Annotated in this window: 41 protein-coding genes (2 of these 41 cut by a window edge); 23 read left to right on the top strand and 18 right to left on the bottom strand. The window is 46.8% G+C overall.

Annotation, left to right across the window (positions count from 1 at the left end; genetic code table 11):
* The 3 genes from ABIA61_RS21850 to pgmB form a co-directional block, all read left to right on the top strand.
* A protein-coding gene (locus ABIA61_RS21850; RefSeq protein WP_283654187.1) for a LacI family DNA-binding transcriptional regulator crosses the window boundary here: on the top strand, nt 1-226 show its final stretch. The gene continues 797 nt to the left of window position 1, outside the view; 226 of the gene's 1,023 nt are visible here — the last part of the coding sequence; the start codon falls outside the window, past its left edge; it ends in the stop codon at nt 224-226.
* A 140-nt stretch (nt 227-366) separates the two neighbouring features.
* Entirely contained in the window at nt 367-2,649 is a 2,283-nt protein-coding gene (locus ABIA61_RS21845; RefSeq protein WP_404581249.1) for a glycoside hydrolase family 65 protein, read from the top strand.
* Between the two features lie 27 nt (nt 2,650-2,676).
* A complete protein-coding gene (pgmB, locus tag ABIA61_RS21840) occupies nt 2,677-3,333 on the top strand; it encodes a beta-phosphoglucomutase (RefSeq protein ID WP_404581248.1) in 657 nt (218 codons plus the stop codon).
* A gap of 43 nt (nt 3,334-3,376) precedes the next feature.
* Here pgmB and ABIA61_RS21835 read toward each other — a convergent pair whose 3' ends face one another.
* Nucleotides 3,377-3,556, bottom strand: a complete 180-nt coding sequence (locus ABIA61_RS21835; RefSeq protein WP_283654184.1) for a hypothetical protein — start codon at nt 3,554-3,556, stop codon at nt 3,377-3,379.
* A 426-nt stretch (nt 3,557-3,982) separates the two neighbouring features.
* A complete protein-coding gene (locus ABIA61_RS21830) occupies nt 3,983-4,321 on the bottom strand; it encodes an alpha/beta hydrolase (RefSeq protein WP_283656170.1) in 339 nt (112 codons plus the stop codon).
* 231 nt (nt 4,322-4,552) lie between these two features.
* Between ABIA61_RS21830 and ABIA61_RS21825 the strand changes: the two genes are divergently transcribed.
* The 3 genes from ABIA61_RS21825 to ABIA61_RS21815 all read left to right on the top strand — a co-directional run bounded on the left by ABIA61_RS21825 (nt 4,553) and on the right by ABIA61_RS21815 (nt 9,680).
* Nucleotides 4,553-6,229, top strand: coding sequence for an SWIM zinc finger family protein (locus tag ABIA61_RS21825; RefSeq protein ID WP_404581247.1), 1,677 nt, complete (start codon nt 4,553-4,555; stop codon nt 6,227-6,229).
* Complete coding sequence (locus ABIA61_RS21820) at nt 6,226-9,234, top strand: DEAD/DEAH box helicase (RefSeq protein ID WP_404581246.1); 3,009 nt, start codon at nt 6,226-6,228, stop codon at nt 9,232-9,234. The genes ABIA61_RS21825 and ABIA61_RS21820 overlap by 4 nt, the downstream gene beginning before the upstream one ends.
* A gap of 101 nt (nt 9,235-9,335) precedes the next feature.
* Nucleotides 9,336-9,680 (top strand): hypothetical protein, encoded by a 345-nt coding sequence (locus ABIA61_RS21815; RefSeq protein WP_283654181.1) that lies wholly within the window; start codon nt 9,336-9,338, stop codon nt 9,678-9,680.
* A 104-nt stretch (nt 9,681-9,784) separates the two neighbouring features.
* On the opposite strand, the gene ABIA61_RS21810 is transcribed toward ABIA61_RS21815, so the two are convergent.
* Nucleotides 9,785-11,878, bottom strand: a complete 2,094-nt coding sequence (locus tag ABIA61_RS21810; RefSeq protein ID WP_404520892.1) for a pectate lyase family protein — start codon at nt 11,876-11,878, stop codon at nt 9,785-9,787.
* 325 nt (nt 11,879-12,203) lie between these two features.
* Here ABIA61_RS21810 and ABIA61_RS21805 point away from each other — a divergent pair, with 325 nt between their 5' ends.
* Both ABIA61_RS21805 and udk read left to right on the top strand, forming a co-directional pair.
* The gene (locus ABIA61_RS21805; RefSeq protein WP_283654179.1) at nt 12,204-12,725 is read left to right on the top strand and encodes a ClbS/DfsB family four-helix bundle protein; all 522 of its coding nucleotides are present in this window, start codon (nt 12,204-12,206) and stop codon (nt 12,723-12,725) included.
* Nucleotides 12,726-12,800: 75 nt separating this feature from the next.
* Complete coding sequence (gene udk / locus ABIA61_RS21800; RefSeq protein WP_044644986.1) at nt 12,801-13,436, top strand: uridine kinase; 636 nt, start codon at nt 12,801-12,803, stop codon at nt 13,434-13,436.
* A gap of 81 nt (nt 13,437-13,517) precedes the next feature.
* Here udk and ABIA61_RS21795 read toward each other — a convergent pair whose 3' ends face one another.
* A complete protein-coding gene (locus ABIA61_RS21795) occupies nt 13,518-14,108 on the bottom strand; it encodes a P-loop nucleotide/nucleoside kinase family protein (protein WP_404520891.1) in 591 nt (196 codons plus the stop codon).
* A gap of 359 nt (nt 14,109-14,467) precedes the next feature.
* On the opposite strand from ABIA61_RS21795, the gene ABIA61_RS21790 reads away from it, so the two are divergent.
* The 10 genes from ABIA61_RS21790 to ABIA61_RS21745 all read left to right on the top strand — a co-directional run bounded on the left by ABIA61_RS21790 (nt 14,468) and on the right by ABIA61_RS21745 (nt 29,515).
* Complete coding sequence (locus ABIA61_RS21790; RefSeq protein ID WP_404520890.1) at nt 14,468-15,256, top strand: IclR family transcriptional regulator; 789 nt, start codon at nt 14,468-14,470, stop codon at nt 15,254-15,256.
* Between the two features lie 12 nt (nt 15,257-15,268).
* The gene (locus tag ABIA61_RS21785) at nt 15,269-15,919 is read left to right on the top strand and encodes a bifunctional 2-keto-4-hydroxyglutarate aldolase/2-keto-3-deoxy-6-phosphogluconate aldolase (RefSeq protein ID WP_137061306.1); all 651 of its coding nucleotides are present in this window, start codon (nt 15,269-15,271) and stop codon (nt 15,917-15,919) included.
* Between the two features lie 262 nt (nt 15,920-16,181).
* Complete coding sequence (locus ABIA61_RS21780) at nt 16,182-17,501, top strand: MFS transporter (RefSeq protein WP_404520889.1); 1,320 nt, start codon at nt 16,182-16,184, stop codon at nt 17,499-17,501.
* 325 nt (nt 17,502-17,826) lie between these two features.
* The gene (locus tag ABIA61_RS21775; RefSeq protein ID WP_404581245.1) at nt 17,827-19,386 is read left to right on the top strand and encodes a response regulator transcription factor; all 1,560 of its coding nucleotides are present in this window, start codon (nt 17,827-17,829) and stop codon (nt 19,384-19,386) included.
* Nucleotides 19,387-19,425: 39 nt separating this feature from the next.
* Nucleotides 19,426-21,237, top strand: a complete 1,812-nt coding sequence (locus tag ABIA61_RS21770; protein WP_283654177.1) for a cache domain-containing sensor histidine kinase — start codon at nt 19,426-19,428, stop codon at nt 21,235-21,237.
* A 433-nt stretch (nt 21,238-21,670) separates the two neighbouring features.
* Entirely contained in the window at nt 21,671-22,960 is a 1,290-nt protein-coding gene (locus ABIA61_RS21765; RefSeq protein WP_044644989.1) for an ABC transporter substrate-binding protein, read from the top strand.
* A 102-nt stretch (nt 22,961-23,062) separates the two neighbouring features.
* Entirely contained in the window at nt 23,063-23,959 is an 897-nt protein-coding gene (locus ABIA61_RS21760) for a carbohydrate ABC transporter permease (protein WP_044644990.1), read from the top strand.
* Nucleotides 23,956-24,780, top strand: a complete 825-nt coding sequence (locus ABIA61_RS21755; protein ID WP_283654176.1) for a carbohydrate ABC transporter permease — start codon at nt 23,956-23,958, stop codon at nt 24,778-24,780. The genes ABIA61_RS21760 and ABIA61_RS21755 overlap by 4 nt, the downstream gene beginning before the upstream one ends.
* A 56-nt stretch (nt 24,781-24,836) precedes the next feature.
* Nucleotides 24,837-27,884 carry a beta-galactosidase, LacZ type gene (gene lacZ, locus ABIA61_RS21750; RefSeq protein ID WP_283654175.1) on the top strand — a complete coding sequence of 1,016 codons (3,048 nt, stop codon included), beginning with the start codon at nt 24,837-24,839 and terminating at the stop codon, nt 27,882-27,884.
* 620 nt (nt 27,885-28,504) lie between these two features.
* Complete coding sequence (locus ABIA61_RS21745; protein WP_283654174.1) at nt 28,505-29,515, top strand: RICIN domain-containing protein; 1,011 nt, start codon at nt 28,505-28,507, stop codon at nt 29,513-29,515.
* Between the two features lie 371 nt (nt 29,516-29,886).
* On the opposite strand, the gene ABIA61_RS21740 is transcribed toward ABIA61_RS21745, so the two are convergent.
* The 6 genes from ABIA61_RS21740 to ABIA61_RS21715 form a co-directional block, all read right to left on the bottom strand.
* The gene (locus ABIA61_RS21740; RefSeq protein WP_404520886.1) at nt 29,887-31,854 is read right to left on the bottom strand and encodes a BglG family transcription antiterminator; all 1,968 of its coding nucleotides are present in this window, start codon (nt 31,852-31,854) and stop codon (nt 29,887-29,889) included.
* Nucleotides 31,855-31,900: 46 nt separating this feature from the next.
* Entirely contained in the window at nt 31,901-34,576 is a 2,676-nt protein-coding gene (gene mngB, locus ABIA61_RS21735) for a mannosylglycerate hydrolase (RefSeq protein WP_283654172.1), read from the bottom strand.
* Nucleotides 34,577-34,827: 251 nt separating this feature from the next.
* Nucleotides 34,828-35,943 carry a PTS fructose transporter subunit IIC gene (locus ABIA61_RS21730; RefSeq protein WP_404581243.1) on the bottom strand — a complete coding sequence of 372 codons (1,116 nt, stop codon included), beginning with the start codon at nt 35,941-35,943 and terminating at the stop codon, nt 34,828-34,830.
* A 117-nt stretch (nt 35,944-36,060) separates the two neighbouring features.
* A complete protein-coding gene (locus tag ABIA61_RS21725) occupies nt 36,061-36,378 on the bottom strand; it encodes a PTS fructose transporter subunit IIB (protein WP_014279235.1) in 318 nt (105 codons plus the stop codon).
* Nucleotide 36,379: 1 nt separating this feature from the next.
* A complete protein-coding gene (locus ABIA61_RS21720; RefSeq protein ID WP_044644996.1) occupies nt 36,380-36,835 on the bottom strand; it encodes a PTS sugar transporter subunit IIA in 456 nt (151 codons plus the stop codon).
* 172 nt (nt 36,836-37,007) lie between these two features.
* The gene (locus ABIA61_RS21715) at nt 37,008-37,901 is read right to left on the bottom strand and encodes a helix-turn-helix transcriptional regulator (RefSeq protein ID WP_404581242.1); all 894 of its coding nucleotides are present in this window, start codon (nt 37,899-37,901) and stop codon (nt 37,008-37,010) included.
* 129 nt (nt 37,902-38,030) lie between these two features.
* Between ABIA61_RS21715 and ABIA61_RS21710 the strand changes: the two genes are divergently transcribed.
* A complete protein-coding gene (locus tag ABIA61_RS21710; RefSeq protein ID WP_283654169.1) occupies nt 38,031-40,286 on the top strand; it encodes a glycoside hydrolase family 127 protein in 2,256 nt (751 codons plus the stop codon).
* Nucleotides 40,287-40,443: 157 nt separating this feature from the next.
* Here ABIA61_RS21710 and ABIA61_RS21705 read toward each other — a convergent pair whose 3' ends face one another.
* A complete protein-coding gene (locus tag ABIA61_RS21705; RefSeq protein ID WP_404520911.1) occupies nt 40,444-41,535 on the bottom strand; it encodes an RDD family protein in 1,092 nt (363 codons plus the stop codon).
* Nucleotides 41,536-41,570: 35 nt separating this feature from the next.
* Entirely contained in the window at nt 41,571-42,449 is an 879-nt protein-coding gene (locus ABIA61_RS21700) for a LysR family transcriptional regulator (RefSeq protein ID WP_283654168.1), read from the bottom strand.
* 135 nt (nt 42,450-42,584) lie between these two features.
* Here ABIA61_RS21700 and ABIA61_RS21695 point away from each other — a divergent pair, with 135 nt between their 5' ends.
* Nucleotides 42,585-43,574 (top strand): zinc-binding dehydrogenase, encoded by a 990-nt coding sequence (locus ABIA61_RS21695; RefSeq protein ID WP_404581241.1) that lies wholly within the window; start codon nt 42,585-42,587, stop codon nt 43,572-43,574.
* An 85-nt stretch (nt 43,575-43,659) separates the two neighbouring features.
* Here ABIA61_RS21695 and ABIA61_RS21690 read toward each other — a convergent pair whose 3' ends face one another.
* From ABIA61_RS21690 to ABIA61_RS21680, 3 genes are all read right to left on the bottom strand, one after another.
* On the bottom strand, nt 43,660-45,051 hold the full coding sequence (locus ABIA61_RS21690; protein WP_404581240.1) for an MATE family efflux transporter: 1,392 nt from the start codon (nt 45,049-45,051) through the stop codon (nt 43,660-43,662).
* Between the two features lie 279 nt (nt 45,052-45,330).
* A complete protein-coding gene (locus ABIA61_RS21685) occupies nt 45,331-46,698 on the bottom strand; it encodes a glycoside-pentoside-hexuronide (GPH):cation symporter (protein ID WP_283654165.1) in 1,368 nt (455 codons plus the stop codon).
* A 27-nt stretch (nt 46,699-46,725) separates the two neighbouring features.
* On the bottom strand, nt 46,726-48,669 hold the full coding sequence (locus tag ABIA61_RS21680) for a glycoside hydrolase family 127 protein (protein ID WP_283654164.1): 1,944 nt from the start codon (nt 48,667-48,669) through the stop codon (nt 46,726-46,728).
* Between the two features lie 197 nt (nt 48,670-48,866).
* On the opposite strand from ABIA61_RS21680, the gene ABIA61_RS21675 reads away from it, so the two are divergent.
* Nucleotides 48,867-49,742 carry a helix-turn-helix transcriptional regulator gene (locus ABIA61_RS21675; protein WP_404520882.1) on the top strand — a complete coding sequence of 292 codons (876 nt, stop codon included), beginning with the start codon at nt 48,867-48,869 and terminating at the stop codon, nt 49,740-49,742.
* A gap of 113 nt (nt 49,743-49,855) precedes the next feature.
* Entirely contained in the window at nt 49,856-51,256 is a 1,401-nt protein-coding gene (locus ABIA61_RS21670; protein ID WP_404581239.1) for a phytase, read from the top strand.
* 137 nt (nt 51,257-51,393) lie between these two features.
* Here ABIA61_RS21670 and ABIA61_RS21665 read toward each other — a convergent pair whose 3' ends face one another.
* On the bottom strand, nt 51,394-52,479 hold the full coding sequence (locus tag ABIA61_RS21665; protein WP_283654161.1) for a DUF3626 domain-containing protein: 1,086 nt from the start codon (nt 52,477-52,479) through the stop codon (nt 51,394-51,396).
* 220 nt (nt 52,480-52,699) lie between these two features.
* Between ABIA61_RS21665 and ABIA61_RS21660 the strand changes: the two genes are divergently transcribed.
* A complete protein-coding gene (locus ABIA61_RS21660; RefSeq protein WP_404581270.1) occupies nt 52,700-53,065 on the top strand; it encodes a cupin domain-containing protein in 366 nt (121 codons plus the stop codon).
* Nucleotides 53,066-53,211: 146 nt separating this feature from the next.
* Here the strand turns inward: ABIA61_RS21660 and ABIA61_RS21655 are convergent, their stop codons facing one another.
* Nucleotides 53,212-56,952 carry an alpha-L-arabinofuranosidase C-terminal domain-containing protein gene (locus ABIA61_RS21655; RefSeq protein ID WP_404581238.1) on the bottom strand — a complete coding sequence of 1,247 codons (3,741 nt, stop codon included), beginning with the start codon at nt 56,950-56,952 and terminating at the stop codon, nt 53,212-53,214.
* Nucleotides 56,953-57,281: 329 nt separating this feature from the next.
* Nucleotides 57,282-57,671: the 3' end of an SPFH domain-containing protein gene (locus ABIA61_RS21650; protein ID WP_283654159.1), read on the bottom strand. It continues 597 nt past the right edge of the window; only the last 390 of its 987 coding nucleotides appear in the window; its start codon lies off the right edge, out of view; the stop codon is at nt 57,282-57,284.

The raw sequence follows: 57,671 nt of genomic DNA, 5'->3' as shown, positions 1-57,671 counted from the left end.
GCCAGAACAGCTTTCCATGGTGAGCTTTAACAATCTGATGCTGGCTGAGCTGATGAATCCCCCTCTTTCTTCCGTAGATATTGATATCTTCACCCTTGGTTATCAGGCGGCCAAAAGTCTGATCGAAAAAATCGAAGACCCCAAGGAACTGACCAAACATATCATCGTTCCCCACCGGATTGTAGAACGCGAATCCAGTCAGAAGCTACCGTACTCCGAGGAATGAACAAAAAACTGATTTTGTGGACATCCATAAAATCAGTTTTTTTGCGTTGACAGGGCAATCGGTTGCACTATATACTGAACTCGCTCATATACTGGTTTCGTTAAAACAACGAATTCATTTTCCGAGAGGGGTACGCAATCATGGTTTATAACCGATTATTTGACGTAGATAACTGGAAACTGACAACCCACACTCTACATACAACACACATGCGATTACAAGAAAGCATAATGTCCATAGGCAACGGTTATATGGGCATGCGCGGCAATTTTGAAGAAGCCTATTCAGGTGATCATCATCAAGGAACTTATATCTCCGGTGTCTGGTTCCCCGACAAAACAAAGGTCGGCTGGTGGAAAAACGGCTATCCCGAGTATTTTGGCAAGGTCATCAACGCCATGAATTTTATCGGCATCGGTCTGATCGTGAACCAGCAGGAAGTGGACTTATTTACGGCCCACATCAGTGATTTTGTGCAGGAACTGGACATGAAGCAAGGTATTCTGCGGCGTGCCTGTACCGTGAACGGTCAGGTTCGTATCACTACGGAACGTTTTCTAAGCATCACCACTCGTGAACTATGCCTGATTGATTACCAGGCAACCAATATAAGCGAGCAGCCTCTAACGATTGAGCTTGTTCCTTATTTGGACGGTAATACGAGAAATGAGGACACCAACTATGATGAGGTGTTCTGGCTGGAGGAAGCGCGCGAGGTTCAGGAACAATTCATCAGCCTATCCACAACGACGATAGACAATTCGTTTGGTATTCCGCGTTTTACCGTAAACGCTACCATGGGTATTGTGACCGCAGGACAGGATCAGCAAACGACGGAAGAGGGCTTTTTGTATGCTGCACGCCACTATCAATATACCGTTGCTCCAGGTGACAGTGCTCATCTGCAAAAAATCGTGGCTGTCACCACCTCACGTGACATAGAAAGGGATGCGTTGATTCCACAAGCTGAACGTCTCGCCGTGGAAGCCGTGAACAAAGGATACACACTGCTTAAGCAGGAGCATATCGCCGCTTGGGACGGACGTTGGGACAAAGCGGATGTTGAAATCGAAGGGGATACAGAGGCCCAGCAGGGAATACGTTTTAACATTTTCCAGCTATTCTCTACGTACTACGGTGAAGACGCCCGCCTGAACATTGGCCCCAAGGGCTTTACGGGTGAAAAATATGGCGGTGCCACGTATTGGGATACGGAGGCGTACGCTGTGCCGATGTATTTGGCGCTGGCAGATCCTGATGTGACTAAAAACCTGCTTCTATACCGCTACCATCAATTGGAGGGTGCCAAGCATAATGCGGCACAGCAAGGACTGCGGGGCGCACTGTATCCTATGGTCACCTTTACGGGTGTGGAATGCCATAACGAATGGGAAATTACCTTCGAGGAAATTCACCGTAACGGGGCCATTGCCTATGCCATTTACAATTACACCAACTACACGGGCGACTTGGCCTATTTACGGGAATATGGAATAGATGTACTGGTCGAAATTAGCCGCTTCTGGGCGGATCGTGTTCATTTTTCCCATCGCCATCAGCAGTATATGATCCACGGGGTTACTGGGCCGAACGAATACGAAAACAACGTCAATAACAACTGGTATACCAATACACTGGCTGCATGGGTTTTAAAATATACGTTATCGGTCTTGTCTCAAACTTCTTCAGAGAAATCGGAGAGGCTGGCTGTTACCGAGGATGAGCTTGCGCATTGGCAGGATATCATCAACCGTATGTACTATCCCTACGATGAGGAACGGGGCATATTCGTACAGCATGATACCTTTCTGGATAAGGATTTGCAGCCTGTATCCTCCCTTGATCCAAGTCATCTGCCGCTAAATCAGAAATGGTCATGGGATAAAATCCTCCGTTCCTGCTTCATCAAGCAGGCGGATGTGCTACAGGGTCTGTATTTCTTCGGAGATCAGTTCACGCTGGAGGAAAAAGTGCGCAATTTTGCATTTTATGAGCCGATGACCGTTCATGAATCCAGTCTGTCCCCATCCATTCACGCCGTGCTGGCCGCTGAGCTCAAAATGGAGGAAAAAGCAGTCCAGATGTATCAACGGACGGCTCGTCTGGATCTGGATAATTATAATAACGATACCGAGGACGGTCTGCATATTACCTCCATGACGGGAAGCTGGCTGGCGATTGTGCAGGGCTTTGCCGGAATGAGAACGTATAACGAAACATTGAGCTTCTCCCCCTTCCTGCCTCAGGGCTGGAGCAAATATACGTTTAAAATCAACTATCGCGGTCGCTTGCTAAGTATTCTCGTACAGGAAAATGAAGTAATCATTACGCTGTTGGACGGAGAACCCTTGACGCTGGAGCTGTATGGACAGCCGACACATATAACCAATGGGCAACCGTTAATGACGAGCAGTGTTTCATAAATACGGGCAGACAAGGGGGAGAAGCGAATGAAGGCAGTGATTTTTGACTTGGACGGCGTGATTACAGATACCGCCGAATACCATTTTCAGGCATGGGACAGCTTGGCGGCGGCGTTGGGCATTCCTTTTGATCGAGAATTTAATGAGCAGCTAAAAGGGATCAGCCGAACGGAATCACTCGACAAAATATTGGCGCGGGGTGAAGCGGACGCATATACTGCCGAGGATAAGCTGGAGCTGGCTGCACGGAAAAATACGGAGTACCAGCGGCTCATCTCGGCTTTGACCCCGGCAGACGTACTACCGGGCATCCATGCACTTCTAATGGAGTTACGCGACGCCAGGATCGGAATTGCGCTGGCCTCTGCGAGCAAAAACGCAGCGTTTATACTGGATAGGCTGGAGCTGACGCACTATTTTGACAGTGTGGTGGATGTCACAGCCATTCGGCATGGCAAGCCTGACCCGGAAATCTTCCTCACCGGAGCCGTGAATCTGGGTGTTCAGCCTGCCGGCTGTATCGGTATAGAGGACGCTCAGGCCGGAATCCAGGCGATCAAGAGTGCAGGAATGTTCGCGGTCGGTGTGGGCACGCCCTCGCAAATGCAAGGTGCCGATATCGTGGTGGCTACTACCGCCGAGTTGTCGTTGAGGATGTTGGAAGAGCATTTTTTCAGGGGATGAAGAAGGGAAAGAATATAAAAAAATGACCTGTCTCTGTGACAGGTCATTTTAGTGTGTTTATGACTTGAAGGACTTTCTCTTTGGTATCTGGGTGATTATTCGCATATTCTGTGAAGGCTTCTTGCAAAATGGTTCTTTGATCCTTTTCGGTAACAAATGACCAGGTACGCAGCATTGTAGCGAACTCTTCCGGAAATCTAAAAGATAGCGCATTCCTTGCCAAAGCGATTACCTCCTATTCTTAATAGCTTGTGATAAAGCAGCCAGTGAAATAACCAGACCGACCAAAGCGATGATAAGGGTAACAGTTTGCATACTGATGCCTCCTTTATGGTTTCTCGAATTTGTAAAATATAATTTACAACAGAGAATGAAGAGGGTAAGATAAGCATAAGATGATAGGGTGCAGGAAGGGGATTGCTCCCCAACCTTGCTGATGATTCAAGCCTTCTTACGTTGCAGCGTAAGGGGCTTTTTACTTTACCCGGCGGTTATTTTTCTTGGCTGCTTGGAAGTTCATCCAAGCGGCTGCGAGATTAACCAGTGCCGTGAGTAGAAGTACAATCGCGGTCCCCATCGTCTTAGGTTCTCCTTTCCGGAGTGCTTACTACACCCTCTGAAATTATATTACTATACATACGTACTGCCATCAATACGAGATTCCCGCATCCTCACGCAGCCACTGGAGCACGTCCCGTTGGTTGTCGGGTGAGACACCGTGGTCTGTCGGGTACGTTTTGAACGTGCAGTGAGATGTCCGGGTCTGGAAATACGCTGCGGTCTCATGACCGATCTTCATTGGAAATACGGAATCGTATCCGCCGTAGGAAATAAATACGGATACGTCCTCCGTGCTTTGCAGCGCGTATTCCGTTTTCACAAAGTCAGGCACATAGCCGTTCAACGCCACGATTCCCTTCAATTGGTTACCCAGCGTAACTCCGTACATGTCTTGTTCATTGGAGCCTTTACCGTGCAGTGTAAACATGGACACTTTCCATCTGCTCCCTCCACCTCAATTTACGTCCCAGCATTTTACATTATTCGTTTCCATTCGCTCGCAGGTACAATATATAGACGGACAGAATCATTCCGATCTATTATATTGCCGAATAAAAACCGCTCTCTGGATTAATACAAATACTCGTTCATGAACTGATATAATGGAAGTGTTAAGCTGTCATCAGATTGACTATTCTCTCTTAGGAGACTAATGCATATGAAACCAACCTATCTTATGGATGATATACAGTGGCAGCAGCTTATCCAAAACGTAGCTGACCATTTTAATGACGTGACAATTAAACGCGGCTTTCAATATTTCAAGCAAGGAAAGGTAAAAGAATTTACAATGCCTGACGCCGATCATATCGCGGCTGTCATAGATGGGAGCGAGCTTTACGAGGTGGATCTGCACTTGAGCGCTTTTGCTGCCAGCCGATGTACATGTCCGGTTCATAAGAACTGCAAGCACATGATCGCCGCACTGCTGAAATATGCGAATATGCAGGAGCGTTCCGTACATGCGTTGGTGAACGCCCATTCAACGGGCTTCACCCGGCTGGCTGCCAAATCTGACGTGCGCACTACCGCGCCTGCTTCCCGGTCCACTCCTTCACCGGATCGCAAGCAGGCTGCCAGGAATGCGCTCAGCAAAACAGCAAGCCGCATAGCGGATATGCCTATCTCGGAATGGCATGATCTGTTCGATCAGTGCATCACCCTTATCCACATGAATACGCAAAATTCCCAATATGCCCAAAGCGCGCTGGCCTCAATATATGCCATGAAGCCGCCGCTTTCACCTGGTATGGAACAGTTGTATGAACTGCACGCTCATCTGCGTGTGCTGGAAAAGCTGGTGCCTCAGTCACCCATGCCGGGCTATCCCACCCATTCCTATATGGGATATTACACGCAAATCGCCGCAGATGAGCTTAAAGAAGCTATCGAGCGTGACTTTGAGAGCCAGCTTGTCCTAACACCTGCCCTAACCAATGAACCGATGCAAGAAGCACGCATGGCAGAGACCTTGGCCTATTTACGCCGAAAAATGCTGGCAGAATCGCGTAACGGCACTTATTTTTCAGACGCGTACTACCGATTTTGGCTAAATTGGATGCGTCCCAAACAGAAAGATTCCACTTCCAGCATATATGCGGAGGAATTACAGCATTTACGGGCGGCTGAGGATGAGCTTGGTACAGCTTTGGCCCGGCTTCCCTGGATGCTGGCCCAAAGCTGGATGTATTTTTACCAGTCTCAGGATGATCAAGCCTGGTCACTGCTTGAGAAGGCCGAAAAGGCTTTTCCGCTAAAAATCTCTTCCAGTCAACTGCTTTTGTTCTTACATGCCTTACGTGAAGCCGAGGAATGGTCGCGCCTCAAGGACGGACTACGGCATATCGGCCCCTTGCTCCACAGCCATCGGGACGATCATTTGCACGATTATATGAACGATTGGGATACGGTTTTGCAGCATCTTCCAGAAGCAGAACAGGAAATGTGGGATACACTGGTCGGAATGCTTCCTTTTGCCGGGGGAATGTATGAAGAAGCACTGCTTGCCCACGACAAATGGCGGCAATGGATCGACTACCAGTTAAGTATACGCAGCGAGCCTTTGAGTTTTCGGGTGAGCGTGTTGCAGCCCATTGAAAAGAACGCACCGGAGCTGCTGCTGCCCTTCTACCATCAGGCGGTGGAACGATATGTGCTGGAAAAAAACAGATCCAGCTACAAAGCGGCGGTCAAGCTGTTGAAGCGGCTGTTCAAGCTATACAAAAAAATGAAGCAAGAGCCGCGCTGGGAGCTGTTCTTCGCGACCTTCACCAGCCGCCATAGCCGCCTGCGGGCGCTACAGGAGGAATTGCGGAAAGGGAAATTGTTATCATGAGCCAATATACGGAGACGATTACGGTACACATCCAGTTAACCACCTATGGAGACGCGCTTATTTATGGCGATTCGTCTATGAACTACAGCATTTCCGGCCAAATCCTGAAGCAGCGTTTATTTGCTTGGCATGAGGCTTCTTTCTATGGCACCGAGCTGGAGATTCAGCACGTTCAGGACACGGATATTATCCTCCTCCCCTCGGAGCAGGTGATTCCCTTTCTGACGGAGCGCAAATGGCTGGAGCATATCGAATGGATCTGGGACGAGGACAATGCCCCGTGGCTTCGATTGATCCCTCTACTTGCCCATTGCATTGAAGCGAAAGCCTACGTGCCCAGCTTCACAGCATTTCAGACAGGGAAGCTGCAATGGATTTGGGATACGGAAGCACTGGAGGCGGCGGAGGCGCGAGAGGCGTTAGAATCGGGGAAAACGCTGGAAAGCACCAAACCGGCAGAGCTTGCTCTGCTTGACAGCCTGGAGAAGGACGAGCGCGAAGGGCTGGCTGCGGCGTTCTCGGCCACCGTGTTTCAACGCTGGTACGGCACCGAAGCGGAAGCCGCCGATTTGCGAAGAGAATATCCAATTCTCTTCGCCCAAAACCGCCCGGCCGCGGCTGGTCTGGACGCGCGGGCATGGCTTATCGCTATCGGCTGGAAGGCCGATACCGCGCCCTTCCGCCCGCTCCTGCAACTGCTGGAGCCAGAGCTGGAGGACGACGATCCGTCGTGGCAGCTCAAGCTTGTGTTGCAGGACAAGCAGGACCCGGCACTGCTGGTGCCTGTACGGCTAGCCGACGATGGATACGCATCCGGCCCGTGGCCCGATGCGTGGACAGCCCATGTGCGTGAGCGCTCAGCCGGATGGCTGGAGCGCTTGACCGCGATTTTGCCCGCCGGGCAGCGGACCGGAAGCCGCGATGACGTGCTGGATCGCCCGCTCTCCGACGAGGCGGCGTGGCAATTCCTGACGACCGACAGCCATCGCTTGCTGGAAGGCGGTTGGCAGGTACTGCTGCCCGCTTGGTGGGAAGCAGCCACCCGCAAGAAGCCGAAGCTGCGGGCCAAGGTCCGCCCTGGCGAAGGCGGGAGCGAGCGAGCGAAGGGCGGCTCGCTGTTCGGACTGGACTCGATTGTCCAGTTCGATTGGCGTGTTGCCATTGGCGATGCCGATCTGAGCGAGTCCGAGTTCGCCGAGCTGGTGGCCCGCAACGAGCGGCTGGTGCGCTTCCGCGGGCAATGGATCGCACTCGATCCCGCGCTGCTGGCGCAAATCCGTCGGGCCATGGCCGGGATCGACAGCACTCAGGGATTGTCGTTTCAGGACATCCTGCAGCTACACCTGCTCGGCAACGCTGATGAGGCGGAGAGCGACGCTACGGGAGAACAGCCGGAGGATGCGGCACGCTTCCGGCTGGAGGTCGAGCTGAACGGGCATCTGCTGAAGCTGATCAGCCAGCTTGGGCGACAGTCGGAATGGCCCGCACTGGAGGTGCCGGATGGACTGCAAGCCGAGCTGCGGACGTATCAGCGGGACGGATACGCGTGGCTTGCCTTTTTACGGCGCTTTGGACTGGGCGCCTGCCTTGCCGACGATATGGGGCTTGGCAAAACGGTGCAGTTTATTGCCTATTTGCTACATCTACAGGACATCGCAGCAGAGACGAGCGTCCGCTCCAGCTCGCTGCTGATTTGTCCAACTTCGGTACTGGGCAACTGGCAGAAGGAACTTAGCCGATTCGCCCCTTCATTGAAGGTCATGCTCCACTATGGAAGCAAGCGGGATCAGGGAGACTTGTTCCGCGAAGAAGTCGAGCAAGCCGATGTCATCCTGACCTCCTTTGCAACAGCGACCCTTGATCAAGAGCAGCTGCAAAGCATAACCTGGGACTCGGTTTGCCTGGATGAAGCGCAGAACATTAAAAATGCGCAAACCAAGCAATCCAGTGCCGTCCGCAGCTTCCCTGCCCGGCATCGTATAGCGCTAACCGGGACGCCTATTGAAAATCGGCTGTCCGAGCTATGGTCGATTTATGATTTTATCAATCCCGGTTATCTGGGCAGCGCACGCTCCTTCAGCAATCGGTTCATCAATGCTATCGAGAAGGAACATAACGAACAACGAACGATAGACCTGCAAAAACTAGTTCAGCCCTTCATGCTGCGACGCAAGAAGAAAGACCCGGCTATACAGCTTGATTTGCCCGAGAAAAATGAGATGAAAACGTATATTCACCTCACCTCCGAGCAGGGAGCGCTCTATGACCAAATTGTTAAAGAGCTCATGGAACGGATGCACAAGCTGGAGGGGATTGAGCGAAAAGGTGCTATATTATCTGCCCTTACCCAGTTGAAGCAGCTTTGCGATCATCCTGCGCTCTTAACCAAGGAGGCAGCCCCGGATGCCACGGCTTCCGGCTATAGTCAGCCCGATTTCGAAGCAGTTATCAGCCGTTCATCCAAGCTGGAGCGTATTTTGGCCATGGTCAAGGAGCTGCGGGAGGAAGGCGAGCGCTGCCTTATTTTCACACAGTATATTGGCATGGGACGTATGCTCCAGCAGGTGCTCGCTCAAGAGCTGCAAGAGCCGGTGCTCTACCTCAACGGTAGCACGTCCAAAACCGCCCGTGACCGGATGATTGATCAGTTCCAAGCTCACACACTGCCGCCAGACGAGCAGCCGTCCGTATTTATTTTGTCGCTCAAGGCCGGGGGCGTGGGTCTGAATCTGACAGCTGCCAACCACGTCTTTCACTTCGACCGCTGGTGGAATCCGGCTGTTGAAAATCAGGCCACAGACCGCGCCTACCGGATGGGACAAACGAAGGACGTACAGGTGCACAAGTTCATCTCGCTGGGCACGCTGGAGGAACGTATTGACGAAATGCTGGAGAGCAAGCAGCAGCTTAGCGACCAAATCATTTCCAGCACCGAGGGCTGGATTACCGAGCTGTCGACAGACGCATTAAAAGAACTCTTTACACTACGTCGCGACTGGGCGTGATGAGGTCTATAAACCTATTTTTGAAGAAGTAGTTTATCGCACGGTTCGAAACTCCTTTGTGTGCATCTACTATCACATCACAACAAAGGAGTTGATAGGTAATGGCCATTCGTCCTCCTCAAACCTTAAAGTCTACGGGCAGAAAGGTTCCTGTTACGAAATATCGTAATGTGAGTCCTACGCAAACCTTTAGCCGGTTTACGGTCATTTGGGCTCGTAATGATGGAGTACCTTTTATTACAACGGGATTTTTTGCAGTCCTCCGCCGTACAGATGAAAGCTTTGTGCAAGCTGCCAATTTCGACAGTTTCGGCACAGTCCGATTCAACAATGTGCGTACACCTACGAACCAGCCTTATATTCTACGTACCTTTAGAGACGACGGAACGCTGTTCCGGGTCAGATCGGTACCTGCTGGTGTGTCCTCGTATGTCGTTATCGGTTAAGTGCTTGCCGAACGCAGTCTGAAAATGTATACGAAAAGAAGCAGCCAGGAACAGAGTACATCTGTCCTGGCTGCTTCTTATTCCAAAGCTATTTTCCAATATATTTATTCGGAATCTTCCACCGTTTCTGTAGCTTTCGAAGCGACTGCTTTGTATGCTGTTTTAAGCCAGTTTTCACTCGACCAGTTCAGCTTGCCTGCACCTGCTCCGTCCTTAGCTTGCAATTGAGCAACCAGGTTCTCAGGATCTTCGGCTGTGTAGCTGTAAGGCAACGTTGTGAATCCATTCCAGGAGAAGTTCTTACCTTTTACAGGATAAGGGGCTAACGGGCTATTTGCATCTTCGCTGCCCCCTCTGAATACTTTACCGTTGTCAGAGAAGATAACATCTTCTGCTTTGATCTTACCTGTGTAGTCATCTTTTTTAGGGTCTTTTTGATTATTACGAACTGGAGAAAATACATCAATTAAATATGATTTTTCAAGTAATACCGCGCCATTTTCAGTTGAAATCGCACCATTACCTACGACGTCAAAATGGTATCCTTTGGCAGCAATCGCTTTAGCCATGTCGGATGTAATTCTGTTCTTGGCTCTAGCCAATCCGGCATCGTCCATAACGATGTTATAGGCATGGGCATTACCAGCACGCAAACGCGGCATACGGTCTTGAATATCCTTGTAGTAGTTATGGTGCAATGTTACTGCCAAATCTGCATTATCAGCGGCCATCTCAGTAGCACCGATCAGATGCGCTTTCTTTTGTCCTGCTGCGATATCAATGATATCTTCTTTACTCAAGCCTACTGCACTGCTTCTCAGATAAGCATACATAGGGTAGGAAGCTTTGTCTGCTTCCATAGCGTTAATTTGTTGAGTTACCCAGCTATTGGAGCTGCGGTCATCTCCTTTGAACAAGGACCAGGAAATGGTAACTCCGTTACTGCCTTTTTTCACATCTACCAAGCCATCATATGCTTTGTTGAATGTACAATGGTCAATCCATACTTTGGAGCTTTGGCCTTCAACCGTGATATAATCCCAGTCATTCTTGTCATAGTTCCCTTTGGTTGCTTCATCCCACTCCCAAAGTTCGTCAAATTCGAGGTTACGGAAAATCAAATTAGAGCTTCTTTTGATAACAAAGCCAGCATGTTTGATTTTAGCGCCATTTGCCGAGAAAATCGTGATTCCATTCAAGTTTTCTATATAGATTTTGCTCACACCTGTTTTCTTCAAAACAGGATTTGTCAGCACAGGGTTGTTTGCACTAAAAGGCATGACCTTCGCAGCATCAGGCATTTCGTTCCATCCCAAATCAAGATCATTCATGATCTCAATAACTTTGACTTTAGTACCTTTTTTAAGTGCCTCGTTGAGATCTACAGCGTTGTAAACCTTTTTGTAATTGGCATCGGTGTCCTTAATTTCCCCGCCACCTGTATTACCATAGGAGAAACCGGCCAGATTATAGTTAATATTTGAGGTTGCGTTTTTATCTACCCCAGGAGTTGGTTTATCTGTACCTGGTGTTGGATTCACAGGTGTTGTACCTGGATCTGCTTCAGTTGAAGCGCCGGATACGATAACATTATCGAACTGGGCAACCGCCTTGGAGGTTACCAAACCAATAGCTCCGGAAGCAAGGCTGGAATCTGTTGCAGTCAGCTCCAGCTGATCATTGACATACATCTTAATCTCCGAACCGGACAGCTCCAGCTTCACTCTGTACCAGGTATTGGTGTCCAGTTTGTATTTGTTATTGGTAGCCAGTGTCTTCATAGAACCGTTTACCTTTTTGCGAATTTCAAGTGCTCCACCCTTCTTGTTGTACAAAGATGCAGCATAAAAGTTGTTGGAATCTGTGTATCTGCCTGCAACATATACCCGATTGGAGCCATTAAAATCATCTACATATACATCCGCTTGTACGCTATAGTTCGTCCATGATGCATTACCTTTAACAGAATGGCTTTCGCTTCGACTAGATTGCTGGTATGTAGAGCCATTCCCGTCCGCGACAACAGACCAGTTCCCTGAACCTGCTGTCCAGCCTTGAGCTTCCCCTTGTTCAAAATCATCACTTACCTGTAAATTCCCATCCGCATGCGCATGACCTAGTAACGGTAACGATAAAGACAGAACCATCGTACTGCTCAACATTACACTTGCACATTTTTTCAACAAACTCGACTTCATGTAACAGTCTCCTTTTTAGATAAATTGATAAGAACCAACCAACATAACTGTATAGCTGTTTGTGCCACACGGCCTTTCCAAACAATATATGCTAGCGCAATACACTAATAATTATAGACTTATAAAATAATATTAAAATATGTCGAATTACTTATCTTTTGGTTTAAATTCTCTATTAATTTTGCATCCTTTTTCGTGAATATACCAAATACCCTTTCATAAAACCACAAAAAACCTTTTTTTGAATAAGGCATAAGGTTGTCATGTTTAAAGTGATACATTTAAAGAGGTCGACATAATGAAAAGAACCTATAGGAGTGATTAGATGCCCAGCTATCACTATGCTTCCAAAGCCGAGTTAAAAGAAGCGATTCATGCCTCCTACTTACTGTTAGACAGTGAATACAAGGAGGTTGACGAGAACCAAAAGGATATCCGTATCTCCGAAGTAGACAAAACACCCGCAGAAATCATTGCCTACCAGCTTGGATGGCTTCATCTTGTCATGTCATGGGACAAGGGCGAAAAGGAAGGAAAACCCGTCATCATGCCTGCACCAAATTATAAATGGAATAGGCTAGGCGAGCTTTACCAATCCTTTTACAAAACCTACACCCACCACTCTTTACGTGAATTACGCCAACTATTCAAGCTGACAGAGCAAAAGTGGCTGGATTGGATTGACACGCTAAGTCATGAAGAACTCTTTACGCAGGGCGTTCACAAGTGGACAGGCAGTAATCCGAAGTGGCCCATGGCTAGATGGATTCACATCAACTCAGTGGCACCGTTTAAAACATTCAGAGCCAAGATACGAAAATGGAAGAAATACAATGCTCTGCATTGATGAAAAAAAGTGCATGTTGTGCTACAATACTTGAGTTGTATCGGGATATATTCAGGGAAGGGTAAGTGAAACGCCATGCTTATTATTGGTATTGCCGGCGGTACGGGTTCCGGTAAATCAACGGTAGCACGCGCTGTCGTTGAACGTCTGGGATCAAACAAAGTGACTTTCATATCTCAGGATAACTACTATAAAGACCATTCACATCTGAGTTATGATGATCGTGCTTTGGTCAATTATGATCATCCGTTTGCCTTTGACAATGAATTGCTTATTGAGCATCTTCATTGTCTGAAAGAAGGACAAGCGACCCACGCGCCAGTGTATGACTTCACGGTTCATGCGCGTTCTACAGACGAGACGGTAGAGCTTCTGCCGAATCATATTGTTATGTTGGAGGGTCTGCACGTGCTGTCTGACGAAAAGCTTCGTCAACTGCTCGACATCAAGGTATTTGTCGACACGGATCCGGATGTGCGTATTCTTCGCCGGGTACTTCGGGATATTGAGGAGCGCGGCCGCACCATTCAGTCGATCCACGATCACTATTTGAGTACGGTCAAGCCTATGCACGAAGCATTTATTGAGCCCTCCAAGAAATACGCGGACCTGATCCTTCCTGAGGGAGGCCACAATGAGGTTGGCATTCAACTGCTGTCTATTTTGACTGAAAAATATTTGGCAGGAGATCGGACTTGGGGAACTGTATAAAAGGAGAAAAGCGCCCTTTGGAGGAAGCTCACTATGACTTTCACTCCGAGGGGCGCTTCTTTTGTTTTCACCCAGCCTGAATTACAAAGGTGTTGTTGTCTTTTGGAAGGGAAGTGTATTGTACAGTCTGTTCTTGTCTACCTCAGCGGGGCTATTATCAAAATGCTGGATGTCAATGTCTTCCCACAGGCACCTTCTAGCCCGGATTCCTTCCACAAAAGCATCCCAATGGGCAAATTTCCATTCGTCCCGTTCCAATCCGCGGGCCTTCATCCTCTCTTTCAATGTATCAAAATCCACGTCCACCTGTAATACAAGCGGGCTGACATGATGCCAGTCGTATTTTTCTTTTAATTGCCTAATGTAATCTTTGTTAGAAAAATAACCGAGGAACGGTGCATCCAAAACGACGGATCGGCCCAATTGAAGGTTATCATTGGCTATATCCAGCAGGGTCTGATATTCAAGAGGCATTACAGTATCGCTATAAAAAGTGTTACCGTCACGTTCATGAGGCGAGTATCCTTTGGACTCCAACAGCAGGCCCGTGAACTTGTTGCAGATGATATCTTTATCCAAATAAGCAAAATGATATTCTGTAGCAATGAGCTTACCAATCGTAGATTTACCTGAACTGGCAGCCCCAATTAAAAATATAGCAGTAGGTTGCATCCGTAATTCCTCCTTAATAACCCGCAATCTGTATTTTAGGATCTCTGCACATCTTCATGATTTAAAATCATTAATGTATGCGGTTCCAATTGATATCGTAGCAACATCCGTACGATATACATTTAGGAGTGACACAAAATCTCACATTATTCGCATATGCGAACAAGATTCGTAATATTGAATTTATTTTTATTTAGATTATAACGTTTTCATAAGAAATTCAATCCCATATCAGAATAAATAAAATATTTTGTAAAGGTTATTGATCTCTCTTGTCGGGCTGTACTATAATAAACCCGAAGTTCGAAATAATGAACACGGTTCGCATATACGAACAATAATTGAATGAAGGAGATTGCATGGAAAATTTTAAGCTCAATAAATCAGCCGAAAGGGTTGTCGATCTTCTGGTCTTGTTGTCTAATAGCAGTTCCTCTCTGACACTGAACGAAATTTGCAAAACGTTGGGGCTGCCCAAAAGCAGCGCCTTCGAATTGGTGCAGACACTACTCTATAAAAACTTTATTGAGCTGGATGATCCGCGCCTGAAAACCTATCGTTTGGGCATTGGCGCCTTTGAAACAGGTATAGCTTATTTATCCAACATGGGCATCCCTCATCTGGCCAGACCGCTGTTGCAGGAGCTGAACAGACAGACGGGCAGCACTGTTTTTCTGGGAGTCGAGGATAAAGGGCAGATCGTGTATCTGGATAAGGCGGAAAATTACTCTGTTATGAGGCCAACAGCAAAGCTAGGCTCACGAAGATTCATACACACCACAGGGATCGGCAAAGCACTTTTGGCAGCGTTACCAACGGAAAAATCCCAGTTTATTCTGGGAGACGGAGAAATTCCGGCCAAAACACAATACTCGAAGGTAACGTTACAAGAAATTTTGCGGGATATGGAAGAAATCCGGGCGCGTGGCTACTCCATTGATGACCGGGAAGACAATCTGGAAATGTATTGCATCGGTTCTGCGATATATGACCAATGGAATCAGCCGGTGGCGGCAATTAGTGTAGCGAGTATGTACTCTACCATGACACCGGAGCGCGAGAATATGATCGTCAAGCTAGTCAAGGAAACAGCGCTAAAGCTCTCCAACCAGTTGGGATATCGTGGTGAAAGGCTGTATAACAATTAGGAGGATAAGATGATGTGGAAGAAGTTCAATAATCTCAAGAAAATAGCGGACACAGGCATTGTATTGATCATTCGTTTGGACAACGAGCAAGAGGCTTTGGCTGTAGCAGAAGCAGCCGTAAAAGGCGGTATTAAAGCGCTGGAAATCACAATGAGTGTACCAAATGCGCTTCATGTCATTCAAACACTGGCAGAAAAGTATCGTGAAGAAGACGTTCTTGTCGGCGCTGGAACCATATTGGATGCAGAAACGGCAAGAGCGGCTATTCTAGCGGGAGCAGAGCTTCTGGTAAGTCCGCAGCTCAACCCCGAAATGATCAAAATGGCCAACCGTTATCAGGCCGTGACCATTAGTGGTGCTTTTACTCCGACGGAAGTATTGGAGACGTTGGAAGCCGGGGCGGACATTGTTAAACTTTTCCCAGCCGAAGTGTTAGGTCCACAATATGTAAAATCGGTTACTGCCCCATTTTCTCAAGCTCCCATCGCCCCTACTGGTGGAGTCACTCCGCAAAATGTGCATGAATGGCTACAAGCTGGCTGCATCGGAGCTGGCGTAGGAAGCTATATCACCAAGGCTGCGCAAAAAGACGGAGATTACAGTAAAGTTACGGCGGCTGCCAAGGAATTTCTGGAGGCCGTTGCGGCGGCACGTTCCATATAAGATATCGATTGGCTAAGCCTGTATAGACCACATTAGGCAAGATATGCGGCATCACAACGATCAATAGCTGACTTTCGAATTTTCCGGAAAGCTTCGAACCCATCGTTGTGAATCGCCCATATCAACAGAGCTAAGGAATCATCGAAATGAATTTGATGATTAGGAAAAATGTAAACGCATACAACCGCGATTTGAATGACACATTTTTAATTTGGCGTCAGCCTTTTTAATAAACAGCCTAGATCAAGGAGCGTGAGCTTTCATGAACAAAGTCGAGAATACCCATGTAACATCCGCAGGAAAACCCAAAAAGGCAGGTCTGCGCTGGGGCATTATTTTGATGCTTCTGCTTGGGGCCGTCGTCAACTATCTGGACCGATCGAATTTAAGTATCGCGAATACGACCATCGCAGCGGAATTTGGACTATCCTCTACACAGATGGGTCTGCTGCTGTCCGCCTTTCTCTGGCCTTATGCTTTGGCTAATCTTCCGGCAGGATGGCTTGTTGACCGCTTCGGTCCGAAGAAAATGTTCGCATGGGCTTCTGGACTGTGGTCAGTCGCAACCATCATCAGTGCTTTTGTAAATACCTATTCTCTGCTGTATGCAATGCGTATGCTGCTCGGTGTGTCCGAATCACCATTCTTCACATCAGGGCTTAAAGTGACCGAAAGATGGTTCGCTAAAAGTGAAAGAGGCCTTCCAACCTCTATTATTAATACGGGCTCGCAAATTGCCAATGCTATTGCTCCGCCCCTGCTGACTGTGCTTATGCTGACCATGACCTGGAGAGGCATGTTTATCTTTGTCGGCGCAATGGGATTGATTATTATGCTGATCTGGCTTAAAGTCTACCGTGATCCGACTTTTGCCGAAAAGCAGGCCATCACTCAAAACGATATGGCTACAGACGTAGTTCCTGCTGTGGAATCAGATGTGGCACAATCAGAAACACAGGCTCCAACAGCCAAATGGTCTTCTCTTTTCAAGAATTCCAGCACTTGGTTTATGATCATCGGTAATTTCGGCATCATGTTCACAATCTGGGTATACCTGACCTGGTTACCAAGCTATCTGGAGAAGGAACAGGGCTTCACGCTGAAAGAAACCGGGTGGATTGCATCCATTCCATTTGTTGCCGGCATTATTGGCGTACTGCTTGGTGGTTTTATTTCCGACTATTTCATCCGCAAGGGGGTTGCTACTGTGACCTCACGTAAGATACCTATTGTTGGTGGTGCCATTTTGGCGGCGGCATCTGTAGCGCCGATTCCTTTTATAGACAATACAGTTGTCAGCATTGTACTTCTCTCTGTCGGTTACTTTGCTTCCCAGTTGCCTTCAGGCGTTATTTGGACATTGGCAGCCGATATTGCTCCAGGGGAACAGGTGGCATCCCTGGGCGCCATCCAAAACTTTGGCGGTTTTCTGGGTGCTGCTCTAGCACCAATTGCAACCGGATACATTTTGGATACAACCGGAAGCTTTAATAATGTATTTTTACTGGGAGCATCCTTGCTTGTTATGGGAGCGATTTCATACGGGGTATTCCTGAAAAAGCCGATTACTCGAACTACGTAAACGATGGACGATGCATGAGCAACGGATAGATTGAGCCTATTATATAGAAAGAAATGGAAAAGCAAACCTGCTTTTCCGTTTCTTTTTTCCATATATACGGCTTATTCTCCATATAACATTCAATGGCCCGGCAACCGATATGAAAAGAAAGGCTTAATTTGAGATATCTTTGGATTACACCTGTAGTTTATGTTAGCATGTAAAGATTGGATACTTTATATTCGAGCCAATTTGGAAGCGTTATCAATTATGTGCCTCAAATGATGTGACGTCCGCTTTAATGGAGGTCTTTTTTTGAATAGGTATAATTACGGAGAGTGCTGCCATGAAAGAGCTATGCAATATTTTGATTGTAGATGATGAGATATTGGTACGGCAAGGGATCAAGCATCATTTATCGTGGGAACAGTATGGATTTCGCATTGTAGGCGAGGCTTCTAATGGAAAAGAAGCGTTAGAGCTGATTGAAACTTTGCGCCCGCATATTGTCATTACGGATATCGTGATGCCTATCATGGATGGCGAGGAACTGACGCGCATTGTCAGACAGAACTATCCTGATATTGAGGTCATTGTGCTCAGTAGCTACGGCGAGTTTAATTACGTGCGATCCACCTTCCAGCAAGGTGTTGCTGACTATATTTTGAAGCCCAAGCTGGACACGGATGAGCTGCTGCAAGTGCTCCAGAGAACGGCCCGCAAAATTCCGTCTATTCAGTATCAAGCAGATGCCGGGGATAATCGAATTACGATGGATCATGTGATAGAAAAGCTCATTTCCGGCTATAGCATCGACTACGATATGGAACTGCTGAAACAGGATTTTCCGTATGCCCGTTTTGCACTCATAGGCGTGGAACAGGCGGAACCACAGGGGAAAGGCCAGTCCCACCCTGCCTCGGACCTATTTTCCAGGCTCACTGATCGAGTGACATCTGCCTGTGAACAAATCGTGTTGCGGCGACTGCCGTCTGATGCAAATGCGGCTGTTTTTTTAGCCAATCTTGAGCCGCGTGAATTACACTCCTGGATGCCTGCAATCAGGGAAGTAGCTCAGGAGACGAAGCAAGTCGAGCCACAGACGGGCTGGGCGGTTAGCCGTCTATTTGATGATTTTAATCAGATTAGCGAGGTCTATCAGGATGAACTGCCAAAACTGCTCAGCTATCGCTTTTACTTCCCGGGAACTGCGCTCCTGATGGAAGACGAACTTCCCAAGCCTGTTCAGGTAAACAGCTCGTTTAACTTAAAGCAGTTCACAGAAGAGATGAAGCGCGAGCATTTTGATACGGCCTTTCAGGACTTAAGGTCTTATGTAGCTGCCATGTCCCGCAACTATACCTCCACCGCTTTTGAATTCAAATCTCTTCTCGGAAACATCGTGTTTAACATTACGACTTTGCTCGGGAATCAGGGGTATGATATGAAAGAGCTGGATGCGGCAAAATACTCCTATTTCAAAGCCATAAATGATGCACCTCATGTACATGAAGCTGTGCGATTGCTGGAGACCTTTTTAGATGAAGCGAACATGCAGATTTTGGCTAAAACGCAGCAAGGAAGCAGTGCGAGCATGAAGAAGCTGCTGGAATATATCGAGGAGCATCACGCTGAGACGCTCAATTTGACGACACTCGGTCAATATTTTCATTTTAATCCCTCCTATTTGTCGAGCTATTTTACAGCACATCATACAGAGGGCTTCAGCGAGTATTTGAACAAAATTCGGGTTGAAAAAGCTGCGGAGCTGCTGCGGTCGGGTACGATGTCCATTTCGGATATTAGCAGCACCGTCGGCTATTCGGACCCCAGCTATTTTACCAAAGTGTTCAAAAAGGTGACGGGTTACTCCCCCAGTCAATACCGCCGGGAGCATCTCCATTAGAGAGCAAACGCATATCTGCCAGCAGAAAAGAGATTGAATATGAAAAGGTATATGCATAAAATCAAATATCAAGGTCTGTTCTTTAAAATATTTGTCGTTATGGTGGTCAGCATCACCGCGGTGTCCTTGCTGACCTCTTTGGTGACGATTCGAATGTCTGAACGACTCTTTGCCGAGACATTCAGTATTACGAATGCCAAGGTACTCAGCCAAATTCAGTCCAGCTTTGAGTCCTTCAATGACTCAATTGTGAATGCCGTAACCCATGCCTCGGAAAACGGGACGGTCAAAAACTATCTGACAGGCGGCCAATCCGATTCCATTAACTCGGCACGCATCTACTTCGGTATGGCACAGCAGATGAAGCAGATTAAATCAAATGTCGACGCCTATGATGTCAGTGTCGCCATCACGGGCATGAACGGCCGAAGCTTCTATTCCGACTCGTCCTACTGGCCGGTAACTGCAGAGGAGCTCAGGAACAATTTGATTACAGCCCGAAGCGCGGCACAGCCGACACGGCTCATGTATCAGCTGGATACGGATCTACTTCGTCAGCAAATGAATAATACCGGACAGAAACCCACACCCTATATTATCGCCTCCAGGGCATTCATGGAGCGAACTAGCGGTACGTTGTATGGCATGATCTACATTGCCATTCGCGAGCCCGAATTCCGCCGCTTCTATAACAACTTCACAAGCAACGGCAATGATGTACTTATTTTGGACAAATCGGGACTCATTGTGTCGAGCAACCGTCAGGACTTGATCGGACAACACTCCCGTGAGCTGCTGGGCTATGCGACAAAAATCAATGAGCAAGGACTAAATTACATTAATGCGAACGTGATGAACAAGGAAAGTATCCTCCTTTCCAACTATATTCCTTCGTATGATTTTTACCTGGTTAACATGATTGACAGGCAAACCGCAATCGGACAAATTATTGACGTTAAATCTGTTGTATTGATCTGCATTGGCATCGTGCTGATTGCTTTGTTGATCGTTTTTCTGATTTCCCGGCGTTTGATTCGTTCTTTGACTCGGCTGGTTAAGCAAATGTCGACTGTCCGCGAGAAAAATTTTGATAACTATCTCCCGGTAACGGGCAGCTATGAGGTCAGGCAGTTGAGTCATGCCTACAATTACATGCTGGATGAACTGAATGACTATATTCGTAAGCTGCTGGAGACGCAAAAAGGACAACGGAATGCAGAGCTGGCTGCACTGCAACGGCAGATCAATCCGCATTTTCTGTACAATACACTGGCTTCGATCAAAATGCTGGTGCTCAAAGGAAACAAGGAGACCGCCGCTGAGACGATCAATGCGCTCATTTCCCTACTGCAAAATACAATCAGCAATGTGAGCGAAACGATCACCATCGAGCAGGAAATGGCCAACATGCAAAATTATGTGTTCATTAACCATGTTCGCTACGGTCAGCGGGTACAGGTGAATTATTTTGTATCGCCGGATTGTCTGGAGTACCATGTGCCCAAGCTGATTATTCAGCCTTTTATCGAGAACTCGTTTTTCCATGCATTTAATGAGAAAACCGCGGGTCACATCTATATACTGGTGTCCAAAACGGACGATACATTAATCTGCGAGGTGGTCGATGACGGAGACGGTATGGATTTGGACGGGCATACGGCAAAGGACGGACTGCCCAATCCTAAAAGCAAGCGCCAACTGTTCACTGGTATCGGCATCCAGAATGTACACAACCGCATTACCCTTCTTTATGGAGAAGAGTATGGCGTGACCATCTCCAGCAAAAAAGGCGAAGGCACCAAAGTGAAAATGACACTGCCATTGATCGTAAAACCCGCCTCTCCTAACTAATAAAAAATATAAACCGAACTAAAGATACACGAAGCGCCACTACGCGGTCGGATGGTGCTTCCCATCGCTGTTGTACCCAGATTTCTTTATTCAATTTATAAAGGTTGAAATTCGGGTAGGTGATGCTTCCGAAGCTAGCTTTCCTATGGAAAGCTTTTAAGGCGACCGCTAGCGCTTGTACAGCACCATTCCGCCCACTTCGTTCTTGTTCCACTTTTTTCGTCTTTAGCTCAATCTAAAAAAATTACCTGAATCTAAAAAAAGCACAAATGTAAGCGGTACCTTTTTTGACAAATCATAATAATAAGACAAATCCGTATAAAGATATTCCTAACTGCCAGCAAAGCAAGGATGATAAACTAGATTCATAAACAAGGTAACCGCTTTCAATAAGTTTTAAATGATTATAAAAAAAGAGTAGGGGTTGAACGAAATGAAAAAAATGACTTTCCTTCTGCTGATCGCAAGCTTGATCCTGCTATCTGCATGTTCCAGCAATTCCGAGAAAGCCGCGACCACGACGGATTCCGGTAAGAAAGAAATCACGGTCTGGGCTTGGGACCCGAACTTCAATATCGCGGCCCTAAAGCTGGCGAAAGATCGTTACGTCGCCAAACATCCTGATGTAAACGTAAACATTGTTGAATATGCTCAAAATGATATCGTGCAAAAAATGAATGCCGGTCTTAACTCCGGTTCTACCAAAGGATTGCCTAACGTGGTTCTGATTGAGGATTACCGGGCACAAAACTTCCTGCAAGCCTATCCTGATTCCTTCCATGATATGAGCAACTCGATCAAAGCATCCGACTTCGCCGATTATAAAATTGGACCGACCAGCTACAACGGCAAGCAATACGGTGTTCCATTCGACTCCGGTGTTATGGGTCTGTATGTAAGAACGGATTATTTGGAACAAGCTGGCTACAAAGTAGCTGACCTGACCAACATTGATTGGGACAAATTCATTGAAATCGGTAAAGCCGTAAAACAAAAAACAGGTAAAGATATGCTGACTCAAGATCCAAACGACCTCGGTCTGATCCGTGGTATGATCCAATCCGCAGGTTCATGGTACCTGAAAGAAGACGGTAAAACACCAAACCTGGCAGGTAATACAGCTCTGAAAGAAGCGCTCTTGACGTACAAATCCTTGTTCGATGCGAACATTGTTAAAATGAATGCCGACTGGAGTCAATTCCTGGCAGCCTTTAATAGCGGTGCAGTTGCTTCCGTACCAACAGGTAACTGGATTACGCCTTCAATCAAAGCAGAAGCTTCGCAATCGGGTAAATGGGCCGTTGTTCCTTTCCCTAAATTGAAAAATGTACCTGAATCCGTGAATGCTTCCAGCCTCGGCGGCAGCTCCTGGTATGTCCTGAACACAGACGGTCAAGATACCGCTGCTGATTTCCTGAAAGAAACATTCGGTTCAGATCAAGATCTATATCAAGATATGCTGAGCAAAATTGGAATTGTCGGTTCATTAAACGCAGCTTCCAGCGGTAAAGCTTATGACGAGACAGATCCGTACTTCGGTGGCGACAAAGTCTACAAGAAATTCGCAGAATGGACCAAACAAGTTCCAAAAGTCAATTATGGCATGCACACTTATGCCATTGAGGACATCATGACCGTTGAAATTCAAAACTACTTGAACGGCAAAGATGTAGACACAGTTCTGAAAGATGCTCAAGGACAAGCAGAAGCACAGCTTAAATAAGACAGTCCATCTAGCCAAGGCTAAACAATAAAACGATAAGCACTTAAAACCTTGGGCTTGCGAGTTCAAGGTTTTAATGCTGCATAGGGAGTTGATATGGTTATGAAGACAGCCACACCCAAAATGACGACATCGCGTTTCAAGGCAGGTATGACAGGATGGTTGTTCATATCCATCGCAGTGATCATGATTGCAGCCTTTTATTTCTACCCGATGATCCAGGCGCTTATCTTGTCCTTCAAGACAGGCACGGGGTCTAATCTGACCTTCAACGGCATTGATAACTACAAGCGTCTGTTCACAGATAGCATGTTTATAACCGCCGTGAAGAACACGTTTATCTATTTGATTTTCCAGGTGCCATTGATGGTGATTCTGGCTCTGTTCATTTCGGTATTGCTAAATGATAAAAATCTTAAATTCAAGGGCTTTTTCCGCACAGCCATCTTCTTGCCTTGTATTACATCGCTGGTAGCCTATTCCGTTGTGTTCAAGTATTTGTTCTCGGCTGACGGTCTGGTAAACTCCTTATTGCTGAATCTACATGTGATTGGCACGCCGATCCAATGGATTACAGACCCTTTCTGGGCCAAGGTTACGATTATTATTGCGATCACATGGCGCTGGACCGGCTACAATATGATCTTTTACTTGTCCGGTCTCCAGAATATTGACAGCTCCATCTATGAAGCGGCCCGTATTGACGGTGCTTCCCCTATTCGACAGTTTTTCAACATTACGGTTCCACTGCTTAAGCCGATTATCCTGTTCACCTCGATTACATCGACGATTGGTACACTCCAGCTCTTTGATGAAATCATGAATATTACCAAAGGTGGACCGGGGAACGCGACATCTTCTATTTCGCAATATATCTACAACCTGTCCTTCAAGTATTCATCCGACTTTGGTTATGCGGCGACCGTATCCTACTCCATCGTCATTATGATCATTATCTTGTCGATCATCCAGTTCAAAGTGGCAGGTGAGAAAAAATGATGAAAACGAAAAGAATATTTACGTATGCCTTTCTGATCATTGTGTCGTTCGTTTCGATTTTCCCGTTCCTGTGGATGCTATCCAGCTCCACGAACCTGTCGGTCGATGTTACGAAGGGCAGACTCCTGCCCGGCTCCCATCTGATGGATAACATCCACAATCTGATGGATAAGGTGGACATCGTCACTGCGCTGAGCAATTCGGCGAAAATCTCGATTTCCACGACACTGCTGGCGATGCTGATTGCCTCTCTGGCAGGCTATGGCTTTGAAATTTACAGAAGTAAAGCCAAGGATATTGTCTTCAATATCCTGCTGATGTCTATGATGATTCCGTTTGCGGCGATCATGATCCCGCTCTATCGGATGTTCGGCAGTATCTCCAATACACTGCCTTGGATCGGTATTGATACACTTTCGTCTGTCGTCATTCCGACGGTGACTACGGCGTTTCTGATCTTCTTTTTCCGTCAAAGCACCAAGATGTTTCCGAAGGACTTGCTGGAAGCTGGTCGTATGGACGGATTGTCCGAGCTGGGTCTGTTCTTCCGGGTGTATATGCCTACGATGAAAACAACCTATGCCGCTGCCGCTATCATCACGTTCATGTCGAGTTGGAATAACTATCTCTGGCCTCTGATCGTGTTGCAAACGCCGGAAAATCAAACGATTCCGTTGTTGATTTCGAACCTCGGCTCCGGCTATGCACCAGATTATGGTGTGATTATGATCGCTATCGTCCTGTCCACGTTGCCGACTGCACTGGTATTTTTCCTGATGCAGAAGCATTTTGTAGCGGGTATGGTAGGCTCGGTAAAATAACGGATTCGCTGTTGTGAAATCCCTTCATTTCATTTTAAAAATAAGGAGTGTTCGCCTTGACCATCCACACCCCCAGCCTGGATTGGCTAACCGACGTAACCAAGTTTGCAGTACATCGGCTGCCTGCCTATTCCGATCATAAATATTACGCTACACTTCAGGAAGCGGAGCGTCATGCCGATATGGCTTGGCGTCATAGTCTGAACGGTAGCTGGAAGTTCAACTATGCTACGAATCCATCCAGCCGTCCGGTTGAGTTCCATGCCCCTGATTTTGAATACGGTGGCTGGAGCGACATTCAGGTACCGGGTCATATTCAGACGCAAGGCTTCGGTCAAATGCAGTACGTGAATACGATGTATCCGTGGGACGGACATTCGGACGTTCGCCCACCACATATTCCGGAAGATCACAACCCGGTCGGGAGCTATATCAAAAGCTTTGTTTTGCCAGAAAATATAGCTTCTGACGGTCAGCCTGTGTTCATTTCTTTTCAGGGCGTCGAGTCGGCTTTCTATGTGTGGTTGAATGGGCAATTTGTCGGGTACAGTGAGGACAGCTTTACACCGTCCGATTTTGAATTGACACCGTTCCTGCAAGCAGGCGAAAACAAACTGGCGGTTGAGGTATATCAGAGAAGTACAGGGGCATGGCTGGAGGATCAGGACTTCTGGCGTTTTTCCGGTATCTTCAGAGACGTATATCTGTACACCATCCCATCTGTTCACGTACGTGACCTGCATGCCAAGGCCGATCTGGACGCCTCGTACACACAGGGTCTTCTGGGGCTTGAGCTAACCTTGGAAAAAGCAGTAGCAGCCTATGCAGCCGTCGATGTCAAAGATGCTGCGGGCCAGATTGTAGCTTCTTTGAAGGCGGATTTTACAGATGGCAAGGCTTCGCTGTCGGCAACACTGGATCAAGTCCAGCGCTGGAGCGCCGAAAAGCCTTACCTGTACACGTTGTTCATCCAAATTCACGAGCCGGACGGGACACTGGTGGAGGTCATTGCGCAGAAGATTGGCTTCCGCAAGTTTGAGCTGATCAACAAGGTGATGCATCTGAACGGCAAGCGGATCGTCTTCAAAGGCGTGAACCGCCATGAATTCAACGCCCGCACTGGACGTGCGATTTCTCGTGAAGATATGCTATGGGATATTCGTACGCTCAAGCAAAACAATATGAACGCGGTTCGCACCTCTCACTATCCGAATCAGACCCTGTGGTATGAGCTGTGTGATGAGTACGGGGTGTATGTGATCGACGAAATGAACCTGGAAACACACGGCTCCTGGCAAAAGCTTGGCGCAGTCGAGCCTTCGTGGAACATTCCCGGCAATCTGCCTGAGTGGCAGGATATCGTTATGGACCGCGCCATTTCCATGCTGGAACGAGACAAAAACCATGCGTCCATCCTGATCTGGTCCTGCGGTAATGAGTCCTATGCGGGTGAAGTGCTGCGGAATGTAGCCAACTATTTCCGAGCCACCGACCCGAGCCGTCTGGTACATTACGAAGGTGTATTCCACAACCGCACGTACGATGATGCCAGCGATATGGAGAGCCGGATGTACGCCAAGCCCGCAGATATCGAGCAGTATTTGAACGACAATCCGCAAAAGCCGTATATCAGTTGCGAATACATGCATGCGATGGGTAATTCCGTAGGCGGTATGCACAAGTATACAGAGCTGGAGAACAAATACGAGCTCTATCAGGGCGGCTTTATTTGGGATTACATTGATCAGGCGGTCATGAAAAAAGATCGCTATGGACGCGAGTACCTCGCTATCGGCGGCGACTTTGACGACCGGGCCACAGACTATGGATTCTGTACGGACGGAATTGTCTATGCTGACCGGAAGGTTTCACCGAAGATGCAGGAGGTCAAATTCCTGTACCAAAATCTGAAGCTGACCCCGGATCGGGGCGGTGTGACGATTCGCAATGAAAATCTGTTCGAGGGAACGGATGACTACGAGCTGGTATACAGCCTGCTTCATGAAGGCCACGAAATCGCACGGAACGTGATTCATGTGGATGTAGCGGCACAAACAGAAGCTCATATTCCGTTGACGCTGGTAAATACGGTCGGAGTAGACGCGCCTGGTGAATATATTATTCACACGTCTCTGGTCTTGAAAGAAGCTGCGCTCTGGGCGGAGGCTGGATATGAAGTAGCCTTTGGACAGCATATTTTCATCGTGGAAGATACACGTCCACAGACTGTTCCTGCTGGCAGCATTCGAGTCGTGCATGGCGATGTAAACATCGGCGTTCACGGTGCAGATTTTAGTATCATGTTCTCCAAAGGAGCAGGCAGCCTGACTTCGCTGCGCTACGCTGGACGCGAGATGATCGCCATTCCTCCTGCCCCATTGTTCTGGCGTGCAACCACGGACAATGACAGAGGTGTAGCGCTTGGGTTTGAAGCGGGCGGTTGGTTTGCTGCGAGTCTAACACGCAGATGCGTGGGGATTGAAGTCACGGAGGAGCAAACTGATCACGTAACGGTTACGTTCCGTTATACACTAAGCATTCATGCAGACGTACAGGTAGCAGTGACATATACCGTCTTTGCCGATGGCAGCCTGAAAGTGAAATCCACTTATGAAGGCGTATCCGGGTTGCCTAACCTGCCGATCTTTGCTCTTTCTTTCAAGGTTCCAGCAGACTACCGCCATTTGGACTGGTACGCCATGGGACCAGAGGAAAACTATATCGACCGGGCCTTCGGAGCAAGACTCGGCGTATTCCACAACGAAGCAGCGGACAACGTATCCGGTTATGCCGTGCCACAGGAATCCGGTAACCGTACAGGCGTACGTCGTGTCGATATTACCGACGATTCTCAGCGAGGTATTCGCATTACTGCACCTGCAACCGCGCCTGTGGAATGCAACATTTCACCATACACAGCGTTTGAGCTGGAAAGTGCATACCATCAGTATGAGCTGCCCAACGTCTACTACACTGTCGTCACGGTGGCTGGCAAGCAAATGGGTGTCGGCGGCGACGATAGCTGGGGCGCTCCCGTACACGAGGAATACCAAATTGCAGCCGATCAGAAGTTGGAATTTGAGTTTACCGTGCAAAGGGTATAAATAAGTTCACCGCATAGATAAGTATTATTAAACAAAAGCTAAGCCCTTCCGTTGCTTCCTTTATAAGAAGCTGGAAGGGCTTTTAAAGTTCAAATATGACCGCCTATCTATTAGCTAGTCGCAAGATTGACATACGTCTTCCTGAAATCAAGATTTAAAGCATTCCCTGATTAGGAATTCCCTCATATGGCGAAAAAGGCATCTCGCTCGCCCCTTTTCAATGTAGTTACATACACAGCATTTTCAGCGGTTCCAAACAAGGTAGGAATAATTAAATGCTATTTGATCATACGAAATACTATTTTGACAAAGTCTATTAATTTTCGACAAATTTCTTCCGATAATATATCAGAGCTTCCTAAATATATCAAAAATCGATCTTAATCTAAAAACAGAAGGCAAGAAAAATGAATCGACCATTAACAAAAGGAGGGCGAAATATGAAAAACTTGTTGAACCAAAAATATTTGGATTAATGATGTAAAACTCACCAGTTTCCTTAAGGAGGCTCAAGAGAACCAAAGTAGAATACAATTTTCACCACTTTACAAATTGTTCCATAAATTTTGTGCATCCACCATAAAAACAGTATGTGAAATCATTATGAGGAGGAGTTTATATTGAAACTAAAAAATTTTAAGAGGTTTATCGTTCTTTTAGGTGTGTTTGCTTTATTAGGCTCTCTTTCCAGTCTGGCATCTGTTGTCTCCGCTGCTGATAATGAAGTGCAAGGCAGTGCTGTTGTAGAAGGTGTAAATTATAGGATTGTAGGCCGAACGAGCGGAAAGCTTCTTGATCCATCAACTAGTTCAACTGTTGTACAAATGGGCCTTAATAAGGTAACAAGCGAAAAGTGGAATTTTGTTGCTGTAAGCGATGGGTATTATAAAATTGTTAACAGTAGCAGCAACAAGGTTATGGATGTATCTGCTGATGGAATTATACTGGCAGATGATTCAGGAAGCAATAGCCAGAATTGGGGTTTAGTTAATGCTGTTGGAGGTTATTTCAAAATAGTCAACCGTGATAGCGGCAAGGTCTTGGATGTACTTCAAAATAGTACTGCCGATGGTGCTAAAATCATAGCGTATAACGATACCAATGCCTCTAACCAACAGTGGTACATCGCGCGAGAGATTAAAGGGAATGTAACATACACCCTCGTGAAGTCAGCTAACCCTACAGCCGATCAATTGGATGCATACGAAAGAATCACCCGAGCTATGGATACTACAGTAAAATACTATAATAATTTCACTGATTTTTCTAAGCATCTTACTATATACTATAGACCAGGAGTACCTACAGCTGAAGGAAGCTTCAACGGCACAATTAGCTTTGGCACGAACAGAGGGTTTATGGTTCCCGCCACAGCTATGCATGAAACGGGTCACACAATGGGAGTGGGACAGAACAGCGTTTATGCTTCGTTAATGTCGACTAGAATTTGGCAAGGCGCCAATGCAACTGCCGAGCTAAGATCGATTACAGGGAAGAATACTGACGAAATACATGGAGACAGAAATCATTTTTGGCCATACGGTCTCAATCAAGCTAGTGAAGTTAAATCAGATGCAGATTATATAAATCATTGCAGAATTGTATATGCTATGAAAAAAGATGGTATGTAGATTGAAAACAGACATTTCCTGCTTGGATTGGATTATTTTGGTTATGGATAGTTGAGGATTGCGAGCGAACAGGAGAAAAATGGAGTCACGCAAATAGACCATAACCGTAGCTTCGGAGACGATGGCTTTGGATGGTGTTCTCAATCATATTATGAGGTCAGCCAGTTTTTACTGGTTGACCACTTTTGTTTTTGTGGTGTATTAATCGGTAGCCGGTCAAATATCAAAAAAATTCTTCAAATTAAGTTTATTAAGAATGCTGGGTAATATTCGCCAATCCCACTCATCTAATGTTCATTAAAAAAGCAGAAAAGAGACCCTAAAGAGTCCCTTTTCTGCTGGATATATTGGCAATATAGGCTGGTCAGCCCTCAATGAAAATCATTGCTCTTGACTGCAAGCACCTGACGGGCTATTAGCATAAAGGCATCAAAGGAATGGCAATGCTTTAATCGTTCTAGCGTTTCTTCCTGACGGATCAGTTCTACGAACAGATCGTAAATCCCCATCGCCTGCTCGTAATCCTCTTTACAGATCGAAAGCAGGAATACAACATGGACCTCATGGTTGGCATCCCATTGAATCGGCTTTTCCAGCAGACACACGCTTACGACCGTCCGGTTAGAGCTAAGCTCCAAAGGATGGGGAATCGCCATACCTCGATCCAGAGCCGTAGATCCCAGCTTCTCTCTCTCCATGACTGCTGGCAGGAACTTGTCAGTCACAACTCCTTTTTGCCTCAAAATACCGCTCATTTCTTCAATCAGAGCATCTTTATTCGGCCGATCGGATCGGGTCATAAACAAGTCCTGGTCAAAATACCGCAGCAGTGAAATTTCCTGCTCCTCATCGCTGGCACGCACCATCCGTGTGATCGTCTCCATATCCCGTTCCGAAGGAATCGGACTAATTACCGCCGATGGTTTATCCTTACGCTGCTGTAAGTGGATCGTGGATACAATTAGGTCCTCGTCCACAGTGAGCATTTCCTCGTATTCCCGAAGTGAAACCACTCGGGATACATCCAGCTCAGCGAACAGCGAACGCAACCTGGATTCCAAAATCCGGGCGGTTCCGTAGCCGGAGCCGCACACCAGCAACACAGTTTTACGACGCCGATGTGGGATATTGTATTTGCGTTCCAAGGCGGCTCCGATATGAAGCGCCAAATAACCGATTTCGTTATCGTTGATGTCATACGGAAATGCTTTTTGCAGTTCTTTTACTGCACCGACCGTGATTTCATAGGCGAGCGGGTAATACTTGCGGATATGCCCAAGCAACGGATTACGCATGTTCATGCCATGCTCCAGCCGGGTCAGCATCGGTTTCAGATGCACAAACAAATCCCGGGACAGCCGTTCATCGTCACGCAAATCATAGGTGAAGCGCTCGTAGACAAATGTCAGCATCTCGCGCACAGCCAGAAAGAGACGGTCAGACTGGAGACGCTCCCACTCGGTTTCGGCCATCTTTTTGCTGACGATATGCAGCAGGACATAATCCAGCTCCCCTAAAGGACAGGTGATGCCAAAAGCCTCTTCCATCTCACTCAGAATGGTAGTAGCCAGTTCAATATCCCGCTGACCGCCTGCCACCTTTTCAAAGCGCTCCAATCCATGCCCTTCCTTCACTCGCAGTACCATAACCGCCAGATGAGTGATCAGATCCTTCAGTGCCAAATCCGCTATCTTGATGCCGTTGGGCCGCAGATGATTCAAAATAATTGCACGGATTCGCGGTAAATCCAGCCCCTGAAACAGCTGTTGCTGTTCCAAAGGCATACCGCTGCGTTGTCCTTCTTCATCGCGTACATCGGCATACTCAGCGAGACAGTAACGGATACTTTTCTCTTCCCCAACCACCTTCACGCCATATCCCGGCTTAGTGCGCAGGGTGAGAGCATAATCATCCAGAATCCGCCGAATGATTTTAAAATCATTATTCATGGTCGCCCGGCTAATATACAGCTCGTCGGCGAGGTCTTCCATCTTCACGTATTCTCCCGTATTCAGCAGCTTGAACAGCTCATACCTTATGCGTTCTTCCGGTGCTCCCGGTAACCGCCCGCTTACCTCCGTTTCTTCCTGACCTTCCTCAGCGAAAAAACGGTATCTTTCGGGATCAACGACCATGATTGTATAGCCGCTGCCCCTCTTGGATTCCAGACGTGCTCCATATTCATTCAGAATACCGCCCAGTTTTTTGAGATCATCGCGGATCGTCCGCTCTGTGACCTCCAGCCGCTCAGACAGTGCTTTGGTGGTCCAAGACCAGCCCTGATCGTTTCCACTGACGAGCTGGTACAGCTTTTTCAAGCGTTTGTAGGGAAAATTCATGTAGATTCAAGACCTCCTTTCCGATAAACCATGTTTTGTTTCCGTGTTACTTCGATTCAGGTGTAACCAGTACCGTTAACAGCTTGCAATGCCCCAACTCCGGCAATGGTGCGCCTTGGGCATCCGATGAGGCCAACGTTTCTCCCTTGGAGCGCTCATCCAGGGAAGCCAGCTCATAGTGGGCCGATTCACCGAATGCGATGCGTCCGACTGCATTCTTCTCCAAATAAGGATTAAATACACGCACAATATATCCATCATTATGCTCTGCTTTCTTGAATGCACTCAGGATCACATTCGAATCCTCGCTAAAGGATAGCAGGCTGTAGCTTTGCTCGAATATTCTTTCTTCGTCACGGAAGGCGAAAATTAAACGACCATTCAGGAAGTCAGACAACTGGTAGCTGGTCAATGGTGTTAAATATTCCTTGGCCGCTTTAGCTACATCTGCTTCATCAAAACCGGACTCATGCACATGCAGGGCAAAAGTGAATGAAAGCTCGCCAATGAGCTGTGCATCCGGCGTTTCTACGATCTTTTCTCCCGAAGCGCGTCCCGGGCGGTACAACAGATTTTCCTTGCCCATAAACCCAAAAGTACGGAATAACGTCAGCGCTATTGTATCATGTTCTTTGCCAATGACCTCATATTCTCGTACTCCTCCGGTCAGCACCGCTACTCCACGGGAACCATCGTTCAGCGCAGCATAGCTTTGCAGAGCCTCAATTGTGATCGGTTTTTCCGTCCACTGCTCCCGTTCCCACACCTCTACTTCTTCCAGCGTTGTTGGACGGGCAATGACCCCGAACGGTTGATCCGCAATAGAAAGCCTGGAAGCAATCCCGGTGTCAAATAGCACCCGCAAACGGTGACTCAGCACCTGATTGTCCACATCCACCGAGAAGCGTATCAGGCGTTCACCTTTCCGCAGGGAAACCGATGCCTGTAGTGGTAACACGGCAGAAGGCAAAGCAGCGGCGCGTTCATTCAAATCGTACGGAACCTTTAGCTTCATACGGAGGGACAGCTCCTCGGCTACCGGACTTTTAGATGTCACAGTCTCCACATCAGCACCGAGCGAAGAAACCGTGAGGTCACGTTCCGGCGGAGAATAGTTATAGGAATCTCCATCATCCCCATTTTCCTCAAACACCATCTGATCCGCGTACACACGTCCCGAGACTTTATCCGTAATGCTTAATGCCCCGTTCTCCTGTACAGCTACGCTATAAAATTCGTTTTCAATACCGTTTCCGTTACTGCGTTCTGCCGTGGCATCCCCGGTCGAACTGAAATCAAATACAATCTGCGTATATCCCATAGCAGGTACCTCCTGAAGCTCTACCAGCAGCTTCGCACGGAATACACGTTCAGGCAGATACACCTTTTTGCTCGGATTCAGGTAAATATGCTGACCAAGCACATAGTCTGTCTGTTCCACTTTTTCGGTAATCGTATACGGAAGCTGCTGTCCGTTCGTATCCCGAATTACAAAGCTTCCTTCCGGTAAATAAGCATCAATCTCTGTAACGCCCTTACGGGGATAAGGCAATGTGTTAAAGATGGTGAAGGCAAAGGTCTCCTCCTGTTTAATCTTTGAAGCAATCAGGCGCTTATGCAGATCCAGTAGATTTTCTGCGATATCCCGCGCTTGCTTGTAGCGAAAAGCCACATCCCGGTTCGTCGTGTCACTGTTGCAGCCACCGATGCTGTCATGGGCAGCATTTTCAAACATCAGCTTCCAGATATCCTTCACGATGTAATGCGGGTAGTCATGTCCCAGTGCATGACTGATCGACAGTACAGGCTCCAGCGTATTTACAATTAAATTTTCAATATAGTTATTTTGCTGCTTGAGGTCAGCCCGCGTAGAAAAGATCGACTTATGGATACGCATATGCTTCGCTTCCATTAGCTCTCCTTCCAGCACAGGAAGATCGCTGCTGTCCTTTTCAATTTCTTCAAGGAAACGCTCCGGCTCATTCATCACATATTCCCGTTCCGGGTCAAGCTCGTTGAACTTGCGGATCAGCTCCGGCAGGTTCAAGCGGACAGGCGCTTGGTCGAAGCCGTTCGGAAAATAAATATGGCGAGTGGACGCTTTTTCCTCCAGTGCACCGATTTGGCTGTCCAGATATGCTTCAAGTTCTCCGGGTTCCTCCGGAATATTACCGCCATAGTAGTACCCGAACGGTATTTGAACCGCAAACACCTGACTCCCATCCGAGCCCTTCCACAAAAATTCAGTTTTCGGGTTCGTATTGTCTGCTACACCGCGCCAGAACAGAAAATGCCGAATGCCGAACTCCTGATAAATCTGCGGCATCTGCGCCGATTGACCGAAAGCATCTGGCACATAACCAACCTTCATCGCATGACCATATTTCTGCGCCGTCTCCATACCGTAGTACAGATTGCGGACCATGGATTCACCGGAAATGACTAGCTGATCCGTCTGCGTATACCACGGCCCGGTCATCAGGCGCTTGTCCGTCACAAGACGGCGAATGCGTTCCTCATCTTCGGGGCACCATTTGATGTAATCATCCAACAGGGACCCTTGGGCATCCAAAAGATAATATTTAAAACCATCCCTATTTTCTAACGCATCCAGCACTTCTTTCACATGCTTTACCAAGTAAACTTTGGATCTGGAAGTGGTAAAGTACCACTCCCGATCCCAGTGAGTATGTGGAATGACATGCACTTTCGTACGGTTCATATCTCTATCTCCCTCTGTGTTGTCTATCTTCTATTTATATAAGCTGAACTTAAAAGTTTCATATTGTGCCACTGCGCAGTCGGATGATGCTTCCCATCGCCACCGCCCCCGGATTTCTGGAATAAAGCCTATAATCAGAGTAGAAATCCGGGGACAAAAGCGACCGCTTCGCTTGTACAGCACCATTCCGTCTACTTCGTTTTAATGTGCATTTTTTGAATTCAACTTATCTAGTGAAGTTCAGGAATAATTTAGTCAAATACCAGTTCAATGTCTTCTCCATTTTTCTTGACGGATGCTTCCTTCGTATCTGCCTGCAGCTTTTCTTCCTCACGGAAGTTGACGAGCAGGGTACCCGCTACAATGATTAAAGCTCCCGTAATCCCTCCTGCGAGATAAGCAAATGGAGTACCTACAGATATCGCGCCATACAGGCCGCCGATTGGAGGCATGATGACATGTGCGCCCAACAAAGCTGTCAATGCCGCACCTGCCGCACAGGCAATCATGTTCAGTGGAATCAGCTTGGCAGGGTTGCGCAACGTAAAAGGAATAGCCCCTTCGGTAATTCCAATAACGCCCATGATGACCGAGCCTTTTCCAGCTTCCCGATACGTTTTGGAAAAACGACGTTTCAGAATCAGAGTCGCAAGTCCATAGCCCAATGGTGGAATACAGATAGCAATGTTTACGAAAATATTAGGCAAATACACACCTGACAGGAATAACGCATTTCCCGCCATCCAGGCTGCTTTATTGACAGGACCGCCAAGGTCGAACCCGATCATGGCTCCCAAAATCAGGGCAAGCACGAGGGTGCTGGTTCCGCTTTCACTCATATGCTTGATCCAGTTAACCAGTCCTTCGTTAATCGCACTGAGCGGTCCACCCAGGATGACGGACATGAGAATCCCCGTTAAACCCACCGTAATAAGCGGCAGAATAATCAGTGGAACAGAACCCGCGGCCGGGCCTGTGATTTTCACTTTATTTTTCACCCACAGGGTGAGGTATCCGGCAAAGAACCCGGCAACGAGCGCGCCCAGAAAACCAGCGTTCGTTTCCTGTGCCAGTACGCCACCAATCAGCCCCGCAGCAAGCGCAGGCTTATCGGCAATCGAGTAGGCGATATATCCGGCCAGCACCATGTTCAGCAGCCCAATTCCGCGCCAGCCGACATTTTCCATCAAGTATAAAATATGAAGAAATCCGCTTTTATCGGCATAGGGGCCGAAGTCCGTAACCCCCATTGTCAGTCCAATAATTTTACACACCGCAACAATCAGGGAACCTGCAATAATAACCGGCAAAAGGTAGGAAATGCCTGTCATTAGATGCTTTCTAGCTTCACTCAGCCATTTTTTCATCATGTTCTCTCCTATCTTGAATACTACTGTTATCCAAAGGCTAATCGGTTGTTATTCAAGGCAGCTACGCTGCTGCTTTTCTTTTTTACTACATGTTGCTGTTCCCCAGCCTTAGCCTTATTTTTGAGCCGAGATGGCTTCTACCGCTTTGGTGAGAACCGCTTCCGCATTGTTGACCGCATGACCAATTTTGACACGAACGATTCGTTTATCCTCAAAACGCTCCGCTTCCTTTACCGTCTGGTCCGAGGCAATCAGTACAAAGTCCGCTGCTGCAATCTCTTCCTCCGTAAGCTTGTTCACCTGGCCTAGCGCACCCTGCTGTTCCACTTTAATGTTGTGACCGAGCTGTGCTGCTGCTTTTTCCAGTGCTTTTGCCGCCATGGGGGTATGAGCCAAACCTGCAATACACGATGTAACGCCTACAATTTTCATTTTATGACACCAACCCTTCTGTATATTGTTCGAGCAAATGATACACATCGTCGCCGCTCTTAGCACCCGCCACCGCCTCTTTGAAGGAATCCTCCAATAGCAAGGTTGCGAGTGAGGAAATAATTTGCAAATGGGATACATCCACGGAGCCTTTTGGTACTAAAATACTGAAAATATACTGGACAGGCTTACCGTCATGAGATGCCCAATCAATACTATCTTGCAATCGGATAACCAGAACTGCTGGTCTTGTGACTGCTTCGCTCTGCGTATGAGGTATGGCAAACTGATCCTGAAGGCCCGTCGAATATACCTTCTCCCTTTCCCACAAATCCTGCACCAGCTGTTCTCTATGGACGGTGACACCCAGCTTCTCAGCCTCTTGGGCAATAAATTCAAATACAGCCGATTTTGTCTCCAGCTTCTTATCCAGATAAATCTGTTCTCTAGTAATCATGGTGGATGTCTCTCCTCCCTTCTATCTATAAGTGAAACGCTTACAAGTTCATTCTAGCCGACTCCCCGCTAATGTTTTACCTATAAAATTTCCCTATCCAAGCGGAAATGCATTAGAGTTAATTTTTGGGAATGGAAAAGAAAAAAAGCGCACTAGGCGCTTTAGCTTGCCGTCAGACTTTGTTCATAAATGTTTTGTGATAGGCATTCCGGTACTGCGAAGGGGTCATATTCACTATTTTTTTAAACATACGCATGAAATACTTTTCATCCGTATATCCCGCTTCTTCCGCAACCTGCTTAATGCTCATATCGGTACGGGAAATCAGCTCCTTGGCTTTATTGATACGGATGCTGTGAATGAACTCCAAGGGCCGCATACCTGTATTTTGCTTGAACAAACGGGATATATAATCCTTGTTGTAATTGAATTTTCGGGCTAAATCCGTCACGGTTATCGGTTCTTCCGCATGAATACGGGTCCACTCGATAATTTTGTTAAAGCTCACATTCCCCTGTGGGCTAGCGGGACTGGAGGTCAAGCTGCTGAGAGCCAGCTCAGATATCTCGATCAGCAGCGAGGTGAACAGATAATTTACACTGTGATACGTAAGATAGTGCGAATTGGCTACGTGCAGAATCTGATTGACAATTATATGAATCCGGTCTCCATTGCCTGCGCGTACACATTGCGGTATATAGATATCCCGTACAAAGCCATGGCGCTGCAAATGAGCATCCATAACACGGGTCTCCTGCTTCATTTCTTCATTAGATAATACATTTGGGGTCGTGGGGACATCGAAGTGAAACCAGTAAAATGTAACTCCCGGCAACGATTCCTGATATCCTCCATGTGTACGACCGGGATAAAGCAACACAATATCTCCTTCCCCGATCTCAAAATGCTCCTGTTCCTCTCGTATATATACTTTCTCATGGACGCCAAGGATCAGCTCGAAGTTCTCTATAGAACGACTCATATGCTTCCAGGGCACCTCGGAAATAAACTCACCTGCTGAGATAAGCTGAACGGGTGCATCCACGTTTACTTTCAGATAAGTCATTTTATCGCCTCTTTAGTTCATGTTCGGATTTGTCCACCCATTGTATGGTTAAGCTACTGACATACCGCGATGGCAATGCTAATGTAGTGGAGAAATATACACTTTCATCTTAGCTAAGGAGCGATAATTTTGAAAGCAAAAGCTTTTGACTTGCATAACGTAAGCATTGATTCCGGCCCACTTTTACATGCTATGGAGCTGAATGCGGCCTATCTGTTGAGTTTGGAACCCGACCGTCTATTATCGCGCTTTCGTGAATATGCAGGACTGGAGCCCAAAGCGGCTCACTATGAAGGCTGGGAATCCCGCGGCATCAGCGGGCATACCCTCGGTCACTATCTGTCCGGCTGCTCGCTGATGTTTGCCTCAACGGGTGACGAAAAGCTGCTTGAACGAGTACATTATGTTATCAACGAGCTGGAAATATGCCAAAATAGTCATGGAAACGGATACATTTCCGGTATTCCGCGTGGGAAAGAGCTTTTCGAGGAAGTGAAGGCTGGCGATATACGCTCGCAGGGCTTTGATCTGAACGGAGGCTGGGTGCCGCTATACACCATGCATAAGCTCTTCGCAGGCTTGCGGGATGCCTATCTGCTCGCGCATCATCCCAAGGCTTTGCAGATGGAAATCAAACTCGGCGACTGGCTGGAGGATGTATTCCAGGGTCTGAACGATGATCAGGTGCAGCAGGTGCTTCATTGCGAGTTTGGCGGCATGAACGAGGTGCTGACGGATCTGGCCGAACATTCCGGGGAAGAGCGCTTCTTGAAGCTGGCGGAACGCTTTTATCATGGGGAAGTGCTGAACGATCTTGCAGTAAACCACGATACGCTGGCAGGACGACATGCCAATACGCAAATCCCCAAAATCATTGGCGCTGCACGGCAATATGAAATGACCGGGAAACCGCAGTATGCGGATCTCTCCCGCTTTTTTTGGGATCGGGTTGTTCACAAGCATTCCTACGTGATCGGCGGCAATAGCTATAATGAGCATTTTGGTGAACCGGGGAAGCTGAATGACCGTTTGGGCGAAGGTACCTGCGAAACCTGCAACACCTACAACATGCTGAAATTAACGAGACATATGTTCGAATGGAACGCATATGCAGCGTATGCGGACTACTATGAACGGGCGATGTTCAATCATATTCTGGCTTCACAGCAGCCTGTCGATGGACGTGTATGCTACTTTGTATCGCTGGAAATGGGCGGGCACAAGTCCTTCAATTCTCAATATGAGGATTTTACATGCTGTGTCGGGTCCGGGATGGAAAGCCATTCCATGTACGGCACTGCGATTTATTTTCACACGCCAAAAACGATCTATGTTAATCAATATGTCCCTTCTACTGTGACGTGGGATGAGATGGGCGTACAGCTCAAACAAGAGACTCTCTTTCCGCAAAATGGTCGGGGAACGCTGCGCGTCATCAGCAAGGAATCCAAATTGTTCACGATCAAGCTAAGATGCCCGCATTGGGCGGAGCAAGGTATGATCATTAAAATCAACGGGGAAGAGTATGCCGCAGAGGCTTGTCCTACCAGCTACGTTGTAATCGAACGGGAATGGAACGATGGGGATACGGTCGAGTACGACATTCCTATGACAGTAAGAATCGAGGAAATGCCAGATAATCCGCGCCGGATTGCCTTTATGTACGGTCCGCTTGTGCTGGCCGGGGACCTTGGGCCCGTAGGACAGGAGTCCAACGAGGAACGTCTGCTTGCGTCTGTTCTGATTGGATCGGCCGACTCTTTGACAACGAAACTCATTGCTGATGGGAACGAGTCTAATGTATTTCGTATGGACGATTTAGGCTATGTCAGAGATTTGGAGCTTCGCCCGTTTTATCAGATGTATGATCGTTCTTATACCGTTTATTGGGACCTCTTTTCCAAGGAAGAATGGGCATCAACAGAGGCGGAATACCGCACTGCGTTAGCGTACCAGTTGGAGTTGGAGCGACTTACGGTGGATGTTGTGCAACCTGCTGAAATGCAGCCTGAACGGGATCATGCCTTTATGGGCGAACATGTGAGTCTGGGGTCCATCTATAACCGTAAATATCGTGATACCTGGCCTGGGGGCTGGTTTTCTTTTGTCATGAAGGTTCTTCCGGATGAGCCCGTCCAATTAGCGGTGACTTATCTGAAAGATTCAGATCGCTCTCATCGTGACTTTGATATCATCGCAGATGGGCAGATGTTAGGAGAAGGCAAGCTGAAGTCCGAGGAAATGAATAAATTCGAAACGTTCGCGTATGAGCTGCCTCTGTCTGTGACGAACCAAAAGAATGAAGTTACGATTCAATTCACAGCCCATCCACAAGGCAAGGTTGCGAAAGTTGCCGGATTGCGGATAATCAAAAGTTACCTATAGCGCCACTACGCAGTCGGATAGTGCTTCCCATCGCCCACCGGATTTCTGGAATAAAGCCCTTCATCGGTGGAAATCCGGGGGTGGTGATGCTTCCGAAGCGAGCTTTCCTACAGAAGGCTTTGAAAGCGACCGCTTCGCTTGTACAGCACCATTCCGCCTACTCCGTTTTAATGTTCATTTCGCGAAAGCTGTCTCTAATCTTGCGCAACTCTTGCTGTGATCGACCATATCGGGAAGCGTACGTCCAGGCAAGCACTTGGTGATAATGCGAAGGAGTCTCTATCGTAGTCACGTTATACATAACTGGAGTATCTTCCACTTCTCCTTTTAATGTAAATTCAATAGCAGGATAGCCGTTTACCACGATGTTGGAAACCTTTCCCGATTCAGGGGTTGTAAGCCCTGATTCTATATGGCTCTGAATGATCTGTTTATACTCTTGAAGAGTCATACTGCTGTCGAAATCGCTTTTCGGTTCAGATAATACAATCAAGTATCTTTCTGTAAATTCATTTTTAATGGAGATATCCGCATCCTCATTAATCGTATAATCCCGTGACCAGCTCCACGGAGCCGTAACTTCAAACTGATCGTCCTTACTGACAAAAACGTCGGGCTTGGTTACTTGTGTGATGAGAGAAGAAATAAGGGATACAGCAAAGATGGCCGAAATGATCGTCATCAGGATGATTGCCCCTGCAAAAATCCCGGTTTTCTTTCTTCCCACAGCTCTCAGATCCCGTACCTTTACAACATATGTACCCGCAGCCATATCACCCAGCCGTTGTTTTTTGGGTGTCGCCAGCACACATATACCTGCAGGTAACCCCCAGAAAAGCAGCGGATTCGTATCCACCAGATGTATGGCGGTGCGGATCAACGATTTAACCATGCCCGGCGAGCTTCCTTCCCCATTCACAACTTGGATACGAAGAAGATATTTGCCCAGCGTGTAGCCTGTAAGTCCTTCCAGTAAGAGATAATAGCAGAAGGAGCCGATCAGGAAGATACCCACAACCATAACGATATTGGGACTTTCGGCAGCAGCTAACTTTTTCGCTGCAAAATAAACCAGTCCTCCATATCCAAAAACGATAAGGATGAAGTCAATCATCCAGGCAGCCCATCTTCTGAAAAAAATAGAGGCTCCGTATGTTGCTGATAACACAGCCATCCTGTCCGGCTTGGGCCGAATATAGCTCCCATTGACTACATGCTCACCCGATACTACGGTGGATGGATGTTTCATTAAATCTTGTTCTTCCAAATCATACACCTCTAATGTCAAATTAAATCCTCATTCAGTATAGCATTCCTTTTCATCCAGTGAAGCAAGCCTGACAGCGCACTGGAGCAAACGGAATCCCGCCGATGAACAAACCACACCTCCAATTTCCGATATTTTTCAGGCAGACGATGTGAAGCAATACTTCCCGTTTCCTCCGCCTTCGCAATCGAGGATTGTGGCAGCATAGACACTCCCATACCAGAAGCTACACCACCCAGAATAACTTCCAATGTTCCAAATTCCATAATCTGATAGGCATTAATACCTGTTTCGCTCAAAAAACTTTCCGCTCTTGCCCGATGTGTGCAGCCCACGTCGAAAAACAGCATAGGCTTGGCAAGCAGCTCGCCCATGTTCTTGTTCCCAGGTTCCGAGATAAGCACCAATTCCTCTTCATAGGCCGCAACATGCTCTATATGCGGATCATCGACAGGCCCATAGACGAAGGCTCCATCTAATTCATAATTCAATACCTTTTGTACGAGATCATGCGTGCCGCCTGTCAAAAGGGATAGTTGGACATCCGGGTATTGTGAGTGGTATTCCGCCAATAATGAAGTCAAATGCGTGACCGCCGCTGTCTCAATCGAGCCCAATCGCAAAGGTCCCGTAGGATGGTCCGAATATTGAGTGGACTTTACAGCCTCGTCCAGCAAGGTCAGGATTGTATCCGCATACCCCAAAAGATTCTCTCCCGCTGGCGTTAGCGTCATTCCGCGATTAGATCGACGAAAAAGCGGTACGTTCAATTGTGCCTCAAGCTGCTGAATCCGGGAGGTCACATTGGACTGTACATAGTTCAAAACCTGCGCAGCCTTCGTGATACTGCCCTCGCGAGCAACAGCCTGAAATATTTTCAAATCACTGCTTTCCATATATACGTCACCTGCTTGGTATGATCATTTATGATACTCACGTTCGATTTTGTTCATTTTACCGGATGCTTATCGCTCTGTACAATTCAATATACATGCAAATGCATCTCAATTCGAACCACGGGAGGTTTTACAATGAAAGCTATGATACATGCCAGCAAAAACGGCCTTGAAGGCCTAATGTATAAAGACGTTACCGATAGACAACCCGGGCACGACGAAGTGAAGGTAAGACTCCAAGCCGCAGGCTTGAACCATCGGGATCTGTTCCTCATAGCGGATCGAACAGCCAACGATACTCCACTCATTCTCGGGTCGGATGGCGCAGGTGTGATCGAGGCTGTGGGCGATGGCGTCCCAACCTCGCTCGTAGGTACTGATGTAATCATCAATCCATGTATCGGATGGGAGAATACGCACCACGTCCCTTTGGTCCCAGCCATTCTGGGCGGACCTTCAGACGGGACATTCGCTGAATCGGTTATCATCCCCGTCCAAAATGCCGTCAGCAAGCCAACTTACCTATCTTGGGACGAAGCAGGGGTGCTACCTTTGTCTGCTTTAACCGCTTACCGCGCTCTCTTTACCAGAGGCCAATTACAGCAGGGTGAGCACGTCCTCATTCCCGGCATTGGCGGCGGCGTAGCCACGTATGCCATGCTTATGGCTTTAGCGGCGGGCGCACGGGTCAGCGTCACATCACGTAGCGAAGCGAAAAGACAAGCTGCCCTCGCCCATGGCGCTAATCAAGCATTTGACAGCCATGACGATTGGAAAGAAAGTATGAACGGAGACTCCGTGGATCTGATCCTTGACAGTATCGGCCCTGCTACGTTCGACAAATACCTGGAAATCCTCAAACCGAATGGTCGAATCGTTACATTTGGCGCAAGCTCAGGAGATCGAATAGAGATTCCGCTGCGGTCTATATTTTTCCCTCAAATCAGCATCATCGGCACCTCCATGGGCAGTGGCGAGGAATTCGCAGATATGCTTCAATTCATGGAGCGCCATGCACTCCATCCAATTATAGATAGCGTATTCCCTTTACAAGACACGGCACAAGCCTTCCACCGTATGCAGCAGGGAGCACAGTTAGGCAATATAGGGATCAGGATGAAGTAAGAGCCTGAACGAAGTACAGGAAGAAAAAAATCCACTACTATAAAATGCCTTCATCCAGAAGTCAATTTTATGGTAGTGGACCTACTCAGTCGATCAAACGATGCTGGACCCATTTGTTGCCGCGGAAGCGCCAAAGGAAAACGATCCCCCGCACGCCCCATTCAATATCCATAGCCAGCCAGACACCAACAATCCCCAGATTGAACACAATGCCCAAAATATACCCCAGCACCACCCGGCACAACCACATGGACAGCATCGAGGTGAGGGATGTAAATTTCGAATCACCTGCTGCTCTAAGCGCAGAGGGTGTAATAAAGGCGATGGACCAGAGCGGGATCTGGGCCAACGTATTAATCAGTATGACAATGAAAATGTCATCTACGATTTCAGCAGGTGGATGAAACAGACCCACCATTGGCTTGAACAAAGGCATCAGGATTAATCCCATTACAATAAAAGAAAAAGACGATAGCCAAATAAATGATTTGGTAAACTTGCGGGCATCCTCGACATTTCGACGACCCATACATTGACCAACTACAGTCACAATCGTAAGAGCCAAGGCATTCGCAGGAATTTGGAACACATTAGCCAGTGATGAGCAAATGGCATTCGTCGCCAACGCATTTGTCCCCAGGCTCACAATGAAAATTTGGGTTAAAATTTTACCCCCATTGAAAAACATCTGCTCTGCTGCAAAAGGAAGTCCGATGAACAGAATCTTTTTAAGCATGGCTAGATTAAAATAAAGCATATCTCTAAGCTGAACACGCAAATCGTCATCTACCCTGACCAAATAGATCAACGCGCAGACTGCCCCTGCATATCTGGACACGTTTACGGCAATCGTCATGCCCAGCACACCCATATCCAATACATTAATGAATACTACATTTAGAAGCACGTACGAGAGGTTCATGATGAGAGAAAGAGCCAGCGATGCCCTCGTCTTCCCGATCCCCCTCAGCGCTCCACACACCGCCTCAACGATCGCAATCCCCACGAAAGACATACAGCTTCCCAGCAGATACACCTTACCGTTAGCTAATACATCAGCCGAGGCGGAGCCAAACAGAACACTTAAGATCGGATTGTACAACACGATCATAAACAGACTGATAGCCAAGGCCAGCAAGGAAACGGAGGAAATGGTGCCGGATGCGGCTTTAGAGACCATAAGGTCGTTACCGCTCCCCTTATACTGTGCCACGACAACCGTTCCCCCGGTAGACACAGCGACAAATACATTAATCAGGAAAATATTCAGGGAATCAATCATATTCACCGCGCTGACCGCCGCCATACCCGATGAACTGATCATTGCCGTATTCACCAAATTAAGACCCACGATAAAAGCCTGATCAATCAGAAGCGGGATAAACAGAGCAATAATCTGTCGATAATCAATAGACTCTCCCGAAAAATGCCTATTCAGAAAGCCATGTGTTCTTATTCTTACACTCAGTTGACTCATATCATCACATTCTTTTTATCAAATTGAAAAAAACCCTTCAACAGAAGAGCTTCCATGGCGGGAAAATGTATAGAGTTGCAAGGCTAGATGTACCTAGTTCTTGATTTCGTACACTTTTCTCTACATAGAAGTATCACTCCAAAAGAAAATCCTGTCAATGGTTTTGCTCACATTTAAAAATAGAAAAAAACACAAAAACCTGCTCAGTTCAGTGAACAGGTTTTGAAGTGGCATTAATGTTTTTACGATATGATTAAATCCTTGTTAGACGAATTAAAATTATCTTCTCGCAATTAAATCCTGTTGAATGGAAGCTTCGTTCTTTTCGAATTTTTTATACAAGAACATAGGAATGATACCGATCAGGAAGACGATAAACGGTAGCCAGATAAAGCTGAACTGAATTCCAGACAACGCAGTAGGCGTTTGGACCTTCCCGGCGATGTAACCGGTGCTGCCCATGATCCATGCTGGCAATAATCCGCCGATTCCGCTACCCGCTTTAATACAGAATGCGCTTCCAATGGAGGTCAGGAATCCACTTGCCCGAATACCATTTTTCCATTCCCCGTAATCAACTGTATCTGATAACATCGCAAACGGCATAGAACATGCAAAGCCTGATCCTAACGCACCAATAATCCAACCAATTATAATGAGGGTTAAGTCCGTACTTCCCATTAAAATCACAACCTGACCCAATGCAGCCAGGATCAATCCAATAATCATGATCGAATTTTTACTTAATTTTCTGGCGAAAAACGGAATCAGGACCATCGAGATCAATTGTAAAGAGGTCAGTCCGTTGATTAAAGGTACCAAGTCCTTGCTATCCAGATTGTATTGCAGATAAAAGATAAGCGTCGCTGAACGGATATTCAAGCCAATCCAGTAGCACAAATTAGCAGCTACGACGAGCATCCAGGGCCAGTTTCGTTTGATGGCTGTAAAACTTTTAGCAATCGGAACGGATTTCGTTTTAACCCCTGCATTTTCTCGCAAATCGGCAAACGCTATCAAAAACATGATAACGGCCATGATTCCAAATAAAACGAGCGTTAAGGAAAAACCTTTTTGATCATTCCCCTGTCCAAAGAAGGCAACCAGAGGCAATGTAAACGTCGTAGCTATGAAGAAGCCCACATTCCCCCCGACCATACGGAAGGAGTTCAATACGACGCGCTCGTTAGAGTTCGTGCTCAGGTTAGGCAGAATGGACGTAATTGGCGTACTGATTCCTGTATACAGGATACCGGCTATGATATAAGTGATCGCCGCGTACGCAATCTTTCCAGACTCACTCCAGTTGGGTGTTGTGAACGTAAGAACCATGAACACCGCAAACGGGATACATAACCATAGAAAATAAGGTCTACTCTGCCCGTATTTTGACTTGGTCCGGTCAATCAGGATGCCCCAAATCGGGGCATCAATGGCATCAATGAAGCGGGTGATAAATAGTAAGGTCCCGGCAATTCCAATAGAAAGACCGAACACATCTGTATAAAAATATAATAAATAGCTGGAAATGACACAGTATAAAAGATTGCCTGCTGTATCCGTTAATGAATAGCTGATTTTACGATGAAAAGGAACAGTACTGTCTGCTTTCTCGGGTGGTTCCGTACTCACAATTCTCGTGCTCATGATCTCTTCTCTCCCCATAAGAATGAATTATGATTCATAAACCCACACACGCATTTCTCCTTTATCCCGGTTGCACCAGGCGTAGTAAGGAATAGCTGTGATTTGTTGAGAAACCAATTCAGGGGGCTCCGAGCTATATAATGTCGGTGAACCTTTCACCCGATACCCCTCCGTGGTCAGCTTTACAATGCCACCAAGCAGGTTTTCGCTAAACTCTTCGGTAATGAGACTGTCCTTCGGCAATCTTAATCCCGCCAGGTTCTCCCCGTTATCCACTTCTTCCAGACAAAACACGATTGGACCACGTTGGAGAGCGACCTGCTGCTGATTCATGGAGACAAGAGTATTGCTCCGAATCCGTTCCACCGGCATAGCCAAATGCAGGGTTACCACATCACCATCATTCCAGGTGCGCTGAATCTCTGCATAGCCTTTTTTCAGATGATGTAATGAAATGGTTTCGCCATTCACCTTCACCTCTGCCTGCTTGCACCACCCCGGAATCCGCAAAGCCCATGTAAACGAAGTCGGCTCTGCTACATGAATCGAAAAGGTCAGGTCCGCATCCCATGGATAATGATGAGTTTGTGTAATTTCCACCTTTTGACCGGATAAAACCATGTTTACCTTGCTTGCAATATACAGGTGCGTATACAGAGTATCCTCGGTTTGGGTATACATATTATCTTCGACCGAAGCGATCATGCGCGCTAAATTGGGCGGACAGCACGCACAGAAGAACCATTTTTGCCGTTCTGTTTTTACGTGCTCCTGATCTTTTCTGGATTTTTGAAAAGGATTTACTTCCAGTGGGTTTACGTAGAAAAATCGTTTTCCATCCAGATCCATCCCACTAATTGTTCCATTGTACAGCGCACGTTCCAGCACATCGGCATATTTCCGGTCTGGTGCTAAGCGCAGCATACGATTGGCCCAAAAGGCCAGCCCTACAGAGGCACAGGTTTCGCAGTACATGCTGTCATTCGGGAGATCATGATTGCAAGTGAACGCTTCTGCATTTACAGAAGATCCGATGCCAGCGGTAATATACATTTTTCGGTTCGTAACATCGTCCCACAGGGCTTCACAGGCTTTTAAAAGGGAGGCATCTCCTGTCTTCGCAGCCAAGTCTGCCATTGCAATATACAAGTACACCGCTCTTACGGCATGACCAACAGCCTCCGTTTGTTTCCGGACAGGCTTGTGTGCCTGCTGGTATTCGAAGCCTAAGCCAAAATTAATGTTGTTATCATCATTCCAGGTGGGCTCTGTTTGAATTTGTTTTCTGTTTTCTCGTTCCTCTTCAAAGTAAATCGGGTGCTGCCCCCGCTGTTCAATAAAATATTGCGCTAATTTGAGATATTGATTCTTTGCAGTTACGTCGTATAATTTGATCAAAGCCAGCTCGATTTCTTCATGCCCAGGATAGCCTTTTCGTTTCCCCGCTTCCGTACCAAAAACCTGCTGAATCAGGTCCACGTATTTCTCCATAATGTGAAGGAACTTCGTTTTGCCTGTCGTTTCGTAATAAGCAACCGCCGCTTCTATAAAATGTCCCGCACAATATAGCTCATGGTTATCGCGTAAGTTGGTCCAACGATTGTTGGGCTCTTTCAGCAAATAATACGTATTCAAATAGCCATCTTCAGCTTGAGCTCTTCCCAACAACGCAATCACTTCATCCGCCCGTTCTTCAAGTTCAGGGTTCGGATGATCCCTTAAACTAAAGGCCACCGTTTCCAGCCATTTTGCAATATCACTATCTTGGAAAACGGTTCCATAATACTCCCCGCTGGATTCACCAGCCGCAATTTTAAAGTTTTCAATCGCATGACTGGGTTCTGTATCTGGTAACTCATCATTTAATGCTTTCCACTGATATGGGATGACCTCTTCTGCCACAACCTGCTTATACTTTTTCCAAAATAAATCCTCAACGACGACATGTTTTACTGGCTTAGCTGTTTTCATTGGATAAACATCCCTTCCCGAAAATAGAACGCTTTCATTTTTAAAAAAATAAGGATAAAGTAATGATAAATACCCGACCAAGCTAATCTGGGGTTTCCTTGCTACAGTCCTTATTTTATCAACCTGAACTTATAAAAAAAATCGCGATCTTTAACTAAAAGTTATACGATTTCACACACATAAAGGAGCTGACTTCCATGAGCAAAACAAACTTTCTATCTTTCCTTGTCCCTCCATTGCCTTATTTCATTGAGGGAAATTTTACTACATACCAAAAAGGGGACTGGCACCCGAATCGTTATAACTTGGGCTATTTTGACGTTATTATCATCAAAGAAGGACTGCTGCACATAGGCGAGGAAGATGAAGCATGGAAGGTTACCCCAAATTTCGCTTTAATTCTCGAACCGGATAAACACCATTTTCCCATTGAGGCATGTACAGAACAAACCTCCTTTTACTGGTTCCATTTTCAAGCCAGTAGTATGTGGTGCGCACAAGCCTCACCCAATCTGATCACACCAAGCTCGCCCATACCCGAGCTGCATTTTCATTCCGAACATACAACAATCCATTTACCCAAATTTCAAAAACTAATCAATCCCCATGAGCTGTTTTCTAAATTAGACTACTTACTAGCCTCTACCTTAAAACCTAGAAAGCTGGCCCTATGGGAGGCCCAACAGACGTTTGTGAATATTTTTCAGAGTTTGGAATATGATGAGAATTATAAAAGCAGTTCTTCCAAGTTAGCAGAACAAATCGAAATATACTTAAAACAGAATTACAAAAATACGATCACCAATAAAGACCTGGAGGCTCATTTTCACGTACATCAAAACTATCTCGCCAGATGCATGAAGGTCGCTTTTCAGCGTACGCCGCTTGAATATTTAATGGATTACCGACTGGATCAGGGGCGCAGTCTTTTGCTGCAAACCGACTGGTCTGTGCAACAAATTACAGAGGAAACGGGGTTCTCCCAAGCCAGCTATTTTTCCAAATGCTTTAAACAAAAATTCGGGATGTCCCCGAAAAACTATAGACAACAATACTGGAAGCCAGCTAATTGAATCGTAAAATATATAGGCATTACATCTCCTTTACATTTTTAACATACTCCCGTTATATTGCCCCTTTATACTGAGTCAGCTATAGATTTTACATCGTGAAAAGGAGTATACATATGAAGACAACTAAACTAGCCCTGTTGACAGTCTTGGCCGGGACTTTGGTATCACCTGCTGAAATAACCAAGGCGGCAGACGTTCAGTCATCCGGGTATGCACCGCTGAGAACACAGGCAGACAAAATGGGGGCATTAATTACATGGGACAGTGACGACAAGTCTGCTTTGGTGAAGCTGAAAAATGGCATCGTCGGAACCTTTACAGTCGGTGAGAAGCAATATCGCCTAGCTGGCCAAACGGGGGAAGCGGATCGTGAAATTAAGATAGTCGGTGGAAATATTTATCTTCCTACAAAACTTCTTACCACGCTTGAAGCAGAAAACAGCAAATATACGGATCCCAAAGACGCAGTTCCTACCTATAAGGTTACCCCTACTGCCGAAACAGAAGCAGTAGAGGATGGGGATGACGCTGCCGACGATCCTGCTATCTGGCTGAATCCGACCGACCCGGAGAAAAGCAGACTTGTAGCGACCAATAAAGGCGGCGGAATTTTGGTCTATGATCTGCAAGGCAAGCAATTACAGAACTATAAGGTCGGCAAAATGAACAATGTGGATATCCGGTACGGTTTTACACTGGGCGGTAAAAAGATTGATATTGCAGGAGCAACCAATCGCACCAACAACACCGTTGATATCTTTGCCATTGACGGGGTATCAGGAACGTTAACAAACGTGGTTGACCAGCCTATTAAATCATCTATGAAAGAAGTGTACGGGTTCAGCTTGTACCATAGCCTCAAGACAGATAATTTTTACGCACTCGTTTTGGGCAAAGAGGGTGAATTTGAGCAATATGAGCTGACGGACAACGGAAATGGCAAAATAGCTGGTAAGCTGGTCCGCCAGTTCAAGCTCGCTACGCAATCCGAGGGCATGGTGGCTGATGATGAATATGGCACGGTCTACATCGCTGAAGAGGATCACGCCATTTGGAAATATGATGCCGAGCCAGACGGTTCCTCCGAGCCGCTACGACGTGTTGATGTTGCAGACGGGCGCAGACTTCAGGATGATATAGAGGGACTTACATTGTATTACGGCAAAGACGGCAAGGGGTATCTCATCGCCTCCAGCCAAGGAAACAGCAGCTATGCGATCTATGAACGACAAAGTGACAATGCTTATATAAGCAACTTTACGATCAGCGCCAGTCCTACAGTCGACGGCACCTCTGTTACAGACGGTATTGATGTTCTTGGCTATGGATTAGGCAAGAACTTCCCGCACGGTATCTTCGTTGTACAAGATGATGAAAATCTTCAAAATGGCAAAAAGCTGAATCAGAATTTTAAAATGGTGCCTTGGGAGCAGATCGCCAAGGGCGCACGCATCCCGCTAACGATAGACGATGGCATCAACCCGCGTGAATTGGTGAACAGAAGCACGAAGTAATGCCTGTCAGAAAGTTACATTCAACATCTGTTAAAAGAAAATAAAGTATTAGACTGGTAACCTCCTATTACGCTAACTGGCAGGTTAGTGACTGAAGGAGAAGGGTACAGAATTGCTCCATCTTCACGGAAAATTGTTCACTTTTCCATTGGCTTTCCATATCTCACTAAAACATGCCAGAGTAATTTTAATTCTTGCAGAACTTCTTTGTAGGTTCCTCTATCGCTCCAATTACTTGGATTTCGTTTCAAGTCCATAGCTGCAGAGCCAATCATATTTACATCAATAAAATCACTTTGCGCAATTCTTTTGGCTAGTGAAGGCATCGAAGGACCTCTAAAATTCATAGGAACCTCATCAACCAAAAGTGTAAAGCCCATGTGCCAGTAAAGATCAACTGAATACTTTAAACATATCTGTTCTAAGATTCGTCCTGTATGGGTGCCCTTAAATGATGGATCGGCAACAAGCATCGTTACGTCTTCTTTAAGAAAAATGTCACCATGAACCTGAGCTTCGATATAGTGGTTAAGATTTCGGTTTGGCTCTTTGTTTGATGGATTTTGGAATGGTTTCTCAAGATTGACGAGCATATGGTCGATTAACTTTCGAACCGTCAGATTTCTTTCACCAATGGCAAAATCACTATAGAACGCATCCCTCATGAGAGCAGCCAAAATGAGGTCAAATTCCTCATACGTCCCCTTTTCCTTGGGGTCTTGGTGAGAATCCAAATAAGTATAAGTGCAACGATGAGAGACCTCAGTGGATAAAAGGAAATAGCATGATCCAAAACGTGGAGCAGGTCCATCGGGATGTAACATGACATTGAGTGCCCCATACTTGGGCCGTTCGCTATTGGTTGAGCCATTTATTTGGTACGCTCCGCCAAACATTTTATTCTCCCAAACGTCACGTTCACCACCTGAAAATGCTGATACACTTCCATTCGATAGGAAAGTCTCAAACTGGCTTTTATAAATTCCCTGCTCAAGTAGTGCTTCAGCAACGCTTTTCATGGTCGGATCTAATCGATCTGGGTGAAAGTGTAGCGCAATACTTGCATGAGATTTTAGTTTAGTGATAGCATCTTCAAATGTCTTCAGCTCGATGCTGGACATTTGAAGGATTTCCCTAATTGTTTGCTCCACCTCATTTTTGCGGCTTCTTGCGTAATTTGTTATATACTCTTGAGCTAATTGCTGAGACCTCGATAATTCCATGGGCAGAAGAGTCCCTTCCCTTTTTATAGAATCATAATACATGATGGACAGTAAGGGAAATTGCAGATAGAGTTATTAAATTAACGGGGAACGTTAGTTCAATAAAACAGCGACAGTCTAATACTTTATTTTCTTCTGACAACATTCTGACTGTATTATCTTCATAATACCTAAACCTCGTTAATGGTATAATGGAGGTAAAGGAATCGGAGGGATTAGTATCCATTACCAAGCTATTAACCTGAATGAGAAATTATCTAAGTTCAACGATCATTGGTCTCCGAAAGTTATTGGCGAAATGAATGACTATCAATTTAAGCTCGTCAAGATTGTTAGGGATTTTGTATGGCACGATCATCAAGATACTGACGAGGTGTTTATCGTGCTCGAAGGGGAGATGTTCATTGATTTCCGCGATGGTCAGGTGAAAATCTCCCAGGGCGAGATGTTTATTGTCCCAAGGGGAGTCGAGCACAAACCTTTCGCCGAAAAGGAATGCCATATCATGCTGGTGGAGCCTAGAGGTTTAGTTAACACTGGCGGGACTGAGTCCGAATTAACAGCAGCCAATGATATTTGGATATAGCGTCTGTTAGAATAATGAACTCGTTCGATTACATCGTTAAAACTACGGGAGTCTAGGACTTTTTTAACACTAGTTTCATCCAAAGAAAACCCGCTCAGTGAGCGGGTTTTTCAAATTTTCTACCATGATTGCGTGCCTCAGTTTGCCTATGCTTTAAGATCCAACATCAGTACATTCACCGAGTTAGCGGGTAATTGCAGAAGGATCGCGTTATTACTGAGCGAAACCTGCTGCTCGGTAGGCAGAACCTTCTCATCATTCTTTTTATTCACATTAGGTACATGAACCAGAGAAGCATCGCCAGTTAATGTAATCAGCTTGGCACTGGACTCCACACTCAATTCCTGAAGGTTCAACTGCATTGCCTTATCCACGTTGTCGGCATTCACAAGCTTCACATATACATGCTCAGCATCTTTGGTCACCGAGTTGAACACGTCTCTGTTGTAAGCTTCCAGCTTGTAGTCCAGCACTTTGCTGCTTGTCACTCCGTCGGTGTAAGAGCAGATCAGGCTGTTGCCCGTTTCACCGCCGTAATTCACCGTGATGGTGTAATCCGTGTTGTCAGCAAGCTCTTCATAGCTGGCCGCTCTCAGGTTGCCTGCCGCAGTACTGGAAGAGTAGTCACCTAAGGTATAGCCTTCCACCCCTTGCTTGTAAACCTTCACGCCCGTTGCCTTGCCGCCATAGCCAACGGCATATTCGACCACGTCCTTTTTCTCTGCGGAAATATCCGTAAGACCTGCGCCCACATAAAAACCGTCCGTGCCAGAAATACGGGAAGCCACAACCTCCACCTTATAATTCGTCCATTGGTCGTCCAAAATGTACAGGCCGTTCAGACCGCTGGCTTGAGCTTTGAGGACAAGCCCCTTGCCTGCCTCCACCGTAGATCCCACGGAGCCCGGAATGACCTGCCAAGCCGGATTCCATTCCTGGGTAAAATCCTGATCCAGCAGCACGCAGCCGTCCTTGTTGGAAGTGACAGTCACACGCTTGACAATCACTTCGGCGTTGCCTGTCGCGATCTCAATTCCACCCTGAGGAATGAGGTCTATCGGCTTGCCGTTTTTGTAAGTGGAAAAAGAGGTCGCCAATACTTTATTGCCTAAATATTTAGCATACATTTGCTGTACATAGTAGTTTGGCGTAAACCACACCGTTTCGTCATCGAACCAGATGCAGTCCGGGGTCCATCTATAGGTTCCGTCCGTCAGCACCTTGTTGAACAGCGGCGCATAGGCAGCCAACAGAACGACATCGGCATTATTTTCGAAGCCCGTCATCACCGCTGCCTCTGCTACTGCGCCTGCCAATGTATTTTTATCCGTAGACGCATACTCACCCACGAACACCTTGGACGTTTCCTTCCAGTCTATGCTGCCGTCTGCGTTATACGCTCTGTAGTAATAATTATATCGGTCCGCGTTATTAAGCAGGTACTCGTTGGAACGGTAGTAGTGCTCATCTGCAATAGTGTCCATGTAATTTTTTTGCTTTTCATACCATGTCACGGTTTCTTCGATCACTTGGGTACCATCTGCAAAAGCGACCTTAGCCGAACCGGTTATATTACCGCTTAGGAACTTCCAGCCCTGCTGATATGCATCGTCGTCTGCTTGAGCGCCAACCGTGGAGATGATATGCAGCTCATAGCCTGGATAGTTTTCCTCCATATACGCATCAATAGACGTTTTGAACACTTCAAAGTTGGCAAAGAATTCTGTACCCCAGTTTTCGTTCCCTACTCCCAAATAATGCAGATCGAACGGCGCTTCGTGGCCCATTTTTTTACGCATGGCAGCCCATTCATTGTGCTCAAAATCCACGCTAATCGCAAAGTCGATTAGGTCCGTAAAATTCTTGATATAGTATTCTCTTAATGCGCCACCAGCCGGATGAGCATAATCCGAACGGGCTTGGCAGAGAACGCCGCAGGCCATAACGGGAAGCGGAGCTGCATTCAGGTCTTCGGCCAACTGGAAATACTCCATATAACCAAGGCCCATGGTCATCATATAGCCCCATACATTAAAGTTTTCCTTGCGCAGCTCAATATCGCCAATAGATTCCTTCCAGTCGTATACATTTTCCCATATAAACGAACCCTCAGAGATACAACCGCCCGGAAAACGCAGGAACTTCGGATGCATATCGACCAGCGCGTTCACCAGATCTTTTCTCAGTCTATAGTTGGGATTCCCTTGGAAGTTGGCGTGTGCCGATGGGGATCGGGCTTCCTCCCCTGCACCCCACACATCCTGTGGAAACAAGGAAACCATATCCATCGAAATCTCACCGTCAAATGTCATCACCAGTTGCCCCAGAACCGTAGCCGATCCTGTCAGCACAAGCCTGGAATCTATGCCGTACTTCTTCCACGTGTTGCCGCCTTCCACCTGTACATTTACCGAATCACTAATCCCCTTCTCATTCGCATCTTGCAGTTGTAACGTGATCGTGCCTGCCGACTCAGCCTTCGCCCAGATGGTGAAATCATACTTGTCACCCGCTTGGATAGACATGGCGCAATTCTGGTTAGAATCCGAAAAGCCCTTATTCCGAATAGTCGCACCATCCGCTACCGTCACATAATAAGAGTTCACATCTTTGTCTTTAGCACCTAAAAATTCATTTAATCCGCCGCTATTTTGCGGAGTCATCTTGTCCGTATCACCAGACCAGGCAAACAAAGGGTTACGGTTACGCCCCGTAGAGCAGCCGCATTCACCGGAAGCATGGGAATAGGTATCGAACACGAAGGACTCAAAGGAACGATTCTGAACAAGCTCCGCATAAATTCCACCATCCGCTGCATTATTGATATCTTCGTAGAACAAGCCGTACATCACTTCACTGATATCCATGACTTCCCTATTTCCATGAATGGTCAAAGTGTAAGGAGGTAGCTGTTCAGGCAGGACGGATACTTTAAAACTTTTTTCAATACAGCTTGGGCCCTTCGTCAAGAAGGCTGTCACGGTTACCCCCTGTGAGGAGGTAATTGTCTGGACCTGACCGTTGTCAGAGAGTATCTCAGGGTGGCTGGATTTCCAGGTCACTTCTACTCTACCGCCCATGAGGACCGTTGGCAGGGACAAGTCCTTGGTTACAATCGTCGTTGGGAAGGACAAATACTTATCGCGAGCAAGCTTCACAATCTCTTCGTCCGTCAACGATTCGCACATGACCTCAATGACTTCGTCCGCTGACAAGCCTGCTTTATAAATGCGGAAGTCCGATAGGGAGCCGGAAAAGTCCACATCCGCCGCATGCTGGGAACGACCGATAAAATTGTTGCTGTAGTTGGATGAGTCCGTAAATGTTTCAAACCATTTGCGCAGCTTGGCGTAGTTGCCGCTGGAGGTTTGACTGATGGAGCCGTCCGCTACGACTTCGCCGTTCACATACACAAGCGGACCCGCACTGCTTAATGTGCCGCCTTTTGTGCCGATCACGGACATGGCTATGTGCATCCACTCATCCCGGACAAAACCTCTCCCCGGATCTACAGCCAGATCTGCCTCGGCGAAAAGAGTCCCGCGCAGATTCCGTGTCATGAACATGTAGGGCCCTGTATGGGCTTTGCCAAAGTCAAAAACACGTTCCCACATATCCGTGAATCTACCGAAGTTAACCCAAGCAGTCACCGTGACACCCGTGTTATCGCTTACATCTTTAAGCAAATTGGAAGGAAGCTGTATATACGATGTACCATTTGGACCTCCCGCAAGCATCAAAGCCGCTCTGCCGCTAGCATTGGAGATTGTTGGTGCTATCGTGCCGGAAGCAACCCCGTCATTACCTTGCCCTGAGCTATCCTTGCCTACGTTCCCAGCATCATCAAAATTGTACTGCGCAATGATTTGATCTTGGAATTTGGTCATCTTCGTTGCTCCTATACATATATTTTGTTAATGTAATAACTAATTAATTAATATAAATATATACTATATAGCTATAGTACCTTATCCTGCCCACATTTTTCAATCCTTTATAGTGACAAAAAAACCGCTCAATGAGCGGTTTTTCAGATATACCATCCTTGTTAGGGTAAATTTCTCACTCCATTGATGAACTGCTTTAATTCTCTATTGGAAACAACTTTTTGCCCCAAAGATTTAGTCAATATTCACTCCTTGGGACTAACCACTTATTCAATATCAAACAAATTTATTTTCAACTCGTAAATAAACCGACCTCATGGGTTACACGTTCAGAGTTTCTGACCACAATTCGGACAGAAGTTAGCTCCTTCGTTTTTCACACCGCAGTTAGGACAGAAATTGGGCTTTTTATGGTCTCCAGAAGGAGAAGGAGCGGCAGATTCAGGTTGAGGCTCGGCCGGAGGATTTTGGTTGGGATTCAAATTTTTCATCATTTCGTTTGCTATATTCATCCCCATCATCATACTCGCCATATCCGAAGCAGCGCCGCCGCCTTTTACGTTGCCAGATGCAATACCGTCCGTCATCGTGACCTGTTGATACTTTTGCAAATTACCGATCATTTCATGAGAAGCCGTCTTCGTAATCATATCCTGAATTTCTTGAGGATAATTGAAGCTCATCACGTGAAAGCCTGTAATCGTCATCCCGTTGTCCAT

It is taken from the genome of Paenibacillus sp. RC21 (genome assembly GCF_044907935.1).
In the GTDB taxonomy this organism is placed as follows: Bacteria; Bacillota; Bacilli; order Paenibacillales; family Paenibacillaceae; genus Paenibacillus; species Paenibacillus terrae_A.
Note: the sequence above shows the minus strand (reverse complement) of the source record. Positions and strands in the feature narration are given on the sequence as shown.

What these genes read in the sequence shown, in the direction of transcription:
- ABIA61_RS21675 (WP_404520882.1), top strand. Translation starts at nt 48,867, where the DNA reads ATGAGCAAAACAAACTTTCTATCTTTCCTTGTCCCTCCATTGCCTTAT.
- ABIA61_RS21700 (WP_283654168.1), bottom strand. Translation starts at nt 42,449, where the DNA reads ATGGAAAGCAGTGATTTGAAAATATTTCAGGCTGTTGCTCGCGAGGGC.
- ABIA61_RS21815 (WP_283654181.1), top strand. Translation starts at nt 9,336, where the DNA reads ATGGCCATTCGTCCTCCTCAAACCTTAAAGTCTACGGGCAGAAAGGTT.
- ABIA61_RS21805 (WP_283654179.1), top strand. Translation starts at nt 12,204, where the DNA reads ATGCCCAGCTATCACTATGCTTCCAAAGCCGAGTTAAAAGAAGCGATT.
- ABIA61_RS21765 (WP_044644989.1), top strand. Translation starts at nt 21,671, where the DNA reads ATGAAAAAAATGACTTTCCTTCTGCTGATCGCAAGCTTGATCCTGCTA.
- ABIA61_RS21825 (WP_404581247.1), top strand. Translation starts at nt 4,553, where the DNA reads ATGAAACCAACCTATCTTATGGATGATATACAGTGGCAGCAGCTTATC.
- ABIA61_RS21730 (WP_404581243.1), bottom strand. Translation starts at nt 35,943, where the DNA reads ATGAAAAAATGGCTGAGTGAAGCTAGAAAGCATCTAATGACAGGCATT.
- mngB (WP_283654172.1), bottom strand. Translation starts at nt 34,576, where the DNA reads ATGAACCGTACGAAAGTGCATGTCATTCCACATACTCACTGGGATCGG.
- ABIA61_RS21775 (WP_404581245.1), top strand. Translation starts at nt 17,827, where the DNA reads ATGAAAGAGCTATGCAATATTTTGATTGTAGATGATGAGATATTGGTA.
- ABIA61_RS21785 (WP_137061306.1), top strand. Translation starts at nt 15,269, where the DNA reads ATGTGGAAGAAGTTCAATAATCTCAAGAAAATAGCGGACACAGGCATT.
- udk (WP_044644986.1), top strand. Translation starts at nt 12,801, where the DNA reads ATGCTTATTATTGGTATTGCCGGCGGTACGGGTTCCGGTAAATCAACG.
- pgmB (WP_404581248.1), top strand. Translation starts at nt 2,677, where the DNA reads ATGAAGGCAGTGATTTTTGACTTGGACGGCGTGATTACAGATACCGCC.
- ABIA61_RS21795 (WP_404520891.1), bottom strand. Translation starts at nt 14,108, where the DNA reads ATGCAACCTACTGCTATATTTTTAATTGGGGCTGCCAGTTCAGGTAAA.
- ABIA61_RS21760 (WP_044644990.1), top strand. Translation starts at nt 23,063, where the DNA reads ATGAAGACAGCCACACCCAAAATGACGACATCGCGTTTCAAGGCAGGT.
- ABIA61_RS21690 (WP_404581240.1), bottom strand. Translation starts at nt 45,051, where the DNA reads ATGAGTCAACTGAGTGTAAGAATAAGAACACATGGCTTTCTGAATAGG.
- ABIA61_RS21790 (WP_404520890.1), top strand. Translation starts at nt 14,468, where the DNA reads ATGGAAAATTTTAAGCTCAATAAATCAGCCGAAAGGGTTGTCGATCTT.
- ABIA61_RS21830 (WP_283656170.1), bottom strand. Translation starts at nt 4,321, where the DNA reads ATGTTTACACTGCACGGTAAAGGCTCCAATGAACAAGACATGTACGGA.
- ABIA61_RS21720 (WP_044644996.1), bottom strand. Translation starts at nt 36,835, where the DNA reads ATGATTACTAGAGAACAGATTTATCTGGATAAGAAGCTGGAGACAAAA.
- ABIA61_RS21655 (WP_404581238.1), bottom strand. Translation starts at nt 56,952, where the DNA reads ATGACCAAATTCCAAGATCAAATCATTGCGCAGTACAATTTTGATGAT.
- ABIA61_RS21685 (WP_283654165.1), bottom strand. Translation starts at nt 46,698, where the DNA reads ATGAGCACGAGAATTGTGAGTACGGAACCACCCGAGAAAGCAGACAGT.
- ABIA61_RS21665 (WP_283654161.1), bottom strand. Translation starts at nt 52,479, where the DNA reads ATGGAATTATCGAGGTCTCAGCAATTAGCTCAAGAGTATATAACAAAT.
- ABIA61_RS21770 (WP_283654177.1), top strand. Translation starts at nt 19,426, where the DNA reads ATGAAAAGGTATATGCATAAAATCAAATATCAAGGTCTGTTCTTTAAA.
- ABIA61_RS21715 (WP_404581242.1), bottom strand. Translation starts at nt 37,901, where the DNA reads ATGACTTATCTGAAAGTAAACGTGGATGCACCCGTTCAGCTTATCTCA.
- ABIA61_RS21820 (WP_404581246.1), top strand. Translation starts at nt 6,226, where the DNA reads ATGAGCCAATATACGGAGACGATTACGGTACACATCCAGTTAACCACC.
- ABIA61_RS21755 (WP_283654176.1), top strand. Translation starts at nt 23,956, where the DNA reads ATGATGAAAACGAAAAGAATATTTACGTATGCCTTTCTGATCATTGTG.
- ABIA61_RS21725 (WP_014279235.1), bottom strand. Translation starts at nt 36,378, where the DNA reads ATGAAAATTGTAGGCGTTACATCGTGTATTGCAGGTTTGGCTCATACC.
- ABIA61_RS21845 (WP_404581249.1), top strand. Translation starts at nt 367, where the DNA reads ATGGTTTATAACCGATTATTTGACGTAGATAACTGGAAACTGACAACC.
- ABIA61_RS21810 (WP_404520892.1), bottom strand. Translation starts at nt 11,878, where the DNA reads ATGAAGTCGAGTTTGTTGAAAAAATGTGCAAGTGTAATGTTGAGCAGT.
- ABIA61_RS21695 (WP_404581241.1), top strand. Translation starts at nt 42,585, where the DNA reads ATGAAAGCTATGATACATGCCAGCAAAAACGGCCTTGAAGGCCTAATG.
- ABIA61_RS21740 (WP_404520886.1), bottom strand. Translation starts at nt 31,854, where the DNA reads ATGAATTTTCCCTACAAACGCTTGAAAAAGCTGTACCAGCTCGTCAGT.
- ABIA61_RS21670 (WP_404581239.1), top strand. Translation starts at nt 49,856, where the DNA reads ATGAAGACAACTAAACTAGCCCTGTTGACAGTCTTGGCCGGGACTTTG.
- ABIA61_RS21680 (WP_283654164.1), bottom strand. Translation starts at nt 48,669, where the DNA reads ATGAAAACAGCTAAGCCAGTAAAACATGTCGTCGTTGAGGATTTATTT.
- ABIA61_RS21705 (WP_404520911.1), bottom strand. Translation starts at nt 41,535, where the DNA reads ATGAAACATCCATCCACCGTAGTATCGGGTGAGCATGTAGTCAATGGG.
- ABIA61_RS21780 (WP_404520889.1), top strand. Translation starts at nt 16,182, where the DNA reads ATGAACAAAGTCGAGAATACCCATGTAACATCCGCAGGAAAACCCAAA.